This is a genomic window from Bacillus crepusculi (assembly GCF_014764715.1).
Lineage (GTDB): Bacteria > Bacillota > Bacilli > Bacillales > Bacillaceae > Bacillus.
Genome location: NZ_JACXXE010000002.1, coordinates 230686 through 288356, shown reverse-complemented (window position 1 = coordinate 288356; position 57671 = coordinate 230686). Strand labels below are relative to the sequence as shown.

The window sequence follows — 57671 nt, the reverse complement described above, 5'->3', positions numbered from 1 at the left end:
AAAGAACGCTCAGCAGCAAGAACAAACGGTTGAACGTACCATCGGGCTCATGCACATGGATTATTTGCTCAAAGAAGACGAAAGGCTCTTTCAGCAATTACAGCTGCTTAGTGCAAATATGCTGCCAAATGTGCTTAATTGGCTAAAGGATCTCACAAACCGCAAGGACTGGAAACGACTCAAGCTCTGGTATAACGAGATCACATATCTCATAGAGGAATATTGCCAGCTGGATCTTTCCTACAGAGAACTGCGAGGAGCCGTCAGTGATTTCTTCTTTTATTTAGATGCGTACTTTAAGCAGACGAAGGATCATCATTTATATGAACGGTACCTCCAAATCTGCATGCCCTATGCGTTTACGGAATATAGTCAGCTTTTATATGCACAGCAGCGATATACAGAATGGATTGAGATTCACAGCCTTGTTGGTTTCTCCATCAGTGAACTCGAGAAGGATTTGATCAAACAGATTGCAAAGGAGGAGCCTGAAGCGCTCATTCCATCGTACCACCGTGAAATCTCACTACTTCTCGACCAAAAGAATCGAAGTGCTTACCGGGAATCTGTGAAAATGCTAAAGAAACTGCGTACGCTTTATCATAAAACGAAAAAAACCGCGATTTGGGAAAGATATGTGAAGCAGCTACAAGATTCAACGAAACGGCTGCGTGCGTTCCAAGAGGAAATGAAGAAAGGAAAATTGATTGATGACACGCCATAAACAAATTGTCATTCATGCAGAGCAAACAGAAGATTTCTCTTTCACCGTTTCAGCGCAAACAGAGGACGGACACCCTGTTCCGCTTAATGAAATGAAAAGACAGCTTTTCCAATGGCACGAATCTTCTTTTTACGGAACGTTTTTAGAGGATGTGAGCTTTATTGGCACACCTGCCTTCCTATTAAGCCCTTGGATGACCGTTGAACTGCTAGGGAAAAACTCATTTAATACCTTTAGTCACGTGACTTTAACAGATGAAACCGAACCACTGATGAAAACAGCCTCTACTATTTATGAATTCATTGAGGATGAAGATTTCGTTCCCGATTACGAGGCATGGACAAAAGGTGTACTACGGTTTAAAGACAAAGAAGGCCTATTAGATGGCTATACGGCTGATTGGTTCTCCTTTGCGGTGCAGGATTACATTCAATATGATGATGCCTTGCAGCACAAGTGGAACCGCATGACTGCACAATCGCCTGCACTTTCATCCTTCCAAGGACATTTTTTAGATGAGCAGGATTTCTTGGAAACGATTGGCTGGATCGATGATGAGACGCCTTTCACTGTCGGCTTGCGCTTAAACGAACCGGATTTCGACGGAGATGATTGGAAAATCGAATTGTTTTTGCGCGATAAAAAAAACAGCGACCTTCACTTTTTTGAAGGCAACCGTTCATTAAAAAAATCTTGGCGTCCGTATCAAGAAAAAATTTCAAGAGAGCTGGAGCGTTTCAGCCAAATTGTTCCTTGGCTCTCTTTCTCATCTGGCACGACGCTCATGTCAGAAGAAGAAGCATGGCTTTTCCTATCTGAAGCAAGTGAAACGCTTGTCAATATGGGCATTGAGATTCTGCTTCCATCTTGGTGGCAAATCGTCAAAGAAAGCACAATGATGCTAAAAGCAAGGATTTCATCTACACCACGAGGCGAATCGCATGTCGGAATGGATGCCTTAATGGACTTTAATTGGCGCTTTGCCACAAATGGCATTGAGCTGACAGAAGATGAGTTCAACGAGCTCGTCCAAAGTAAACGACGCCTTGTCAATATTCGCGGACAATGGATCAAAATAGATCCAACCTTCATCCAGCAAATGAAAAAATGGATGGAGCGTGCCGAAAACGAAGGGCTTCACATGTCTGATATCCTGTCACGTGAATTGGCAGATCAAGAGGCATCCTCTGAAGCCATCCCAGAGCTTTTGGATAGTTCGGCATTTGCCCATATTCAATTTGAACTTTCGTCTCAATTAAGAGGACTAGTCCATCAATTAAATGATACACATGAGCTGCCTTCCTACGAAATGAGTGAGTCCTTTAAAGGCACACTGCGCCCGTATCAGCAGCACGGTGTGAACTGGCTTTTATTTTTAAGATCGCATGGATTTGGGGCTTGCTTAGCAGATGATATGGGACTTGGAAAAACGATTCAAATGATTGCGTATTTCACCTATTTGAAGGAGAAAGAGCAAAATGCCGCTCCATCTCTCATCATTGCGCCGACCTCAGTTTTAGGAAACTGGCAGCGAGAGCTTGAAACATTTGCACCACATTTAAATGTCGCCTTGCATTACGGGCCATCACGTCCACAAGGTGAGCATTTTACAAAAGCATACGAGTCAACAGATATTGTCCTAACGTCTTACGGACTCTCACATTCTGATCGTGATGAATTGACATCAGCAAATTGGAACACCATTTGTTTAGACGAGGCCCAGAACATCAAGAATGCCCATACGAAACAATCGAGAGCGATCAGACAATTAAAAGGGCAGCATCATATTGCCCTCAGCGGAACACCGATGGAGAACCGTTTGACAGAGCTTTGGTCCATTTTTGACTTCGTCAACAAAGGGTATCTCGGCAGCCTGACCAGCTTTCATAAGAAGTTCGTTCTTCCGATCGAAAAAGATCGTGAAGAAAAAAGAATTGAACAGCTGCAGCAGCTGATCAAGCCCTTCTTATTAAGACGAACAAAACAAGATGAAGAGGTCGCTCTGAATCTGCCTGAGAAACTAGAAGAAAAAGAATTCATCCCACTATCCGCTGAGCAGGCTTCTTTATATGAACAGCTCGTCAAGGATACATTCGAACATATGGCTTCATTAACAGGGATGCAGCGGAAAGCCATTATTTTAAGCATGCTCGGCAGACTCAAACAGATTTGCGATCACCCTGCTCTTTATTTAAAAGAAAGCGGGACAGATGTGAAGCTGCTGAAACGTTCATTAAAAATGGATAAATTAGCAGAACTGTTAAAAGCGATACATGAACAAGGAGAAAGCTGCCTCATCTTTACGCAATATATCGAAATGGGCAACATGATTAAAAAGCTAGCGGAGAAAATGTTTGGAGAACCTGTTCAATTTTTAAATGGCAGCTTATCAAAACAGGATCGGGACAAAATGGTGGAACGCTTCCAGAAGAAAGAGTTCAACATCTTAATTCTGTCTTTAAAAGCAGGAGGAACAGGACTCAACCTAACCGCAGCAAATCATGTCATTCACTATGATAGATGGTGGAATCCTGCTGTGGAAAACCAAGCGACAGACCGTGCGTATCGTATTGGACAAAAACGATTTGTTCACGTCCATAAGATGATCACAACCGGCACGATCGAAGAGAAAATCGATCAAATGCTCGAAACAAAACAAACATTAAATGATCAAATCATCCAAAGTGAAAGCTGGATTACAGAGCTATCGACGAACGAACTAGAAGACTTATTCACATTAAGTGCGGCAGCTCAATCATCATAATCGCAGCAAAAAGAGGACTTTTCTCAAGTTTGATGAAAAGTCCTCTTTTTTCATTTCATATGTATGAAAGCAGTTTGTTAAATTTGCAGCTTTTTCAATGCAGATTTCACATTCATATGTGTATTCAAATCACGGAAGTCTTCTCTCATTTCTCCCATCTTCATCGCAAGATTTGGTTTAATTCCTGTCACAATCAGTTCAGTGCCAGTCATTAAAATCAAATCATTCAGCTTAAAGATCGCATCTGCCACAAATGAATCCACCTCTAATAAACCAGATAGATCCACAATAAAATAATCATCCTTGGATTGAGAGATATAGGTGGAGACTGTTGAGATGATTTTATCAAATCTTGGCGCTGTTAACGTACCAATGATCGGCAACACTGAGATACCATCCTTCACCGGAACAATTGGGACAGAGATATTCAGCACTTCATCAATCGATTGCTCAAGAAGCTCCTGCTGTTCCTTCTCTTTCGTGACATCTTTTTGCAGACCAACGAAATAAAGACGTTTCCCTTCATTTTCGTCAATCCAAAGAGGAGCCACACTTAACTCGTTCCAAAACATTTGTCCAGATTTTTTGTGATTTTTCAACTGAACAGTAACAGCCTCTTTGTTCTCAATGGCTGCTTTAATTTGTTGTAAAGCGTTTTGCTCAGTTTCATCCCCTTGCAGGAAACGACAATTCTTCCCTAGTACTTCTGCTTCTTGATAGCCTGTCATATCTAAAAAGCCCTTGTTCACATATATTAAAGGATTATCAGGTAAAGACGGGTCCGTCACCGTCAGGCCAACCTGAGTATAGTCTAAGGCTTCCTTGATTAAATGAAGATTTTCGGACTTATAAGATTCCAGCGCCATTCGTTTACTCTCCTTCATTTCCTTACAAGCGAGTGATATTCATCATTAAATTATATGATGTTCCACATCCGGTGTAAATAGAAGTAGTTCTGAATTCCTCTTTTGTAGAATGTGCTTTCTCCCATAAGATTTATACAAATACCGATTCGTCTATTTCAAAAAGTGCCCAATCATATGCGCCACACCATGTTCATCATTTGTTAACGTCACATGATCAGCTATTTCTTTTATATCCTTTCTTGCATTACCCATCGCAACTCCGACACCAGCTACTTGAAGCATCGATTCGTCATTTAAACTGTCTCCTACAGCTGCTGTCTGGCTTAAAGGAATACCAAGCCTTTCTGCCAGCCTTGTTAATGCCTGCCCTTTAGAAGCATCCTTTGAACCAATCTCAAAGTTATGATCAGCCGAACTGACCAAAGTTAAATCTGAATCATGTCCAAATGTCTCCCATCCGGCTTTCAGTCTGTCTTGAAAGAAAGAGAAGCCTAAGATGTTGTAAAATGAAAGCTTTTGATCCTCACGAAATAATTCTTCATATGTATCAACATAGGCAAAACCCGACTGACTGTATTGAACTTCTGCCGCTTGCTTTAGAACACTGCTATCCGTTTCTGGATTTGCACTTTTTAAGCGGTCCATTTCAATCGCCAGAAGCTCTCTGCCGCGATTCGGTGTGAAAATGGCCTCATTCGTAAAAACTTCATAGTAATAATCACGTTCCTCAAGCCATGATAATATGTGTTTGGCTTTTTCTTCTTGTAAAGCAGCTGAATGGTACACGTGTCCGGTTGGATCATGAATCACAGCGCCATTCGCACTAATCACCCACGTATTCATCCCAAGCTCATCAAAAATAGACTTCACATCAAAATACGCTCTTCCTGTTGAGACGACAACCTCCATCCCATTTGCTGCTGCTTCCTTTAATGCCTGCTCGTTTTCCTTGCTCACTTTGTGTTCACTGTTCAATAAAGTGCCGTCTAAATCCGTTGCGATTAATTGAATGTTTGTCATCATTCTCTCCTTTATTGTCTTCATTTTCAATCGACATACCGTTGATATAATCCATCATCATTATGAAATGAGCAACCATTATTTGCAAGGGATGATCGGCTTATCAGTTAATAAAACGGTACCCGGTCATGAAACATGACCGGATACACATAAGGGGATGATAGAGGACACATGACCTACACAAAGAAGCATCGGTTCTATTAAGCAGTGTTCATTTGCACTAGGCAAAGTCTATCAGCTTTAGCTAGAGGGGGGCTATTACATGCTAGACGTTTACCTTTCGAATCAAAAGACTGACCTCCTTTCCTTTCAACTACCCCTAGTCTACTGAGAAAGCTTAGATGTGACAAAACATGAAAATAACAAAATCGCCCTTCAAATTCTCCATTTCCTCATTCATTTTTGTTTTTTACCGCTTGAGTATAAAACATCATCTTGTTTTGTTTGACGAAATACTTATTTTTCATAAATTGATAAAAAATATTTGAATGAATCCAATGACTAGAAGGCATGTGAATATAATCAGATCCGTCCCACGCAAACCAATAAAAACAAAGCTGCCCGTCATGAATTGACAATTGAAATTCAAAGCAGTCCATTTGATCTTCTGTGACGTATTGAAATGTGAGAGACTCGCCTTCTTCCATATACACATCACAAAATGAAAGAATGTCTCCCCATGTATATACTCGCATATTGCTTTTTGCCTTTTCCTCGCCAATATGTATGTTTCGCAGTTGGTAGGACTCCATAAAACATCTCCTTTCACTTCTATGCAGCTCGTTCTGATTAGGCAGCGGTTTCATTTATACAGATGTTGTATGCTATAATGATACTTACGAAATGAACGCTTGTGAGGTGATAAATATGAAAACCTTTAGGCTGATTGATCTCAAAATCGAACTTGATCCAAAGCAAGATAAAATGTCCAGCATTCCCCTTCGTGACGGTTTAATTATTAATAAAGAAGACGGTGAAAATCACTGGATGATCGAGGCACTCATTCCAAAGAAGCATAGACAGGTGTTTGAGGTGCTCTTTCAGCAGCACACAGAAGTGAAGATTCTCGTGACGATCACAAAAGAAAACAACCGCCCTGTTCATCTGTCTGTCCAAGTCAAAAACATCGTTGCCTTAGAAGAAAACATTTCTGTGTTACTCGATGGTAAAATGATTACAAATCGTTACAGAACAGAAACCGAAGAAGTATTAAAAGACCTCGTCAAAGAGGGGCTGTCAGGAGAAAAACTGCTGGATGCTTTTAAACAAAACACATAAAAAGAGCGGGATTAGCCGCTCTTTTTTCTATTGCGTATCTTTAGATTGGCTTTGATTTTTCAACAGATCTCTAATTTCAGTTAGTAAAACCTCTGTTTGATCTGGCGTTTCCACAATCTCTTCTTCCTCTATCTTTTTCCGTTTTAATTTACTCAAATAACGAATAAAGATAAAAATGGAAAACGAGATAATCAAGAAATCAACTACTGTTTGAATGAAATTCCCATATAAAATTTGAGCCTCTCCGATTTTAATGGATAAATCGCTAAAATCATGTCCCCCGATAATAATACCGACAAGCGGCATGATCAAATCATTCACAAGAGAAGTGACAATTTTGCCAAATGCTCCCCCAATGATGACACCTACAGCCAAGTCAATGACGTTGCCTTTGACTGCAAACTCTCTAAATTCTTTTAGCATCCTTTATCACCTTCATCTTTTTTTGTCTAATATGACGTTTTTTTGTCAAAAAAGCAAGTTCCGATCCTTTCAGCCTGAACTTCCCCATATAAAAAGCGGTTCATGCAAAATGAACCGCGAGCAAATCATGATACTTTAGGGCCGATAGAAAATGTCAGTTCTGCTTCACATGCAACTTCTCCATCTACTGTCGCTACCGCTTTTCCTTTTGCGACTGGACCACGGAGACGTGTCACTTCAACCTCTAAACGAAGCTGATCGCCAGGCTTGACCTGTCTTTTGAATCGGCAGCTGTCAATTCCAGCAAACAAACCAATTCTTCCTTTGTTCTCTTCTTTACCTAAAATGATGACCCCAAAAACCTGAGCAAGCGCTTCTACAATAAGCACACCCGGCATGACTGGGTATCCTGGGAAATGACCGTTAAAAAATTCTTCATTTACTGTTACATTTTTGATTCCAACCGCTCTTTTGTCACCATCAACCTCTAAAATACGGTCGACCAATAAGAATGGATAACGGTGTGGAATAATCTCTTGAATTTGCTGAGCATCAAGCATATCTTGATCTCTCCTTCTTTTCTATATCGCTGATCTTCATTTGATTCCTATAGAAGTATATTATGAATGCTGTCATTTTTCAATGTCCATCCCACTTTTTATAGTAAAAAATGGAATCTATCATTACCAATTGTCATCAAATATAATCCACTCTACACTCATCGTTTTTTCACAAATATGGTAATATATATTACATCATTGATTGAATAAGAGGGTAAACATGAATTTTATAAGCGACAAATCCATTAAAAAACTTCTCCATTCGTGGTATAAAATGCTGAAGCATCGACAATTTTCGAAGGCTGAAGATATCAAAACAACTTTAACAAAACATAAACGTAAATTATCAAAAAAACAGGATCTCTATTTACATTATCAGCTCATGCTGTTCCGCCACCAGCTCTGGATGAATCAGACAGAGGACTTAGAAAAAATCAAACATGAACTGATGTGCCATAAGGATCAAATGAACGATGAACTGCGATATTATTTTTACTTCTTTCTCGGACTATACGAATCTTTAAACAGTGATCAAAATGATGCCATTCATTATCTTGAAAAGGCAGAAGAGCGTCTTCCCTTACTAAACGATGAGCTGGAGGAAGCAGAATTCCATTTTCGTACAAGCGGTGTTTATTACAACAACCGCTACTCGTTGCTTTCGATTCGTCATATTCAAAAAGCCATGGATATCTTTGCAAAGTACGGAGATGTCCATAGCATGTATCGTTGTAAAATTGTGCTCGCACTTAACTTTAGCGACCAAAAAAAATATGAGGAAGCAGAAGCGATTTTCAATGAGATTATCGAATACGTGAAAATGATTGACGACCAAGAACTGCTTGGAATTGTTTATTATGATGCTGGTTTTATTCAATCGAGACAAAACCGTCATAAGGAAGCACTAGCATACTTTAAAAAGGCGCTTCGTCTCCCAGCATACCGGACATCCGCCCACTCCTACGTATCGTGTCTCTACGAAACTGTGCGTTCTTGTTTCAAAGAAAATTTAACCGATGAAGGAATGAAATATATACAAAAAGGGTTAAAAGAAGCGATTGCTTCTCAGTTTGATATATTAAGAATCAAGTTCCAAATCCTATTCCTTCTTTACAGCCAAACGCCCAAAGCAGATGAGCAGATTGCCACGCTCGTCACATGTCTTGAAAGAAAAGAAGCCTGGATTGATCTCGAGGACCTGCTTGCAGATGTCTCAGATTTTTATAAAAAAAAGGGCGACTTTGAGCGAGCCGCCTTTTTTATCATGAGAGGCTGATATCAGCCTGTTGATTATCTAATCGTATTCACTAATCCCAGCATCTGATCACCCATCGTAATGGTTCTTGAATTCATCTGATATGAGCGCTGTGTGGTCATTAAATCGGTTAATTCTTTAGACATGTCCACATTTGAGGTTTCAAGTGCACCTTGCTGAAGCTGGATCGCTTGGCGGTTTGCCCCATTTAGTGCCGTTAATGCGCCTTGATAGGTACCGTCTACCGAGAACAAATTATCTCCTTCAGAGATGAGTGCAGAAGAATTATTGACTTGTACAACGCCTAGATTCACTTGCTGATTCGGTTGATTATCTCTAGAAATAGCCGTGAGTCGTCCGTTTTTATCAATAGAAATATCACGGAAATTCGCATTTAAGACGATTTCATTGCCGTTTTCATCAAGAATCGGATGGCCTTCACTTGTAACAAGCTGAACTTGGTTACGGTTATTGCCTGGCTGTAAATAAAGTGAACCATCTCTTGTATAACGGATATTACCGCCGGCATTGACCTGCAAATACTGTGATGGCGCTCCAAACGCAACATCAAGGTCACGCCCTGTTTCTTTAATAGACCCTTGCAATGAGTTAATGGACGAATTGACCATTGTCCCCGTTCCCAGCCTTAGTCCAGCAGGTGTCAGACGACTGTTTGCCACCTGCTCATTTTTTTCATCTACTTGATTAAACTGCTGCCTGACAAGCTCTGAGAAGCGGGTGTTTTTCGCGCGATACCCTGTTGTTTCACTGTTCGCGATGTTATTACTGATGATATCAAGCTGCTTTTGCACCTCGTTCATCGACACCGCTGCATTTATCATCGTTCTGAGCATAAGAATCCTCCTTTCCCTTTCATTTCTTGATTAGTACACTCTTCCGATTTCATTCACTGCTTTTTCTAAGCTTTTGTCATAGGCCTGAACCACTTTTTGATTTGTTTCAAAAGCTCGATAGGCTGTGGTCATTTCTGTATATGATTTCGTCACATCCACGTTTGACAGCTCCGATACACCTTGGCTTAATGTATAGGACATTTGACCGTTATTAACTGCACTTGGCAGAGGCTGGTTATCAGCTGTACGGTATAAATCATTTCCTTCACGCGCTAAGTTTCTTGTATCCATTGCGACACGTACATCGATTTGCCCAAGATTTTGTCCATTTTCACTTACTGTTCCATCTGCATTCACTTTGAAATTCTCACTCTGAACCGTAATTGGCTGCCCCGTCACTGAAAGAAGGGCACGGCCACCAATGGTCAACTGATTTTGTGCATTCAATGTGATGGAGCTACTTTTTGTATAACGAACGCCTTCTGGTGTATTGACGGCATAAAATAGCGCTGACTTTTGATTCGTCTCCGGGTTGATTGGCACATTATTTTCTACTAGTGCAACATCGGTTGTTTGATCCGTTGTTTTTAATGTTCCTTGTGTAAATTGAGGGATCAGTTCCTGCATATATGTTCCAGTATTGATTCCACCAATCGGCGTTTGCTGCATGACATGAAAGCCATTGCCTGAGGAAGGTTGGAATTTTCCTGATTCCATCCGGCTCAGCAGCATTTCTGGAAATGCCCGCATGGCTCCTTCATCCGCTTTATATCCTGGTGTATTCGCATTTGCGATATTATTAGAAAGCATTTCTGTCCGCCGCTCTTGAGCGATCATGGCAGATGTTGCGGTATATAGTCCTTTTAACACGTGCTCACCTCATTAAGATTCTTTCACATGACCTAAACACAATCTTCTATGAAATATATCGGCATATTTGCAGGGTTCTTTAATAAAAATCCCTCATTCTTTCTAAAAAGAATGAGGGGAATCATTAGCTAAGTTTACGCTTTGGCAGCTTGTCCATATTATCAAGCATCACGCCAGTACCAACTGCTACACAGTCCATCGGATTTTCAGCAACGAAAACTGGTACTTTCAGCTCTTCTGCAAGCAATTGATCAAGCCCGTTTAGAAGGCCTCCGCCACCTGTAATAATGACGCCGCGATCAATAATATCAGCTGATAATTCAGGCGGTGTTCTCTCGAGAACTTGCTTCGCTGCCTGAACAATCGCAGATACAGATTCGCGTAATGCTTCTTCTACTTCTTTGCTTGTGACGGTAATCGTTCTTGGTAATCCTGTCACCATGTCTCGACCACGAATCGAAATCTCTTCGTGACGTGCGTCTGGGAATACCGTTGCAACTTGGATCTTAATATCCTCAGCCGTGCGCTCACCGATCAACAGCTTGTACTCTTTTTTAATGTAATTGAGAATTTCCAGATCAAATTTGTCTCCAGCCATTTTAATAGAAGAGGCGGTTACAATGTCACCCATAGAGATGACAGCAATATCTGTCGTTCCGCCTCCAATATCTACGACCATGTTTCCACTTGGCTGAAAAATATCCATACCAGCACCAATGGCTGCTACTTTTGGCTCTTCTTCAAGAAATACATGCTTACCGCCGCTTTTTTCAGCAGCTTCTTTGATCGCCTTTTGCTCAACAGATGTAATGTTTGTTGGGCAGCAGATGAGCATACGAGGCTTAGAGAACAGCCCTTTCACATTTAATTTGTTAATAAAATGCTTAAGCATTGCTTCAGTTACTTCAAAATCAGCAATTACGCCATCTTTTAATGGACGAATCGCAACAATATTCCCAGGCGTACGTCCAACCATACGTCTAGCTTCTTCTCCAACAGCCAATACTTTCCCGCTGTTTCTGTCAAGTGCTACAACAGATGGTTCATTTAACACAATTCCTTTTCCTTTGACATGAATCAGTACATTGGCAGTACCAAGATCAATTCCAATATCCCTAGCAAACATCTATATATATCCTCCTTGAAAATCTGTTTCCATAGCAAATACCACATTCTGCCCTAATTATATATTCTATCATAATTTGCAGAAAAAAAGATATTTCTTTACAAAAGTCTTTACAAAATTTGTGGTTAGAAACTACCGATATGAGGAAGATATATATATCATGTTTATGAACAAAGAACTAAGCTTACTGTTTCACAGGCTCGCCTTCTAAAATTTCTTCTTTTTTATACTTTAACTTGGTGGCTTCTCCCCCTCGCAAGTGGCGGATTGATTTATGATAATCCAGTATCTCCTTCACTTCATTAGCCAGATCTGGATTAATTTCTGGCAGTCTTTCTGTTAAATCCTTGTGTACAGTACTTTTAGAGACTCCAAATTCTTTCGCAATAACACGAACGGTTTTCTTTGTCTCCACGATATACTTTCCTATCTTGATTGTTCGCTCTTTGATGTAATCGTGCACACCACTCGACCTCCCTAAAATGGATGTGAGAAGTGTGAAATGAGATCCGTATGAAGATTATCCATTTTCAGAAGCGCTTGTTCGTTGTAATTTCTCATCCATTAGGTAGTAAATGCCAAACACGATCCCTCACCTCAAACACTCTCTTTGTCAGGTTTGTAACAGTGTATTAGCATTGCATAGGGAATATGCTAAAAATGAAGATGGGACAAGGGATTTATCAGAAAAGGCACAATATAAAATTCATTTCGGGTGACGAAAATTTTCACTTTACAAACAAGGGTGTAACACGTAAAATAGAAAAGGTGAATTTATTTACCTAGCTAAATAATGAATAAAGGTGAGCAAATGGAAACGTTAAACAGAGAGTGTTTACATCAAATACATCAAAGCGCCAGGCTGCTGTCTAAAAAGGCAAACGAAGCGCTTGCTGCTTATGACTTGTACATGTCCCAGTGGACTGTACTTTTTTGTTTGGATACCTTCGGCCCGAAAACCCAAAAAGACATTTGGACCTATTTGAACGTCGAAGCTCCGACCATTACTAGAACCGTTACCCGCCTTGAAGCCAATGGCTGGGTGAAGCGTGTACAAGGAAAAGACAAACGTGAAAATCTGATCGTGATGACAGATGATGCAAAAGCCCGATTTGAAGAAATCAAACGCACGATGGAACAATTTGAAGAAGAATGTCTTTCAGACTTTACCGACGAAGAAAAACAACTCCTCCATACACTTTTACACAAATTATCAACTGAATAGGAAGTGACATACATCATGAACGAACGCATTTGGACGAAAGACTTTATCATGATTGTCCTGGTGAATTTATTTACATTCACCTCTTTTTATGCCCTTTTGACATTACTGCCCATTTACACAATGGATGAACTAAATGGAACAGAATCACAGGGCGGACTCCTCGTGACGGTCTTCTTATTATCCGCCATTGTGACGAGACCGTTTTCCGGAGCCATTATTGAGAAATTCGGTAAAAAACGCATGGCAATTTTCTCTTCAACTGCTTTTGCCTTACTCACTTATTTATACATTCCGATTGATCAATTCCAAACGCTGCTCATACTGCGTTTCATACAGGGGATCTTTTTTAGCATTTTGACGACAGTAGCCAGTGCCATTGCTGCTGATATGATCCCGAAACATAAACGCGGGGAGGGCCTTGGATACTTTGTGATGTCCATGAACCTCGCAGTGGTCATCGGTCCGTTTATCGCACTGAATCAAGTAGGAAAAGTAGGATTTCATTCCTTATTCCTTCTCTTTTCCATCATCGTTACCATCGGAGCGGCTTTTACGATCATGATTCGACAGCCAGAGCCCGAAGACGGGGGAAGCGTCGTCTTCAGGTTCACTTTTTCTCACCTGTTTGAAAAAGGTGCTTTAAAAACAGCAGCAGTCGGCATCATTATTTCCTTCTGTTATTCGCCGATCATTTCATTTATTTCAGTCTATGCCAATTCACTTCATTTGATGGGTGCAAGCAGTTACTTCTTCATTGTGTTTGCGGCTGCAATGCTTGGATCACGTCCGTTTACAGGCAAACTTTTTGACCGAGTAGGACCTCACATTGTGATCTATCCATCCATTGTCCTTTTTGCGATTGGTTTATGGATGCTGACTGCTACACATTCAGCGACAATGCTTCTTTTATCAGGCGCTGTGATCGGCCTTGGTTATGGATCTTTGGTGCCATGTTTACAAACACTGGCGATTCAGCACTCTCCAGCTCACCGTACAGGCTATGCAACGGCCACTTTCTTTACCCTTTATGATACGGGTATTGCTGCTGGCTCATTTGTATTTGGTCTCCTTGTCAGCTTCACAGATTTTTCAAATGTGTATCTCATTGCAGGTATTGTTGTCTTGCTAAGTATGGGTGTTTTTTATTGGAGCGAACGAAAACCACAAGAAACAAAAACACAAAAGGTCTCTTTGTCAGAATAGGATACTATTTTAAACTTCAGCGGAAACATGCTAAAATATAGGATATTTCAAATAGACGTTTATTTGAAAAATAAATAGTTGGCGTTAAGCGAAGGTATAGGTGATGTTTTGAATTACGAATTATTTAAAGTCATACACGGGATGGCTCATCATTCTGAGTTTTTAGATCAGGCCATGATTTTCATTACGAAAAAGGCCATTCTTGTGTATGCCCTTGTCTTATTGATTTGCTGGTTTGTAGGGAATCACAAATTTAAGAAGCTCGTCTTCTTCTCCGGTGTAACTGGCATCGTTGCACTCATCGTCAATTTTGCCATTACACTGTTTTATTATGAAGAGCGGCCGTTTGTGGCGCATAAAGTCGACACACTCATCCCGCACTCAGCAGACGCTTCCTTCCCAAGTGACCATACAACAGGCGCTCTGGCTCTTTCATTAGCCATTAGATCCCGTAATAAAAAGCTCGGCAACATTTTGCTCGTCTTTGGATTACTTACAGGATTCTCCCGCATCTGGGTCGGTCACCATTATCCATTTGATGTCTTAGGCAGCTTGGTCGTATCGATTGTGGTTGTCTTTATCATGAATAAATTATGGAAGTTCTTTGACTCTCCGATTGATCGCATCGTGACGTTCTATGAGACAATAATGGGGAAAATATTCAGAAGGAAGCACAAGGATCAAGGCTCTGACTTGTCCAATTCTTAAGCGGCTTGCGATAAAGTGATGGAGATTCTTCTACCACTTTATCCGGCCGCTTTTTTTATTGGCTCTCTCCCTCTGACAACACTTGAAAAATAAAGACTGACGCCAATGCCAATAAGAGAAATGATGATCAACGTCCAGCCTAACTGCTCAAAATGGGAGCCAGCGATTTCCTCACCAAACAGCATACCAAGCACGGCAGATGACAGAATGGAACCAAGATACCGGCATGTTTGAAAAAGCCCAGAGGATGTGCCAATCATGTGCTGTGGGCTTGCTTTTAGCATCGCGGCTTGAAGTGCCACATTCCCAGTGCCGTAGCTGAGTCCTAGTAACGCTAGAACCACTCCTTTTCCCCATAATGGCGCAGGAATAAAAAAGAAGGTCATCGATGAAGCTCCAGCCAGCATCAATACTGTGCTTGCTAAAATCGGATGACGTTCATCCCCTCGGTCCACCCACTTTCCTGTCAGCGGCGACACAATGATGCTCATCCCAGACATACACAGCATAAAAAGACCCGTCACCTCCACACGCCAGCCTAATTCATCTTGGAAATAACTCGGCAAACCAAAAAAGAGACAATAAAAAAAGATATTTAAGATGATAAATTGCACATACACAAGCGACAGCCGCTTCTCCTTGCGAAACATCCGAATTTGAATAAACGGTTCATCCACCTGATATTCCCACCAGATAAAAGCGCCAGCACTCAGGAGACAAAGGATGCCCTGTACATATTGAATGCCGTGAGCAAGTGATAATAAAAATGAAAGCAGGAGGACAATACAAGCTGTAAAAAGAAGCATCCCAGGCAAATCGAGCTTTCGCACAGTTTCTCCTATGCGAAGCTTTCTCTTTTTCTGCTCCTTCGGAAACAAAGATAGCCCCAAAAAGAAACTAATCAGAATAAACGGCAGATTCACTAAAAAGATAGCCGGCCAGCCGCCGATTGTCATCAAAAATCCGCCAAGCGTCGGTCCAAGCGCTGTCATCGCTGAAGCAAAAATGGACAATACCGCTAATGCAGAAGCCTGTCGTTCCTTCATATGATCTCGAATGAGCCCAACACCGGAGGGATAAATGGCACTACTTCCAATTGCCTGCAGCAGCCGGATCACAATCAGCACCGCAAACGTCGGAGCAAAGGGGGCACAAATGGCCGAAATGGCGACAAGAACCAGACCAAATAAAAATAAAGTTCTCCGGCTCATCACATGATCCCCAATCCGGCCGCTCACCGGCTGCGTCACCGCACTGGCTAAATAAAAAGTCGAAATGAGCCAGGATACGGTCGTAAACGACAAACCGAACTCATGCTGAATTTGATGTAAGGCCAAAGAAATCATCGAGGAATTCAGTGGATTTAACATCGTACCAAAGGCAATAGCGGTTAAAAAAACTTTTCGGTTGTCCTTCCACTTGTTCATACACTGATCCCCCTCTTTGTTAGCTGGCATGCTCTTTCCCTATCCTTCCGTTATTATGAGATTCATTTCCCTTTTTTACCCTTATGAATTCAAGTTCTCTCGTGAAGCAGCAAGACATACATTCTAGAAAGGGCAGGTGTTGGAAAAACACATATAAAATTGAGAATATGAGGGAGTAATGGTAATATTCATTTCAATTGAAAAGCCTACTTTCTCCTTATAGGGAGAACGGCTGAAAAGGAGGAGAAGCATATTATTAAAAAAAGACGGTTTTGGGTCCCAGCCCTTTTCTCGGTTGCAGTATTACTTCTGTCTTCGTGTGGTTCAAATGAAACAAATCGGAACGGAGATAAACGTAATTCTACAGCGAAAGGGTCGCCAATTTTGGAGGATGGAAAGTTTATATTTGCAGCATCAGGTGAATTTCACCCGTTCAGTTACATGGATGGAAACCAGATGTCCGGCTTTGATATCGATGTAGGCAATGCGATTAGCGATAAGCTCGGTCTCGAGCCTGTACAGAAAAAGTATAAATTCGCAGGTATCGTCGAAGGTGTGAAAGCAGGGAAATTTGATGCGGCAGTTGCTAGCCATACCATCAATGAGGAACGAAAAAAACACGTCCTTTTTTCTAAACCCTATTACTACTCCGGTCCGCAAATCTTCACAAGACCTGGGGCAGACATTCAACGTGCTGATGATTTAAAAGACAAAGAAATTGCTGTATCAAAAGGTTCGTCCTATGCTGATATTGCGAAAAAACATAGCGGGCAGGAACCAAAATATTACGACAGTGATGTAGTCGCTTTAGAAGCACTAGCCAACGGAAAACACGATGCGGTCGTGACCGATTTTGCCACAGGTGCAGAAGCCATGAAGAAAAAATTAAAAATCGAAGCGCAGGAAAGACTCGGACAAAGTGAGCAAGCAATTGCTGTATCAAAAGAAAATGAACAGCTCATAAAAGAGATCAACGATGCGATTGACGCACTAAAAAAAGACGGAACATTACAACAAATTAGCGAAAAGTACTTTGACGAGGACATCACGGTCAAACAAGATTAAAACCACGATTGTGCGCCCTTTTCTAGGCGCACTTTCTTCAAATGGAGATGATTGTTTTGCCTACCCTATCACACTTTTTTCAGACGCTGATTGATTCGAGAGGCGTTTTCTTAGAAGGAATGCTGCTGACCTTACAACTAACTGTGATCAGTATCTTCATCGGTATGTTCATTGGACTCTTTTTTGCTCTACTGAAAATATCCCGCGTGGCAGTTTTCGGCTATATCGCCAATGCCTACATCTTTCTTGTACGCGGCACACCACTCATTGTACAAATTTTCATCCTATATTTTGGACTCACAGAATTCAATATACCCGACTTCTGGGCGGCTTCCATTGCGCTTGCCTTTCATAATGGAGCCTATATAGCAGAAATATTCAGAGGCGCCATCCAATCCATCGACCAAGGCCAAAAAGAGGCTGGACGCTCTCTTGGTATGGGCCGCTTTTTAACGATGAGACGTATCATTCTCCCGCAAGCGATGCGACGCGCCCTCCCCCCTCTTGGTAACCAGTTCATTATCGGCTTAAAAGACTCATCACTTGCTGCCTTTATCAGCGTCAACGAACTATTTAACGTCGCCACCACGCAAGGCTCCAACAGCTTTGACAATATGACGTATTTACTTGTTGTGGCTGTCTATTACTTAGTTCTTGTTCTTGTGTTAACATTCGCTGTCCAAACCTTCGAGAAGAAACTTTCAGTCAGTGACCATTAGGAGGAGAAGCATGACAGAATCAAAGGAAATCATTCGTGTTGAAAAACTCAATAAATACTTCGGGGATCTGCATGTCTTAAAGGATATCGATCTCACCGTGTATGAAAATGATGTAGTCGTCTTAATTGGGGCAAGCGGCTCTGGAAAAAGCACCTTGCTCCGCTGTATGAACTTTTTAGAAATAAAAAACGATGGGGAAATCATCATCGACGGCAGCCCTGTTCAACCAAAGCGTGACCAATTAAACGACATGAGACAAAAAATAGGAATGGTCTTTCAGCATTTTAATCTTTTCCCGCATAAAACTGTACTTGAAAACATCATCGAGGCGCCTGTGATGGTGAAAAAAACAAAAAAAGCACAGGCCATCGCTGAAGCCAAAATCCTGCTAGAAAAAGTCGGACTGGCGGATAAAGCCAAAGTATATCCTTCTAAACTATCAGGCGGCCAAAAGCAGCGTGTGGCCATTGCACGATCTCTCGCCATGAAACCTGATGTCATGTTATTTGACGAGCCTACGTCTGCTCTTGATCCAGAGCTTGTAGGCGAGGTGCTGCAAACGATGAAAAGCCTCGCAAAAGAAGGGATGACAATGGTCATTGTGACACATGAAATGGGCTTTGCAAAAGAAGTCGCCGATCGTGTCGTCTATATGCACGAAGGGCGTATCGTCGAAGAAGGAATACCATCAAAATTGTTCGATTCCCCTCAAGAGGAGCGAACCAAACTATTTCTCAGCTCCATTTTATAGGTCAAACGCCCTTTATTTTCCATGCTCAATGCACGTTTTTTCTCATTTTTCACGAACATTTCATCCATTTATATTGAACATAACCAAAAACCATGTTAGATAAACTTACATGTATATGTTATATATGACTTTTCTCTCTATAATGAAGAATTAAGAAATCAATTAATTCTGAATGATTCGGGGGAATGCAGCATGCAAATGGGTGATACAGTCTTTATGTTCTTCTGCGCACTACTCGTGTGGCTAATGACACCGGGTTTAGCCTTATTCTACGGAGGACTTGTGAGAAGTAAAAACGTTTTAAGTACAACTATGCACAGCTTAACATCACTAGCCATCGTCTCGATTGTCTGGATCTTGTTTGGCTATTCCTTGGCTTTTGCACCAGGCAATGCATGGATCGGGGGCTTCGAATGGGTTGGGCTTAAAGACGTTGGTTTTGAGCCTGGTTCATATAGCGATACCATTCCACATTCATTATTCATGATGTTTCAAATGACCTTTGCTGTCTTAACAACAGCCATCATCTCAGGCGCCTTTGCCGAACGTATTCGTTACTCGGCAGTGGTCGTATTTACACTCCTTTGGGTCACATTTGTATACGCACCAGTCGCACACTGGGTATGGGGCGGCGGCTGGATTGGAGAAATGGGAGCACTTGACTTCGCCGGCGGAAACGTCGTTCACATTTCATCCGGTGTTGCCGGTCTAGTCGTGGCGATTGTTCTTGGGAAGCGAAAAGAAGCAGCTAGTTCTTCCCCGCATAACTTGATCTACACACTTCTTGGCGGAGCTGTCATCTGGTTTGGTTGGTTTGGCTTTAACGTTGGAAGCGCCCTTACGTTAGACAGCGTCGCCATGTTTGCCTTTATTAACACCAATACAGCGGCTGCCGCAGGAATCATCGGCTGGCTGTTAGTAGAGTGGATGATCAATAAAAAACCAACGATGCTTGGCGCCATCTCTGGAGCGATTGCAGGTCTTGTAGCTATTACACCTGCCGCAGGCTTTGTCACACCTTTTGCTTCTATTATAATAGGAATCATTGGCGGGATCGTCTGTTTCTGGGGAGTCTACTCACTCAAAGCCAAATTCGGCTATGATGATGCCCTTGATGCATTCGGCCTTCATGGAATTGGCGGAACTTGGGGCGGAATTGCAACAGGACTATTTGCAACAACCTCTGTCAACGACGGCGGAGCCAATGGCTTATTTTACGGAGATCCAAGCTTACTTTGGAAGCAAATCGTCGCTATTGTCGCCACTTACGCCTTTGTTGCCGTTGTCACATACGTGATCATCAAAGTGGTCAATATCTTCTTCAAGATTCGCGCAACTGAAGAAGAAGAATCAGTAGGTCTTGATTTAACCATGCACGGCGAAAAAGCATATCAAGATTAAAGAAAAAGGGGTGTCTCTATGAGCAAGATGTATAAAGTGGAGATTGTCACACGTCCAGCTAATTTTGAAACATTAAAGGTGGAGCTTGGAAAGATCGGTGTCACCTCTATTACCTTTTCTAATGTGCACGGCTGCGGCTTACAAAAGGGACATACAGAGCTATACCGTGGCGTCAAAAAGGAAAGCAATGTGTACGAACGATTAAAGATCGAAATCGTCCTAAGCAAGGTACCTGTCGAACAAGTCGTTGAAACAGCACAAAAGGTCCTTCGTACAGGCGAACCAGGGGATGGGAAAATATTTATATATGAAATAGAGAATACAATTAATATCCGGACAGGTGAAGAAGGACCTGCCGCCCTATAATACATCCTCCGCCACGTGGCGGAGGATCTTTTTCAGACAGAAAAAAACCTCTGTGTACTCATCTACACAGAGGATCTTGCAAAGCATTAAGATTGTTTTGTCTCTTCTGACTGACTGCTGTCTTTAGAGGAATCTGAAGACTTTTCTTGATCAGAGGATTTCCCCTTCTCATCAGACTTTTCTTCAGATTTTTCTCCAGCAGGCTCTTTGGCCTTATCTTCGGTAGCAGGTTCCTTCGTTTTTTCATCAGCCTTTGGCTGAGCAGGTTCTTTTGCTTCTTCCATCACTTCTTGCGCTGCTTTTTCAATAGTAGAAACAGGCTTGTCAATGAAGCTAAGTGGATTGAGCGCTAAACCCTCCATACGAATTTCAAAATGGACATGGTTACCGCTTTCAGCACCATAAAGATTTTTACCAGAAGCACCGATGACATCATTCTGCTTGACTTCATCGCCTTCTTTTACACTCACTTGAGACAACGATTGATAAACAGTCGACAATCCATCTTCATGTTCAATTTCAACGACGTGACCAAGAACTGGATCCTTTTTCGCTTGAACCACTGTTCCACTAAGAGCAGCTGTGACATCAAACACTTTGCCATCTTTGTCTGCAAGATCAATACCTTTGCTTAAGGTATAGGTGTTATTATAGTTTACAAGTGCTGCTTCTTTTTCTTTTTGGTCAGCATCTGCTTCATAGAACTTTTTCACGACAGAAACATTATCAGAATTCTGGACCGGCATGGCAACATTTTCAATTGGCTTTCCAACTTCAACGGCATCATCACGCTGTTCTTGTCCTGTTTGATTTCCATCAGATAGTTGGTCCTTCACATCTTTTGATACAGCTTGATACCAAAGAACGGCTGTTAACACGACCGCTGCGCTGACCAAGTAAATAGCAGGGAATACCCAGCGCTTACGGAAAAATTGCTGAACTTTTGTGATTTTGGAAGTACGTTTCTTTTCTTCCTCTCTCATTTTTCATCACCTCAGCAACATTCTGAACACTTTTCAAAAAATATATACACACGAAATCATTTTTCTTTTATTTTGCGCAATCGCATCAATAATATGTATGATGAATGAAAAAAAGATGGGGGGCATTATTGTGAAAACATTTAACCGCATAGCAACAAAAGATGACCTCAAAGCAATCGTCGATATCTATAATTCAACCATTGCCTCAAGAGAAGTGACCGCCGATACAGAACCTGTTACAGTTGAAGACCGCAGGCAGTGGTTTTTGAATCATTCAGAGAAAAGACCTCTCTATGTGAAAACAGATGAGGCAGGGAATATATACGGCTGGCTCAGCTTTGAAACATTTTACGGAAGACCTGCATACAACGGAACCGTTGAAATGAGTATTTATTTGAATCAAGACTTTCGAGGAAAAGGCCTAGGCTCGCTATTCTTACAAGAGGCCATTGAATTAGCGCCCTCATTAGGCATCCGAACGTTGCTCGCCTTTATTTTCGGACACAACGAAGCCAGCATTCGACTATTTAAAAAACACGGCTTTGAGACCTGGGGACACCTGCCACGCATCGCAGAAATGGACGGCAATAGATACGATTTAGATATCCTAGGAAAAGAATTATAAAACCAGCGCCTCTAAACTTCATATTGTTAAAAAAGGGATAAAATGATCGTTATTTTATCCCTTTGTCTTCTTTTCAGCTTAGCTTGAAAACATTTATAGTCATAGAAACATGTTAATTGTTCAACATTCACCCTTCCTAAAGTACTACTTGCTCAAGTATGATAAAGAGTGAATACATAAAGGAGTGAACACAATTGCAACAAACAGAAAAAATCATTCAAGCTCTTCATTCAATCGCAAAGTGGGGAAAGGTTGGTAGTATCTTTCTCTATATTTCAGGCGGTCTTTCGATCCTTATTGGATTTTGGCTTGTTCTTCCTGCTGCCCTTGGCGTCTTCCTCATTATGATGGGAGTTCATGTACAAAAATCTGTGAAAGCAGCTGAACAATTGATTCAAGCTCCTGATACTTCATACGAAGACCTGTTAGAACAATATGCTAAGATGATGAAAATGCAGACACTCTTCGCCATTTCAAGTATTGCCGCAGTCATTCTCTCATTCATCGCCATCATTTTGATGCTTGTACTAGGAGGACTAGCCTTTCTCCAAGAGATCCCGGGTGACATTCAGCAATACGATGGTGAATACGAAGAAGAACTTGGTGACTTTTATTAATAAAGGGGGGTATCAATTAAATTCGATACCCCTTTGTATTGTCATGTGGGATTGATCATGATACGAAGCTTGACAATCGGCCTTTATCATTTTAAAATACAAATCGTAACTATTACGAATTAAAGGAGGAACATATCAATTATGCGCGTAAAAATCACCTTAGCCTGTACTGAAACAGGTGACAGAAACTATATCACTACAAAAAATAAACGAACAAATCCAGACCGATTGGAATTAAAAAAATATTCTCCTCGATTAAAGAAATATACCCTTCATAGAGAAACAAAATAATTTTTTAAATTTTAAATCGTAATGATTACTTTTTAAGTGAGGCGGAAAATAAAATGATTGTTTTCAAAAGGACAGAAACAAATGAATAAACGAATACCTGTTACAGTATTAAGCGGCTTTTTAGGAGCGGGAAAAACAACGATATTAAATCATGTTCTACAGAATCGTAAAGGGTTAAAAGTAGCCGTTATTGTCAATGACATGAGCGAAATTAATATTGATGCAGAATTAGTCAAACAAGGTGGTGAGCTCTCTCGATCAGATGAGAAACTTGTTGAACTATCTAATGGTTGTATTTGCTGTACATTGAGAGAGGATTTGTTAATCGAAGTAGAACGCCTTTGTAAGGCTGGTAATATCGATTACATCGTCATTGAATCAACAGGTATTAGTGAGCCAATTCCTGTCGCTCAAACCTTTTCTTACATTGATGAAGAAATGGGCATAGATTTGACACGCTTTTGCCGGCTTGACACGATGGTAACAGTGGTAGATGCAAACCGTTTCTGGACTGATTTCCAATCTGGAGAAAGTCTATTAGATCGTAAAGAAGCCGTTTCCGACGATGATGAACGCGAAATTTCCGATTTACTCATTGATCAAATTGAATTTTGTGACGTGCTGATTATGAATAAATGTGATCTTGTATCACCATCGGAACTAAATCGACTTGAGCACGTGCTGACCACACTTCAACCAGAAGCAACTATCATAAGAACCACAAAAGGTAACGTACAGCCAAGCGACATTTTAAATACTGGCTTATTCGACTTTGAAAAATCCAGTGCATCTGCTGGCTGGATAAAGGAAATCAATGCTGGACATTCTCAGCATACACCGGAAACCGAAGAATACCGAATCTCCTCATTTGTGTATGAAAGAAGACTCCCTTTTCATACCGGCAGGCTGAATAATTGGTTAGATCAGATGCCAGAACAGATTGTTCGTGCTAAAGGATTTGCATGGCTTGCCACACATCATGATTTAACCATTTTAATTTCACAAGCCGGAAAATCCGTTGCGATTGAACCTATTGCATACTGGATAGCTGCCTTGCCTGAGCAAGAAAAAGCACGGATATTAAATCAGGAACCAGAGCTTCTTGCTGAGTGGGACGCAGAGTTTGGTGACCGCCATACAAAACTTGTATTTATTGGCGTAGACTTGCCTAAAGCAGATATTATTCGCACACTTGATCAATGCTTGCTCACGCCTGAAGAATTTGATCAAGATTGGACAACGTTTGAAGACCCCTTTCAATGGAAAATACACAATTAAACCAGGAGGGTTTTAAGTGGCAAAAAAATCAAAGATTGCTAAAGAAAAAAAGCGGCAGCAGCTTGTTTTGAAATATGCGGAATTAAGGAAAGAGTTAAAAGAAAAAGGTGACTATGAAGCTTTGAAGACATTACCTAGAGATTCCTCCCCCACTCGCTTAAAAAACCGCTGTGAATTAACGGGCCGTCCTAGAGGTTACTTACACAAATTCAAAATGTCTAGGATTGCTTTTCGTGAACTTGCCTATAAAGGCCAAATCCCAGGAATGAAAAAATCAAGCTGGTAAAGATTGATTTGATCTTATCACAGCTCCTATAAAAGTAAAGCAGCACCCAATGATGAAAAACCTATTTTCTAGACTTCTCTTGCGCTTTTTGAGGCACAAAATAGCATTTTAAAAAACAGCAGAATCTCTGCTGTTTTTTTATGGTGATTGAATTTATATGATGAATTGGCGTCTTTTCAAAAAGAGATTTTCAATAGTGATAATGCCATTTCCTCTTCTTTTCAAAAATACATGATCGTGATACGTTGTTGTCACTACCCACCGATGTATGACATCTCGACTTTTTTCTGATCTTTCTTTTGCTCTCTCTCGGCTGAATATTGATCCTGTCTATTTGACCATAGTTCCTTCAATACTTTCGTTATATCTTTATCATCTTCGGTCGTACGAAGAATCCGTTTCAGATCAAAACCCGATGATGCAAATAAACACGTAAACAATTCACCGCGTGCAGATAGCCTTGCTCTATTACATGATCCACAAAAAGCATCTGAAACGGAAGAAATAATGCCAATCTCTCCTGATCCATCTTCGTAAAAAAATCGGTTGGCTACTTCACCCGCATATCGAGGCGGTTCAGGTTTGATACGATATGTTGAATGAATCAGATCAATGATCTCTTTTTTCGTCATTACATGCTCTAAATTCCATTTATTTGTATTGCCTACATCCATAAATTCAATAAATCTCAGAATGTGTCCTTCTTTTTTAAAATAGGCGGCCATTGGCAAGATATCCTGATCATTCACACCTTTTTGGACAACCATATTGATCTTAATAGCAAGTCCAGCCTTTTTTGCAGCCTCAATTCCGTCAAACACTTTTTGGATGGAAATTTGTCTTCCATTCATCTGCTCAAAACGGGTAGGATTTAATGAATCCAAACTAATGGTGACTCTTTGAAGACCTGCCCTCTTTAATTTATCAGCATATAAAGGTAAAAGCGTTCCATTGGTTGTCATAGCGATGTCTTCAACACCTGGAATTTTTGCTAGTTTTTCTATTAGGAGGGGTAGATCCTTACGCATTAAAGGTTCACCACCCGTGATTCGTAATTTCACCACCCCTAACTCCTTTGCAAAAAGTGTAGCAAGTCGTTCGATCTCTTCGAAACTAAGCAGCTCTTCTTTATTCAAAAAAGAATAATCTGGTCCAAAGATTTCAGCAGGCATACAGTACGTACATCTAAAGTTACAGCGATCGGTTACCGATATTCTTAAATCGCGCAATGGTCGATGTCTTTTATCCAAAATACTGACCATACTTTGCCTCCTATTCTGTAATACGCTGGTGATGAGTATAGATATTAAAAGATCCTCCTCTGACGAATCCAATTGTCGTGATATTTAATTCCTCTGCCATTTTAAGTGCCAGCTCAGTAGGTGCTGATTTTGATAACACAATAGATACACCTAGTTTCGCTGCCTTCAAAAGAACTTCCGACGATATCCGGCCGCTAAACACAAGGATTTTATCCCTAAGTGGGATTCGGTGAAGTAAACAATATCCATAGATTTTATCTAAAGCATTATGCCTTCCTATATCAGTTCTAGTGATGAATAGCTTTTCTGTGTCACACAGTCCAGCATTATGCACACCACCCGTATGTCGAAATAATTGGCTTTCGTCTTGTAAGCACTTCATTAAGTGCATACAGGTTTCAGCAGAAATGTTAATTTGATCAATGGCTGTTTTTGCTGTTTTTACATCTTGGAGAAAATAAAAGTGTCTCCCTTTCCCACAGCAAGAACCAATCACTCGCTTTGTAAAGTCTGATACATGAAAACGACTTGAGTGGATTAATTCAACATATGCAAAGCCCATACTTTCATCTATTGTAAACCTTTTAATCTCATTTTCAAATCGAATGACTCCTTCTGAAGCTAAAAAGCCGATTACCAATTCTTTCAAATGCTCTGGTGAACAAACGAGTGTTACAAACTCTTCTCCATTCACCATCACAGTTAAAGGAAACTCTTCTACCACTTCATCCGTTATACAGGTAAATTGCCCTTCACGATATTGGTGGATGACCCGTTTCTTTTTAACAGAAGGATTCATTTAATGATCTTCCTTTCAACAAAAATTTAGTTATATGAACCAATCAAATTGTGATATTATTTTAAAAAGTCATAAAAATGTAACATATTTCTATCTTATCAAACTTTTCGATCGCTTTATATGGGGGGAACACAATGAACAAATCAAAAAATCGTTGGCTCATTGCGACAAGTGCTGTAGGAATTCATTTATCTATTGGGTCTGTTTATGCATGGAGTGTTTTTACGAATCCTTTACATCAAACCTTTCAGTGGTCATTAACCGAAATAAGCCTCACCTTCAGCATTGCCATTTTATTTTTAGGTCTATCTGCTGCTTTCATGGGACATTTCGTTGAAAAGTACGGCCCAAGGGCATCGGGGCTCTTCTCAGCCATTTTCTTCGGCGTCGGAATGACTGGGTCAGGGTTCGCTGTCCACATGTCTTCACTGCCTCTCCTCTATTTATTTTATGGTGTACTTGCTGGGATAGGATTAGGGGTAGGCTATATTGCTCCTGTATCAACATTAGTCAAATGGTTTCCGGATCGGAGAGGACTTGCAACCGGTTTAGCCATTATGGGTTTTGGATTTGCTTCACTTATCTGCAGCCCCATTATTCAATTTCTCATTGAAAAAGTTGATATTGCGAATACCTTTTATATTCTTGGACCCTCATATTTTATCATTATGGTAATCTCATCACTTTATTTATCACCACCAACGCCAGATGACGTCAAACAATTTGACGGATTGAAAACAAATCAAAAAAAAATTCCTCAAGACTTATCACAGCTTACAGCAAATGAAGCGATTAAAACACGGCGTTTTTATTATTTGTGGCTCATGCTCTTTATTAACATCACATGCGGTATTGCCATTATTTCAGTTGCCTCGCCTCTTGCTCAAGAAAATGTTGGATTCACTGCAGGTGCTGCAGCTACTCTTGTTGGTGTTTTAGGTGCTTTTAATGGTTTAGGACGGATCGGCTGGGCATCCTTCTCAGATTATATCGGAAGACCAAATACGTATACGATTTTCTTTAGTATCCAGCTCATTGCTTTTCCTTTACTACCTTACTTAAAAGAACCACTCATCTTTTCAATCGTAATGGCGATCATTTATACGTGCTACGGAGGAGGATTTGCCTCAATTCCAGCCTATATTGGAGATTTATTTGGCACGAAACAACTTGGTGCAATACACGGTTATATTCTAACCGCATGGGCCGCTGCTGGTTTAGCAGGACCTTTATTTTCATCCTTCATACGAGATATAACAGGTAATTACACACAAAGTCTCATGGTGTTCTCGGGCTTATTTTTCATCGCTTTTATCATATCTCTTCTTATTCGGAAGGATATTCAACAGCTTAGAGAATCAAACCTTACTGCTACTTCCTCTGTCTCAGCCCGACCTTAGTTTGAATTTGACAGAATCAAAATCTAAAGGTAATTTTTAGATATGAAAACGTTTTACAAAGTAATAGGAGGGTGATGATATCATGGGGAAAACAAAACACAAGGGGCCTATTAAACTCAACAAAAAACCCTCACCAAAGCTATGGGCCTCTTTTGCTCCAATGGGGCTTGGAAAAGTGAAACCTAAGCACATTCGAGATACGATGAAGGTGGCTTGGGAAAACAAGGATAACCTCCCTTATGCGTACCGTATTTTAACGCAGGGCGTTTGTGATGGCTGTGCCCTTGGTGTTTCAGGCTTATACGATCAGACACTCGCAGGACCTCATATATGCACTACAAGGCTAAATGTACTTCGTCTTAACACAATGTCAGCTATTGACCCAAAGTGGTTCGAAGATATTCATCAGCTAAAAAAAATGGATAGCACCGCTCTGCGTAAACTTGGCCGTATTCCTTATCCACTGATTCGAAAAAAAGGGCAGAATGCCTTCACACGTATTTCTTGGAATGATGCGTTAGATCAAATCGCAGCTAAAATCAAATCAATTGATAAACGACAGCTCGCTTTCTACTTAACGGCCAGAGGGATTACAAATGAAGTTTATTATACTGCTGCGAAGGCTGCACGATTTATGGGAACAAATCATATCGATAATGCTTCTCGCATTTGCCATTCACCAAGCAAAACCGCTCTTAAACGTTCGCTTGGCATAGGTGCTTCTAGCTGTAATTACAGTGATTGGATTGGAACGGATGTATTGATTTTTTGGGGATCAGTCGCGGCAAACAATCAGCCTGTTTCCACTAAATATATGTATGCTGCTAAAAAGAAAGGAACCAAAATTATTGTCATCAATCCGTACAAAGAGCCTGCAATGGAAAAGTACTGGGTTCCCTCTATTCCGGAAAGTGCTTTATTCGGAACAAAAATAGCTGATGATTTTTATCAAGTCAATATAGGCGGCGATATCGCATTTATGAACGGCGTCATCAAACATTGGTTTGATATGGAGCAGCAGACTCCTCATTCCGCTCTTGACCATGAATTTATTCAAGCCCATACAACCGGCATAAAGGATTTAAAGCAACATGTCGAACAGTTGAAGTGGGAGGATCTAGAAGTATCATCAGGATTGTCAAAAGAAAGAATGAAAGAATTTGCAGTCCTCCTTGCCAATGCCAATTCAGGCGTTTTTATTTGGAGTATGGGCCTTACCCAGCACCGATTTGCAACAGATAATATATCGCAAGTCGCCAACCTTGCCATGTTACGTGGATTTATTGGTAGAAAACATTGTGGTGTCATGCCGATTCGTGGACATAGTGGCGTCCAGGGTTCAGGCGAAATGGGCGCAGATCCATTTGTTTTGCCAGGAAGTGATTTTGATGAAGAGAATATTGAAAGAATCGAGAAGATATGGGGATTTGATATTCCAAAATGGCATGGTGATACCATCGGTCAATCGTTTGAAAAGATGGCTCTCCCTAAAGATCACCCACAAAAACTCAAAATGCTGTTTACTAGCGGTGGAAATTTTTTAGAAACGATGCCAAATCCAGAAGCTATTGAAAAAGCATTATCTGAGCTCGAGCTCCGTGTCCATCAAGATATCATTTTGAATACCTCTACACTAGTAGAGGCAGAAGAGACGGTAATTGTTCTGCCTGCTATGACAAGGTATGAACAGCCAGGTGGTGGTACATCAACCAGTACGGAACGCATGGTATATTTCAGTCCAGAAATTGAAGGACCTCGTATTGAAGAAGCCAGAGCAGAATGGGACATTTATATTGATCTTGCGAAAAGAGTCCGACCAGAAGATGCCGAGCTGATTCATTTTGAACATGCTGAAGACATTCGCCGTGAGATTGCCATCGCGAATCGAAATTATGATGGCATACAGCATTTGCGTCATAAAGGGGACGTTTTTCAATGGGGAGGCGCATGGCTTTGCGAAGATGGTGTATGTCCAACACCGGATGGCAAGGGACACCTTCTACCTGCCCAGCTGCCTCAATACCGGAAAACTGAGGGGCATTTTCATATCACAACAAGACGAGGTAAACAATTCAACTCTATGATCTACAGTGAAAAGGATGCCTTTAATGGTGGAAAGCGCCATTCTATCTTGATGAATGAAGAAGATGCAAAAGAACTTTACGTCCAAGAAGGTGACCCTGTCGTTCTTTTTAATCAATATGGATCCTATCAAGGAGTTGCTCAATTCGGGGAATTAAAACGTGGAAATATCGCTGTTTATTGGCCAGAAGGGAACGTTTTAATTCCTAAAGGTGTTTATGAGAGCTATTCACAGATTCCAGAATATAATACGACTGCGATATTAGAAAAAGCCGAAACCTTTCATGCAAGAAAAGATCAGCACTACGTGGAGAAACGAATTGATGAATTAGAAACGACTTTAAATTGATCAAAAACTAAAAAAGCAGCTGGGGTTGTTTTCCCCAGCTGCCATTTACATCCTACTGACCAAGAGTGTTCGCTTCTTGTTGAAGAATCTGTTTCAATTCTTCTGCATTTGCTGCCGGCTGATATTGTCCACCACCCGCTTTTGCAACAGATTTTAAACTTTTTGCTTCTTTTTCATTCACATCGAAGCCAATGATATTGACGATTGTATCAATACCATCTTCATGTAATTCCTTTGCTGCTTGTGATGGGCTCCCGCCACATGTTTCTTCACCATCGCTGACCACATATACGATGTTTTTCCCTTCAGCTTGGTGATCTTCAAAATCTTGTTTCGTATCAGTTAATGCTTTTGCCAGCGGTGTCCACCCTGTTGGACCATACACATTTAGCGCTTGCTGAAATGTGGTTTGCTCATATGTTCCAAACCCATAAACGGCTTCAGAACTTGCACATGAAACGGCTTTTCCTGCATTTTTATTGGTTCCTTCATGACCAAATACACGAAGTAGGACTTGCGTATCTTCTGATAAAATACTTGCAAAGCTTTGAATAGAACGTTTGGCGATGTCGATTTTCTTTTCTCCCTCAACCGATTGTGCCATGCTGCCGCTTAAATCGAGTAATATGACCACATGAGCAGGCTCCTGTTTTGTCACAGCATGAGCTGGTGAAGAAAGAAGCAAGACAAGACTAGCTAAAATGGTTAAGACAATATTTCTTTTCATTAATAAAACCTCCCTTTTTACATTTGTACAGAAAAAGAGAAACGAAAGCATAAATCAATCGTTTCCCTTTTGTTCAACAAGTTATTCGTGTAGTTTTAATGATTCTGCCGTAAAGATAGAACCCATCTCTTTCCCAGTGCTTGCTTGGTAGTAATGACCTTTACCAGCTTTGGCTACTTGCTTTAATTGACCTTCATAACCATCGTTAAAGTCTAATCCGATGACATTGACAACAGTCGATCCTTTTGAGTTATGCAATTCTTTTGCTACTTTTACTGGATCTCCGCCACAAGTTTCTTCGCCATCAGTGATTAGGTACACAATATGTTTTGTTCCTTCATTAAGCTGCTCATCCGTTTGCTTTGCATGTTCAAGAGCACGTGCAATTGGTGTCCAGCCATTTGGTCCAAGTCCGTTTAAAGAGTTTTCAAAGCTATCTTTTTCGTAAGGCTGTACGCCGTAAACGCCTCTAATGACTTCACATGATTGAGCTTTACCTGAATTTTTGTTGTTTCCTTCAGAACCAAACAAGCTCATACGAATCTTAGCGTCTTTTGGAAGTGACTGTGCAAATTTAAATACCTCTTGTTTTGCGAGGTCAAATTTGCGCTCTCCCTCTACTTTTCTTGCCATGCTTCCACTTGCATCAAGTAAGATAGTGACTCTTACATCTTTGTTATGTTTTTTGACTGTAGATGCTTCTGCAAATACTGGTGAAGAGATTGACATAGATAATGTCAATGCAGCTAAGGTTACGAGTGTAAATACTTTTTTCAACATACTTTTCCTTCCTCCTTATGTATTTGATTGAAACATCTTAATCGTAAATTATTCTGTCATGGAATGGTATAGGACTCGATCCCTTTTTCTCTTTCATCAAAATCACTAAAATTCTGTCAGATGTCTAGATATTTTCACCTAACGTCACATTTATCCCCTTGTTTTCTCTGTCTTTCGAGGGACTTTGTATCGGCCATCGGTTCTTGTCGGGACGTAAATGTTTAAGATTTCCTGGCCTGTGTCTTAAGTCGCAATTTGACACATTCTGTTCAAACCTTTTTGAACATATAAAAAGATGCCCCGTTTCTGAGGCACCTTTGCTTTTATTTTTTAGCCATATACGTGTTGAGAAAACGATCAGCTGATTCAATTTGAATCCCTTTATAATAATGTTTCACAATGGCTTCTACTTTTTTACCTGACTGCGCCATATAATGCGCACCATATTGGCTCATCCCTACTCCATGTCCGTATCCTTTTGTCGTAATCACAATTTGCTGGCCCTTTCTTTCCCATGTAAAATCAGCTGAGTGAAGTCCCAGTGATTCTCGAATGTCTCGGCCTGTCAATGTTTTACCGTTTATCACGGCTTTGGCTACTTGGTTTCCTGGTGTCCGTTCTACAATCTGTCCGACCTGATCCTGCTGACTGAGCGTCACACCTAGTTTTTGCTGAAATTCACTCACCGTGATGGTTTTTGTGTTTTGAAACTTAGGTGATTTTTCGTCCCATTTACTTGAGACACTTTTCAAATAAGGGATTTCGTTTTTCCAATAGGCTTCTGCATTTTCAGTTTTCCCATTACTTGTAGAAAAGAAAGAAGCATCAATTGGTTTTTCGTCATAGGTCAGCACTTTCCCTTGTGTGCTGGCGACAGCTTCTGTGACCTTTTTTAGTTTCCAGTTGTACGCTTTCCCCCAAATTTTCTTGAGTTCCTGTTTGTTTTTGTAGACTTGGAACATTTGCGTGTCATCTACAAGAGAGCCTTTTGGTGATTTTACGGTCTTGTCGATGATCATTTGTCTGACGATATACGTTCTAGCAGCGAGTGCCTGTGCCTTGAGCGCCTCCATTTCAAAATCAGCTGGCATCTCAGAAGCTACGACACCGATCACATACTCTTCTAAAGGTATGTTTTCTACCTGCTGATGAGTCGAACGATAGACGGGAATGGAGACGGGGGATTGCTTCAGTTTGACAGAACCTTTCACTTCTTTTTTAACTGATGGTTCCGCTGCTACGTGTTGGCTGGCCGCGGGTTTCCCTTGAAACGTCGGCAACACGAGTAAAGTTGGAATCATTAAAATAATGATGCACATTCCTGCGATTGTCCAAATCATTGGTTTCATATTTGGCTGCCCCCATTTGTCATTGAATCTCTTTTATCCTATGGGGGGGGACAAGCTAATATGACAGCTTCTTTCATTCATTGGACAAGACTTTCGATCATGCCCACATGCTCTTCGCCAATTGATTTTACTGTCCGTCTTTATGAATAAAAATTAAAACGATTGGATACACTAATGGTAAGCTTTTAAAAAGCATTCTATGAGTCTAAAAAAAAAATCAGCATGCCCCAATGGACACACTGATTTCTTTATGATTACGCGTTCAGATCTGATACAACTTGTTCTTGTGTCACATCTGCTGATTCATCGTTTACTCTTTCAATATCTGCACCGATTGCTGCAAGCTTTTGATGGAAGTTCACATACCCACGGTCAATATGCTTCAATTCAGTGACACGTGTATGACCTTCTGCCACTAATCCAGCAAGTACAAGTGCTGCTCCTGCTCTTAAATCAGTCGCTGCCACTTCAGCACCTTGAAGTTGAACCGGCCCATTGATAATCACAGAGCGACCCTCAATTTTAATATCGCCATTCATACGGCGGAATTCCTCAGCATGCATAAAGCGGTTTTCAAAGACCGTTTCTGTGATCATGCTTGTTCCGTTTGCACGAAGCAATAGCGCCATCATCTGAGATTGCATATCTGTTGGGAACCCAGGATGCGGCATTGTTTTTAGATCGATTGGCTTGAGCTCAGGTGGTCCAATGACTCTTAAACCTTCTTCTTCTTCAATGATCTGAATACCCATTTCTTCCATTTTCGCAACAAGTGAAGTCATGTGCTCTGGCACTGCGCCTTTTACAAGGACATTTCCTTCTGTAATGGCTGCTGCCACCATGAAAGTACCCGCTTCGATTCTGTCAGGGATGATGTTGTGTTTTGCACCGTGAAGTGTTTCTACACCTTCGATTTTGATTGTACCAGTACCAGCTCCGCGAACCTTACCGCCCATGGCATTGATGTAGTTTGCCAAATCAACAATTTCAGGTTCTTTTGCTACGTTTTCTAAAATGGTTGTTCCTTCAGCTAACGCTGCTGCCATGATGATGTTTTCAGTTGCACCCACACTTGGGAAATCCAAATAGATTTTTGCACCTTTTAAACGGCCTTCAACTTCAGCCTCGATGAAACCATTTCCTACTTGAATTTTAGCTCCCATTGCTTCAAAGCCTTTTAAATGCTGATCAATTGGTCTTGAACCAATCGCACAGCCTCCAGGTAATGCGACTCTTGCATGACCTGTTCTTGCTAAAAGTGGTCCCATGACGAGCACAGATGCCCGCATTTTACGCACATACTCAAACGGAGCCTCAGTTTCTAGTGCATGAGATGCATCTACTGATACTTCGTTATTTTCAAAATGTACTTCTGCTCCTAAATGACGTAACACTTCATTGATTGTATATACATCGGAGAGCGTAGGTACATCACAAATTACGCTTTTTTCTGTACTTGCTAACAAAGATGCAGCGATAACTGGTAAAACGGCATTTTTTGCGCCTTCTACTTTAACTGTGCCGTTTAACTTTTGACCGCCGCGGACGATGATTTTTTCCAAGGTCTTCCCCTCCGCGTCCCAAATTCTCTATATTAATATTCAGTCGTTACGATTGGTGTGCCAACCGTAATCGTATGATTTTCGTTCATTTCCGAACTTCTGATGGCAATTTGAACATTCATTTTATCATTTGAAGTCATAATGAACTGTTCCCACTTCTCTGTGTAAGCGGAAAGCGACACAAAATTAGACTCAACGAGATACTCAACAGGTTTTGCTTGAAATTCATTTGCTATCATTTCAGCTTTTTTTTGCAAAACAACATCCATCATACCATTTACATGACCATCGAGACAAGTAAAAATTACAAATTTCTCTTGTAATATGCTTTTTGCATGACGTACGAACTGATCATATGTATGCTTCCAGGTATTCAGTGGGCGAGCACCTTTTTGCTCATATAATAAATACGACTTTTGATTGGATTTTGTGTCGGTCTTCACGAGTAAAATTTTCGAAACTGTATCATTTTTTTCATCTTTGTAAATTCCTGTGACTTTGGTGACATGTTTCTCTTTTTTTTCGGTCCACTCATACTGTCGTAGTTCGTCTTTCAAACGTTTCACTTTTTTTGAAAATTGTTCGGTTGAAATATCTACATTTGTTTTGGCATGCAGGGTCCATCCATCCACTTCGATTTGCTGGTTTTTCAGACCTTCTGCTATTTGGGCGAGCGGGGAAGATTCTTCCGCACGAACCCCTTGAATCATCAGAACAAAAAAAAGAATAAACACACATAATGGCCAACCTTTCAAATACTTTCTCACTTGTCATTCCCCCTTGCTACAAGTGTTGCCGCAAGGAGGCCAATGCATACGTGGAAAAGTCATCAAAAGGCCATACTTTTGAACCCTCTTTTTACGTTCCCGCAGAAGGCAGTAACCAAACCTTTTATGTTAAAACATATAAGGAATTTGTCTGGAGAAATTTAAGTAGTCAAGGAAGAAATTGCTGACCGCAGAAGCGATGGCGATGGTAATGAGCATCATCAGCAACCTTGCCTGAACGATTTTCCCTTTTTTAATCAGTGGGTCAATATTTACGGCAAGCAATGCCCACCATGTAATTGCAATAAAAAATAGGTGGATCACAATACTCACGATTGCTTGTTGTCCTACGTCTTCCATACAGTTGAATCCTCCTTTTATTTATTTCTGTAAAGGAAAACTCCCTTTCATTATATCCCCCGAAAATCGGAAAGATGAATCATTTGGAAAAAAGAGCTACATTTAGTGTGAATCCCCTCTTATCCTCGTGCCAAGGAGATGATATACTGCGTGTGGAAGGAGCTGAACACATTGAAAGATTCTTTTCCTGACTTTGTTGATTTGTACGGAGAATTGGTTCCCTCATTTGATCATGAATGGGAGGCCATTGCTTTCTACTTTGATTATAGACAGACACAGCTAGAAGAATTAGCACAATTGTGTCATTTTCATAACATTTCTTTGGATTACTCTGAGGAAAGCCTGTATCAGTTAGAATCATTATACTTTGATGCGTTTTCCCAGCAGCTTTTTGCTGAGTGGAAAATGCCTATTGAAGCTTTAGAAGCGATGATGAGTGTGTATATGGGAGAGGTTATCATCCGGCATCATACAGATGCTGACTGGGTCGTGCGGCCTTATATGGACTCCCCGCATCAATATACGCTAGGTTTGCGCCGAAACAATAAAACGTGGCACAATACGCAGTTTTGTGAGCACTTATATCTTGAAAAACAAGCATCTCATCCTTATGTGTCGATGTATCAGTCTCTCATGTAATTCTTTAAAAAAATCCTTCTTATCATTGTGATAAGAAGGATTTTCTGTTTTATTTCCCTGCTACATTTAAACGGTTTAACGCCCGTTTTAATGCGAGTTCCGCCCGGCGTACATCACTTTCATTCGGGTGGTTCAAATGCTCTTCAGCACGCTGTTTCGCTGATTTAGCACGATCGACATCAACTTTGTCTGATGTTTCAGCGGCCTGAGCAAGAATGGTTACTTTATCAGGGCGGACTTCAACAAATCCACCACTTACTGCAACCAATTCAGTTGATCCACTATGTTTTAAGCGAACTGCACCGATTTTTAGCGGAGCAACCATTGGAACGTGGCCAGCTAAAATACCAAGCTCACCGCTTTCTGCTCTTACACTGACCATTTCCACATCCGCTTCATACACTGGGCCGTCGGGAGTAACGATATTGACTTGAACGGTCTTCATGCTTTTACCCTCCTAAGGACCAGATTAGGCCTCTACACCCATCTCTTTGGCTTTTTCAATCACTTCTTCAATGCGTCCAACTAAGCGGAATGCATCTTCCGGAAGATGATCATATTTACCAGATAAGATTTCCTTGAAGCCTTTAACAGTTTCTTTCAATGGCACATAAGAACCCTTTTGGCCAGTGAACTGCTCTGCTACGTGGAAGTTTTGAGATAGGAAGAATTGAATGCGGCGCGCTCTGTGTACCACAAGCTTATCGTCCTCAGATAATTCATCCATACCTAAAATGGCAATGATATCTTGCAGCTCTTTATAACGCTGTAATGTTTGTTGCACTTCACGTGCAATGGCATAATGCTCTTCGCCAACGATCTCAGGTGCAAGTGCACGAGATGTTGAAGCAAGAGGATCAACCGCTGGGTAAATACCCATTTCTGTCAGCTTACGCTCAAGGTTTGTCGTTGCATCAAGGTGAGCGAACGTTGTGGCTGGTGCTGGATCCGTATAGTCATCCGCAGGTACATAGATCGCTTGAATCGATGTAACCGATCCTACGTTTGTAGACGTGATACGCTCTTGCAGCTGACCCATTTCTGTTGCAAGTGTCGGCTGATAACCTACCGCTGAAGGCATACGTCCAAGAAGGGCTGATACTTCAGAACCTGCTTGTGTAAAACGATAGATGTTATCGATGAAGAACAATACGTCTTGACCTTGTTCATCACGGAAATGCTCTGCCATTGTTAAACCAGTTAAAGCAACACGCATACGTGCACCTGGTGGCTCGTTCATTTGGCCGAAGACCATCGCTGTTTTTTCGATAACGCCAGAGTCTTTCATTTCGTAGTAAAGGTCGTTTCCTTCACGTGTACGCTCTCCAACACCAGCGAATACAGAAATACCACCGTGTTCTTGTGCGATGTTGTTGATCAATTCTTGAATCAGAACGGTTTTTCCTACACCGGCTCCACCGAATAGACCGATCTTTCCACCCTTAATATAAGGAGCAAGAAGGTCAACAACCTTGATACCTGTTTCAAGAATTTCAACCTCTGTAGAAAGTTGATCAAAAGAAGGCGCTTGTCTGTGGATTGGATCTCTTTGAGCTTCCACACCAAGTGGCTCATCTAAGTCAATGTTATCTCCCAGTACGTTGAATACACGTCCAAGTGTTACGTTACCAACTGGTACTGAAATTGGTTTTCCAAGGTCTACAGCTTCCATACCACGCTTCACACCGTCTGTTGATGCCATTGCGATAGTTCTGACTGTATTATCACCTAAATGTAGTGCTACTTCTAAAGTTAAGTCGATATCAACTTCACTTTCGCTTTCCGCTTTATGCGAAACTTTGATCGCATTATAAATCTCAGGCAAGTGACCGTCTTCAAAATGAACGTCTACGACTGGTCCCATGATCTGACTGATGCGTCCTGTTTTCATTGCATTCCCTCCTGACAATTATTTCTATTCTAAGGCAGCTGCTCCGCCGACAATTTCTGTAATCTCTTGTGTAATCGCTGCTTGACGAGCACGGTTGTAAGAGAGTGTCAGGCTGTCGATCAATTCTTTTGCGTTGTCTGTTGCACTCTTCATTGCTGTCATCCTTGCAGCATGCTCACTTGCTTTGCTGTCAAGAAGCGCACCGAAAATCAAACTCTCTGCATATTGAGGAAGGAGAACCTCAAGAATTTCTTCTTCAGAAGGCTCAAACTCATATGATGCGGAACGTTTATTTGGTGTCGCTGCGGCCGAAAGGTCCGTTAGCGGCAATAATTTCTTCTCTGTTACTTCTTGTGAAATGGCACTGACGTAATGGTTATAGAACATGTAAAGTTCATCAAACGCTTCATCAGAGAACATTTGCACTGTACTGCTTGCTAATTCTTTAATATCAGCAAACGCTACTTCGTCTCCAAGCCCTGTTACTTCAGAAATAACTGGAATACCGCGCTTTTTGAAGAAGTCGCGTCCGATTTTACCAATGACAATCACCGCATATTCATCAGCAGATTGATGACGAGATTGAATGGCTTGGTAAGCGGCACGCAAAATCGAGCTGTTAAAAGGTCCTGCAAGTCCTCGATCAGATGTAATGACGAGATACCCTGTTTTCTTAACAGGTCTTGAAAGAAGCATTGGGTGCTTAGCACTTGTTCCAGTTGCGATTGCCGCAACAACTTCTTGGATTTTTTCCATGTAAGGAACAAAGGACTTCGCATTGTTTTCAGCACGATTCAGTTTCGCAGCTGATACCATTTGCATCGCTTTTGTGATCTGACTCGATTTTTTTGTTGACGTGATCCTTGACTTAATATCGCGTAATGAGGCCAAAGATTTCACCACCTTTTTTCAGGAATCCGTGTTCATTTACGTGAAAAGAGAGAAAAAGAGAATCTTTTTCTCTCGGAAAGATTACTAATTAGTTGCTTGGTGCAAACGTACGTTTAAAGCCTTCGATTGCTGTTTTCCACTCTTCATCAGCAGGCATGTTTCCTGTTTGAGAGATTGTGTCAAACAAGTCTTTATGGTTTTCTTCAATGTACATAAATAACTCAGCTTCAAAGCGTTTCACATCAGCAATCGCGACATCGTCTAGGTATCCTCTTGTAAGTGCATAAAGAATCGCTACTTGTTTTTCAACTTTAAGCGGTTTGTTCAAGTCTTGTTTTAACACTTCAACTGTTCTTGCACCACGGTTTAATTTCGCTTGAGTGGCTTGGTCTAGATCAGATCCAAACTGAGCAAATGCTTCAAGCTCACGATAAGAAGCAAGGTCCAAACGAAGTGTACCCGCTACCTTTTTCATCGCTTTGATTTGTGCAGAACCACCTACACGGGATACAGACAATCCTGCGTTTACCGCTGGACGTACGCCTGAGAAGAAGAGGTCAGATTGTAAGAAAATCTGTCCATCTGTAATTGAAATAACGTTTGTTGGGATATATGCAGAGATATCACCAGCCTGCGTTTCTACGAAAGGCAATGCTGTGATAGAACCGCCACCCTTTTCGTCACTAAGCTTCGCTGCACGTTCTAATAAACGAGAGTGAAGGTAGAAAACATCACCAGGGAATGCCTCACGACCTGGAGGACGACGAAGTAATAATGAAAGCTCACGGTAAGCTGCCGCTTGTTTAGAAAGGTCATCATATACAACAAGTACGTGCTTGCCGTTATACATGAATTCCTCACCCATCGTTACACCTGCATAAGGAGCAAGGTAAAGAAGCGGGGCTGGCTGTGATGCAGAAGCTGTGACAACGATTGTATAATCAAGCGCACCATGCTTACGAAGTGTTTCAACAACACCACGAACGGTTGATTCTTTTTGTCCAATCGCTACATAAATACAGATCATGTTTTGATCTTTTTGGTTTAGAATCGTATCAATTGCAACAGATGTTTTACCTGTTTGACGGTCACCAATGATCAGTTCACGTTGTCCGCGTCCGATTGGAATCAAGGCATCAATTGCTTTGATCCCTGTTTGAAGCGGCTCATGTACCGATTTACGATCCATAACGCCTGGTGCTTCACTTTCGATTGGACGTGTTTTGCTTGTTAAAATTGGACCTAGTCCATCAACAGGCTGACCAAGCGGGTTCACAATACGTCCGATTAATTCTTCACCTACTGGAACCTCCATGATACGACCTGTACGTTTTACGTCATCACCTTCGCGGATATCTTTGTAAGGTCCTAAAATAACGATACCTACGTTAGATTCCTCAAGGTTTTGAGCCATACCCATTACACCGTTAGAGAACTCAACCAGTTCTCCTGCCATAATGTTGTCAAGGCCATGTACACGCGCGATACCGTCCCCTACTTGAATGACTGTACCGACATCTTTTACTTCGATTTCAGATTGATAGTTTTGGATTTGCTGCTTTATCAGCGCGCTAATCTCTTCAGCTTTGATACTCACTAAGGTTTCACCCCTTCTAACGATTTTCGCCTGCAAGCTGACGTTCAATGCGGGAAAGCTTTCCGCTGACACTGCCGTCATAAATGCGGTTTCCGATACGGATTTTCACTCCGCCTATTAGATCCTTGTCAATCACGTTTTCAACACGCAGTGATGTGACTCCGGCTTTTTTGGCAAATACTTCAGATAAAGATTGAATTTCAGCTCCGCTCAGCGGTTTCACTGAATACACGATCGCATCGTCTATTTGTTTCGTACGGTTTGCAAGTTTCACAAACTCAGACGTCATTTCAGGAAAAATATTCGTACGTCCGCGATCAATCAGTAAATACATTGTGTGCAAAACGTATGTCGAAACACCTTTGAAAGCTTCTGCAATCAGATGTTTCTTTTTGTCTGCCGTAATCTTCGGATGAACAAGAAAGTCATTTAATTCTTGATCAGCCTTAAGCACTTTTTTGATCTCATTCAGCTCTTTTTCAGTTTCGTCTACTGCCGAAGAAGCAAGAACGATGTCAAAAAGAGCAGAAGCGTAACGCTTAGAGACAATAGTTACGCTCATCGGCTTTCGCCTGCCTCTTTAAGATACTCTTGGATCAATTTCTCTTGTGCTTGCTCATCAAGTTCTTTTTCAATCACTTTAGAAGCAATCAGCACAGATAGTGATGCAACCTGCTCGCGCAGTGCAGCCACAGCTTGTTCTTTTTCTTTTACGATTTCAGTTCTAGCGGATTCTTTCAAGCGCTCTGACTCTTGACGTGCTGCTAGAATGATCTCTTCTTTTTGTTTCTCACCAAGCTTTTTCGCATTTTCGATGAGTGTATGTGATTCTTCGCGTGCTTCTTTCAATAAGACACGTTGTTCTTCAAGAAGCTTTTCAGCTTGAACGTGCTTTTCTTCAGCACTTGAAATTTCATTTCCTATATAATCTTCACGCTGTTTCATAATCCCTAATAAAGGTTTAAGCGCATATTTCTTTAAAAGTGCAAGCAGGATGAGCATAGCGATAAGCTGAAATAACATATCCCCGGCGTTGAAACTTAAGCCTCCTGCTCCTAAAACCACTGGTAACTGAGACATTTCGTACGGCAACTCCCTTCTTTAAATAATATGTTAAGAAACAAAACATAAAGGAATGACGAAGTTTCGAACTAATCTGATCTTCGCCATTAAAATTCATATTAGAACGCTTCTCACATATTAACCAAAGAATGCCAAGAATGCGATAACGACAGCGATAATTGGAAGTGCCTCAACTAAAGCGACCCCGATGAACATAAGTGTTCTTAGTTCTCTTCCAGCTTCTGGCTGACGAGCGATTCCTTCAACTGTTTTAGATACGATTAGACCGTTACCAATACCTGCTCCTAGTGCTCCTAAACCGATTGCAATTGCTGCTGCTATTAAATTCATTAAAAAGCTCCTCCTTTAAAATAACGTCCATTTTGGACTCTCAATTTTTTAGTGTTCGTCGCTGACTTTATGGGAAATGTACACCATTGTCAGCATGGTGAAGATAAATGCCTGGATTGTTCCGACAAACAAACTGAATGCTTGCCATACAATCATCGGTACGATGGCACCTAATGTACCAACGATACCAAGCGCAATGTTTTGCGTGTAGAAATTGGTCGCAAGTCCTGCAAGTAACCCAAGAAGAATCTCTCCAGCGAAAATATTTCCATAAAGACGCAAACCAAGTGTTAACGTGTTTGCAAATTCTTCAATAAGTTTCAATGGTACTAAAAGCGGAATTGGTCTAAAGTAGTCTTTCGTATATTCCTTGACTCCTTTTGCCTTGACACCGTAGTAGTGTGTGAGTCCCATGACCATAATCGCTAGTGTCATTGTGATTGCAGGATCAGCAGTTGGTGATTTCCACCACAAGTTGTGATCAACCGTAATCGAAAATGGCAGTCCAAGCATGTTTGAAACAAATATGTACATGAGTAATGTAACGCCAAGCGCTAGAAATGGGGCTCCTGTTTTCATGTCCATCGAACTACCTATGATATTTCGAACAAAATCAACAATCCATTCCATGAAGTTCTGCGCCTTAGTCGGACGAATAGACAGAACACGAGTAGTCAGCACCGCTATGAGAAGAACGATGATACTAGCAATCGTAATCATGAGAACATTGGATAAGTTGAACGTTAACCCTAAAAATTCTGTAGTTTTTGAACTGTGACCCAAAGAGTATTCACCTCTCTTCCATAGTAGAACGTTTAAGTTGAATGAAGGAATCTATCATAATGACAGGATATATTGTCATTAATCCTATAACAACACCTGCCAGATGAACTTCGTTAGGGTAACGCCAAGCAATCGCTACTGCGAGAATCGCGTTGGCCCACCTGGCTGTACTTCCCATTGAACGAATGGATTTTCCTTTTTGAACTGCTCGATCAAAAGCATGCATTCTCCGTATAAGTAGGAATAAATTAAAGAAAGCAAAAATTGTGCCGATAATGAAACCAAGGAACAGTGGTTTAAAACCAGGCATGGCATAGCCAAACACAAAAATTGCCAATAGATAGAACATGTATTTACTCTGTCTGCGGAAAATCGCGTTTGGATCGTTCATTCATCTGACTCCCGATGAAAAATATTGTAAAAAAGGTGATAAATGGTGATGAAAACTGCGTAGAAGACGCTGATGATAAGCCGCCCTGTTCGAAAAAAATCAATCACCCATCGGTCTAATTACACCATCAGACTTGAAATCTTTAGATCTATGGGATGCTGCTTCATTCGCTGATACAAACCCTGATAATTAAAGGGTTCACAATGAGGATTAGTAGAGTGCTATAGGCTATGAAAACCTTACCATAATACCCTCGTTTAGCATACAATAGCGTCTATGATGTGTCAATCCGTTGAAAGTTAAAAAACTTTTCTATAATGATAGAGCACACAAAATGTTCACAATTTCATCAAACTTTAGGAGAGTTGTGACATTCATTGAAAAAAACAGCTAATGTTCAGTATACATTGATTTTTCTAAGAACGACATCAACCGTTTGTCATATATTTCAAAAAGCCCACATGCTCGTCTGCATGTGGGCTTTTATTGAGATCTTCTTATTTTGTTCCATACATACGGTCACCAGCATCACCAAGGCCTGGGATGATGTAACCTTTTTCGTTTAATTTCTCATCTAATGCTGCAATGTAGATATCCACATCTGGATGATGCTTTTGCATTTCTTCTACACCTTCAGGGGCAGCAATCAGACACATGAAGCGGATGTTTTTCGCACCGCGTTTTTTCAAGCTGTTTAATGCTTCGACTGCTGAGCCGCCGGTTGCAAGCATTGGGTCTACGACGATAAACTCACGCTCTTCCACATCAGATGGAAGCTTCACATAATATTCAACAGGCTTTAATGTTTTCGGATCACGGTATAAACCGACATGTCCTACTTTAGCAGCTGGAATGAGTTTCAAAATCCCGTCTACCATTCCAAGACCTGCTCTTAAAATTGGCACAACACCGAGTTTTTTCCCAGAGATCACGTTTGATTTAGCGACTTGTACAGGTGTTTCTACATCTACCTCTTCAAGCGGTAAGTCTCGTGTGATTTCAAATGCCATTAATGTGGCGACTTCATCCACTAGCTCTCTAAATTCTTTTGTTCCTGTATGAACGTCACGAATATATGTAAGTTTGTGCTGAATTAGCGGGTGATCAAATACATAAACCTTTGCCATTGCTTGCTACAACTCCTTTTCTGTCATCTTCCGGTGAACTTTGCACACTTCCTACAATTCTACATAAAAAGACATCATCTTTCAATATGATTCGCAAATCCTACAAAAAAAACCCACATGCCAAAAATAGGCAAATGGGTCAGCTTTTTAATAATCTAATTCGTTATATAGAGGGAAGCGGGCAGTAAGATCAGATACTCGCTTTTTCGCCTCTTCTAATTTCGCTTCATCTTCATGATGTTTGAGAGCAAGCGCAATAATAGAACCGACTTCTTTCATCGCTTCTTGATCGAACCCGCGGCTTGTCACTGCTGCTGTACCAACACGTACACCACTTGTGACAAATGGTTTCTCTGGATCATAAGGAATCGCATTTTTGTTCACTGTGATGCCGATTTCATCCAGAACGTTTTCTGCGATTTTTCCTGTGATGCCAAGAGAGCGCAAGTCGATGAGAACAAGATGGTTATCTGTTCCACCAGATACAAGCTGAATATCTTCAGATAAAAGGGTTTCAGCTAGTTGTTTGGCATTATCAATGACGTTTTGTGCATATGTTTTGAAATCTCCGTTCAATACTTCACCGAAAGAAACAGCTTTTGCAGAGATGACATGCATCAGTGGTCCACCTTGAATACCAGGGAAGATCGATTTGTCGATCTTTTTACCAAATTCTTCACGGCATAGAATCATTCCGCCGCGAGGTCCGCGTAATGTTTTGTGTGTCGTCGTTGTCACAAAATCTGCGTAAGGAACTGGATTCGGATGAAGACCTGCTGCAACAAGACCCGCAATGTGAGCCATGTCGACCATAAAGTAAGCACCGACTTCATCAGCAATTTCACGGAACTTTTTGAAATCAATTTGACGTGGGTATGCACTTGCACCTGCAACGATTAACTTCGGCTTATGCTCACGTGCTTTTTCAAGTACATCTTGGTAGTCAATATGCTGCGTTTCTTTATCTACACCATATTCTACAAAATTGTATTGTACCCCGCTAAAGTTGACAGGGCTTCCGTGTGTTAAATGCCCGCCATGTGATAAGTTCATGCCCAGCACCGTATCGCCATGCTCAAGAATTGTAAAGTATACGGCCATATTCGCTTGGGCACCTGAATGAGGCTGTACGTTCACATACTCAGCGCCAAAAATTTCTTTTGCGCGGTCACGTGCGATATCTTCTACAACGTCTACATGTTCACAGCCGCCATAGTAGCGTTTACCAGGGTAGCCCTCAGCATATTTGTTAGTTAAAACTGAGCCCTGTGCTTCCATGACTGCTTCGCTTACGAAGTTTTCTGATGCAATTAATTCGATTTTGTCCTGCTGGCGTTTCCGCTCTAGTTGAATTGCTTTGAATACTTGTGCGTCTTGCTCAGGTAAATGTTTCATCAGCGAAATCCTCTCCAATCTATTCCCATTCGATGTTTTCACCATCTCATTGTACACGGTTTTTGAGTGAAATGTAAAAGTTTTTTTTGGAAAATCGACTTATTTTTTGCGAAAAACCGAATATTCAAGGGGTGAAGCGTCTTCATCATTCAACATTATATTAGTAATATATTTAAGCTATGATCTTGTATAAACCGCTCGTTCTCCGCCAATCAGCTTCGGACGTGTTTTCGCAAACGTCACATGCGCTTGTCCTAATTGGTGACGACTGAGACGGACAGGTACAGCTACTCGCTTTAAGTGCATCCCAATCAACGTATCGCCGATATCAATTCCAGCATGCGCCTCAATCGATTCAACTAACACAGGATGTTCCATTTGCTGAAACGCATGAGCCGCCATCGAACCACCCGCCTTTCGGACAGGTACTGCAGCCACAATTTCTAGGTTCAGACGGTAAGCCACTTCTTCTTCAACAACAAGAGCACGATTTAGGTGCTCGCAGCATTGGAAGGCGAGCTCGATGCCAATCTCTCGTCTTAGCTGATCCAATTCTTGATAGATGGCCTCTGCAATTTGCTCACTTCCCGCTGTACCAATATGCTCGCCAGCCACTTCCGACGTACTGCAGCCAATCACTAAGATTTGGCCAGCACGCAGTTCAACTGCTTGATGAAACTCCTTTAACATTTCAAGCCAATCTTGACCAATGTTCATGTTAAGCGCTCCTTATAGGTGCTTTTCTTCATAATCAGCGATTTTGCCAATCCGCACAGCATGGCGTCCAGCCGTAAATTCTGTCGTCAGCCAAATGTGTGCGATCTCACGTGCTAGCCCCGGTCCAATCACGCGCTCTCCCATCGCCAGAACATTTGTATCATTATGTTCTCTCGTTGCTTTCGCACTAAAGGTATCATGTGCCAGCGCACAGCGAATGCCTTTCACTTTGTTTGCTGAGATGCTCATGCCAATGCCTGTCCCGCAAATTAAAATGCCGCGATCAACCTCTCCGTTTGCCACCATATTGGCTACAGGAAAAGCATAATCCGGATAGTCTACAGACCCTGATCCACATTCGCAACCCATATCAATGTATTCAATCTTCAATTCATCCATCAGTTGCTTGATTTCTTCACGTATATTCGTTCCGCCGTGATCGGATGCAATGGCTACTTTCATCGGGCTATTCCTCCTAAGGGTGAGTTGATTTGTCAGGCTTACTTTCATTCTTTATTCACAGTTATATTTTAACCTCTGCTTAGTCATTTGCAAACAAAAGCAGAAAAACCGTTGACGCAACGGTTTTACAGATTGTCTATTTATGAGGATGTCAGGTCCTGTTTCAGTTTTTCAGCCAGCTGATACAGCAATTCTTCTAGTTCATCACGTGTTTCCTGGTAAACCGCAAGACTTCCGCCAAATGGATCGGATACATCGCCTTCTGTCCCTGTCGCAAATTCCTTTAATGTGAAAACTTTCTCTTTTGCATGATTATATTGCTCTACAATCAACTGTTTATGCTGAATTGTCATGGTGAAGACATAATCAGCTTCGTGAAGAAGCTCCTCTGTCAGCTTTGACGACGAGTGATTGAGTGGAATGCTTTTCTCAAATAATGCTTCGACCGCTTGCGGAGAAGCCTTCCCCTCATTAGAGGCAAAGAGGCCCGCTGATTTTACAGTGACCTGCAAACCTTTTTCATGTGCAATTGAAGCAAAAAGGGCTTGAGCCATCGGACTTCTGCATGTATTTCCCGTACAAACAAATAAGATATTCATCATTCGCCCTCCTTTTCTTCTATTATATAGGATTTCATTCTACATGTTATGTAAGGAGACTGGCTATAGCGGAAATACTAATTTGATGCCAAAGGCTAGTAAAATAATGCCGCCAAGCGCCCCGCTATATGAACCAACCCATGAACGGACTTGTTTACCGAGTAATAATCCGAGCCATGTGAGCATCATACTAAAAAAACCAAACAATAAAATGGTCATCCACACCCGAGAACCGTAAATTCCTAGGCTTAAGCCCACGGAGAAACTGTCTAAGCTCACGCTTGTCGCAAAAAGAACGAGACCCGCCCCAACTGGCGCGATAAATGGTTTATCCTCTTTTCGAATAGAAGCAATAATCATTTGTAGCCCCAGCACCAAAAGCAGTGCACCGCCGATATAGGTGGCAAGGAGGCCGAGCCAGCCAGATAAGAGCTGACCTGTCAGCATGCCAAAAAGCGGCATAAACATATGAAACATCCCAATGACAAGTCCAATATAAATGATCTGGCGGAACCTCAGCTGGATCATCCCCATGCCAAGGCCAACCGAAAAGGCATCCATCCCAAGCGCAAAAGCCATGATACTGAGTGTCAGCAATTCGCCAGCTAGTTCATTCATGTAAATCCCCCTTGGACACGCATTCTTCTTTAACCTATGTTTGTCCAAGAAGGGTTAGAACTATTTGACCGAAGAGAGTCTGCGCCCTCCTGCCGCCTTTTGCAGACGGTTCATAATTGCAGAACCAACCCCCTGCTCTGAAAAGGCTTCTGAAATAATCATATCTACATCTGTTTCATCAAATTGTCTTAGCACACGATATAGGTTTGCAGCCACAGTTTCAGGCTTTTCTCTCCATCCACAGCTGTAAACAACATCTGCTGTAAACAACGACTTCTTTTCTTCCGTTGTCAGTACGCCGACTTTCCGGCCCTCCGCCTGGTACTTCTGAATGTGACGCTGCATCTCTTCATCACTTCCATGAAAAATGTACATTTGTGCCTCAGGTGCATAATGCGTGTATTTCATACCAGGTGATACGGGCGCCTCGTCCTTTTTTGTCAGCCCTGGGTCGACGCTGACCGTCCCTACTACTTCTTCTAATGCTTCTTTTGTAATACCGCCCGGCCTTAAAATCACTGGAAGCTCGTCTACGCAGGATACGACCGTTGACTCAACGCCAATTCCAGTTGAACCGCCATCCACAATTCCAGCGATTCTACCATCGAGATCACTCGCCACATGGTCAGCTTGTGTCGGTGACGGTTTCCCAGAGCGATTGGCACTTGGTGCAGCAATTGGCAGACCAGCTGCTCGGATAAGCTCAAGCGCAATGGGATGATCAGGCATTCTCACGCCTACTGTGGATAAACCCGCTGTGACCTGCTTTGATAAAGTACCCGGCTTACACGGAAGAACAATAGTTAAGGCACCCGGCCAAAAGGCATCCATCAGTGCCTTCGCTTTTTCATTTTCTATTTGTGCAAATTCATGAAGCTGCTGAACCTCCGCAATGTGGACAATCAACGGATTATCACTTGGACGTCCTTTCGCTTCATAAATTTTCATGACGGCCTCTGTCTCTTTTGCATTTGCCCCTAGTCCGTAAACGGTTTCTGTTGGGAAAGCGACCACTTCGTTTTGTTGCAACAGCAGGGCTGCCTGTTGAATTTGTGGATAGTATGTGGATAAATCCTTTTCTAAATCCACAGACCATCTTTTTGTATTTAGCATCTTACAAACTCCTTTTAAAAAAGATAAAACTGTTGATATATCTCAATTATCCTTTTGAAAGTATAAAAGATGACGCTAAATAAAACAAGCGTTGTCCACAATTTGTGGATAACGCTTGTTTAACAGTGGATAAGTATGTGTATAAGTCCAGTGTTTTGTGATTAACTGCTCTTTTTTTGCAGCACCACTGCCTGTTCTTTGTCCAATGACTCTTTTGCATGTGCAGATTCCCACACGCTATCCGGAATATCCTTTAAAGGCGTGAATCCCATGAATGTTAAAAAATCATGTGAGGCTGAATGGTTTGCTACGACATAGAAGGTATCCACACCTATTTTCGCCCCCAGCGTTTGAACACTTTGGAACAAAGAAACAATGTGTCCCTGACCGAGTTTATCTGATATGACAAGTGACCGCAGCAATCCCTCTTGTTCATTCAACTGTTCAAGACCTAAGCAGCCTGCCAGGTGCCCGTCTGCATCTTCCATGACAACAAATGTCGTACGTTCCGCAATTGTTACTCCGCCTTTTGCTTGTCCTTTTTCAAGAAACGCATTAATGGCTGGAGCATCTTCTTCTGTGGCTATCCTTAATTGATAATACATGTTTTCACCTCTTTTTGATCTCTTACTTCAACTCTATGAGGCAAATACAGATTTATACCTTTTTTAAGAGAAAAGACTAGAGACCCATTCAAGCAGGAAGAATTTCACTTCCCCCTTCTCTTCGTCCTCTTCTTTCACCACTTCATTAACGGACTCACCTGTTTGCTGCGCTGACACCTGATCTTTATCCTCTCCTTCTGGCGAGGCAATGGCTTCCCCATTTGAAAAGTCGATAAAGCAGAGAGGCGGGAATAACACACACCACCAATTGGCTCCATCCCCTTCTCCAAGCGTAATTAAAATGGCTTCATATTTCCCAGCAGGATAAACGAAATTTCCATAAAGCTTTGTTGGAAAAGAAGCTTTTTCAAAGCTGACTGATACGGATTGATCAATATGTTGTTCGTTCAATTTTGCTTTCGCAATACGATTGATTTCTGGCAGCTTTGACCGAATGACTCGTCTTGCTTCTTCAATGGATGTCAGGTCTTTGACCCACTCCGTCATATTGGCATTGACCTCGTCTCGAATGCTCCTTTTCACATCCTGATCCGCTGAACGATCACTATTCGCTAAAATACGTAATCGAATCGCTTCATCTGGTATGACAACAGGCTGGTTGACAGAAGCAGCCGCTGTCTCCTCCCGGCCAAGGTTTGCAAAAGCACCGCATAATAATAGAAACATATAAAGACAAATCATCATTTTACTTTTGAACATGATGTGTCCCCCCCCCACTTTTTCTCTTCGCTACAACCATTGTGTCCAGGAAACTCATCTCTTAAACAGCAAACATGATTTTTTTAATAGATTATGAGTCAAATCAAAAAAGCCGTTCAGATGATGAACGGCTTTGGAGTGAGGATTGATAGTCAGAAGGATACAGTCTCCCGTCCCAATCTCGGCTGATTTTCAAACCTGATTCTGTTTTGATGACAGTCATCGCCCCCTTTTTCTCGATTTCTTTTTTGACCTTTCCTTTTTGATCAATAAATTGAATGATCATTTCATAGTCAAATTCAATTCTGTCATCGCTTTCATCTGAGAGCGTAAACGTGATTTTTTTTAGCTTAATTTGACAATTTTGATCCTTAGCTGCTTCTAATACACTTGGAAACATGCTGTCTTGTGTATATTCTTGATATTCATGGTCGGTTAAATAAAACTTCAACTTCTCCTTCATGTCAGATAGGTCATCCGTTCGATTCACTGTGTATTGTGCTTTTTTATAGCTTTCTCCAAATGCTGCTGCTTCTTTTTTAAAGCTCGGTTTCCCGCAAGCACTCACAATCAGTAGTACACAGACGATGACCAACATCATCGCATACCTTCTGTTCACACCATTCGCTCCTTCAAAACAAATTTATGTAAAAACATCATGATCAGAATGTTCATTCTTTTATATATACGTTTCTCTTTTACCATAAGTTTCATCTTTACATAATAAAATAGTCCGACTTTATTCAGCCGGACTTTTCGTTTTGAATATGTGCGCAAACAGCTCGGTCCTTTCCGTTAATGTCCTTTACGATGCGAACATCAGCTTTAGGAAATGCTTGCATAAGAAGCGCTTTTACATCTTGGGCTTGCGTGTGTCCAATTTCAAAGACGACGACGGCTTGCTCATTCAGCACGTGGTGGAGATCACGAACGAGACGTTTATAAAACCACAGACCGTCACGTCCATCCGTCAGTGCATGGACTGGTTCATGCTTTGTCACAACCTCTGATAGACTGTCCATTTCTTCTGCCGCAATATAAGGCGGGTTCGAAATAAACACATCCACTGTCATGCCTTGAGCCATGACAGGTTCAAGTAAATCCCCATGTAAAAAGTGAACGTCTGCACCAAGCGCTTGTTGATTCCGCTTCGCTACCGCAAGGGCATCACGTGAGATATCAGTCGCTGTGACAGATAGAAATTTCTTTTCAAGAGCTAACGTAATGGCAATTGCTCCACTTCCTGTACCAACATCAACTGCTTTGAGCGGCTGATCGTGTGGAAAGACGTCACCTGCCATATTCAGCGCCGCCAGTACAACTTCCTCCGTTTCAGGTCGAGGAATGAGAACATGTTTGTTCACCTCGAAGGGACGACCATAAAAGAATTCAATACCCGTTAAATGCTGAACAGGCACTCCCGTCTTATGCTGTGTGACAAACTCGCTGAACAATCGATCTTTCTCCACTTTCAATGGCTCATGAAAACGCGCAAGAAGCTCACTTCTGCTCCATCCAAGTACATGCATCAGAAGAAGCTCCGCTGCATTTTGGTCTCTACCGGCTTCTGTTAACAAAGAAGAAGCCCATTTAAGGGCTTCAAAGATCGTCCGTGGATTATTTTGCATTTTGAAGCTTTCTTGCTTGGTCTTCCATAATTAAAGCATCAATGACCTCGTCAAGTTTTCCTTCTAAAATTTGATCAAGCTTTTGAATCGTCAATCCGATGCGGTGGTCCGTTACACGGTTTTGCGGGAAATTATACGTACGGATACGCTCTGAACGATCCCCTGTTCCAACAGCAGATTTACGTGTTTGATCATATTCAGCTTGTGCTTCGCGCTGGAATTTATCATAAATTCTCGCACGCAGTACTTTCATGGCTTTTTCTTTGTTTTTGATTTGCGACTTCTCATCCTGACAGGATACAACGACACCTGTTGGAAGGTGAGTTAATCGAACAGCAGACATGGTCGTGTTTACACTCTGTCCGCCAGGTCCGCTTGATGTGAAAGTATCTACACGGATGTCTTTTTCATGGATATCAATTTCAACTTCTTCCGCCTCAGGTAATACAGCGACGGTCGCAGTTGATGTATGGATCCGTCCGCCTGATTCCGTTTCAGGAACACGCTGCACGCGGTGTGCGCCATTTTCAAATTTTAATTTAGAATATGCGCCTTTCCCGCTGATCATAAAGATAATCTCTTTATAACCACCTGTGCCAGTGACACTTGCTTCCATGACTTCCGTTTTCCAGCCTTGCATTTCAGCATAACGGCTATACATACGGTAAAGGTTTCCTGCAAAAAGAGCGGCCTCTTCTCCGCCCGCTGCACCGCGAACCTCCACAATAACGTTCTTGTTGTCATTTGGATCTTTCGGAATCAGCAGGATTTTCAGCTCGTCTTCTAAACGTTCCGTTTCCTCTGTGAGCTCTGAAATTTCTTCTTTGACCATGTCGCGCATCTCTGCATCCAGCTTCTCTTCGAGCATTGCTTTCGCATCACTCAGCTGGTCGTACGCTGCACGATATTGTCTATATACCTCAACAGTTTCTTGAATATCGGATTGTTCCTTCGAATATTCACGAAGCTTCTTTGGGTCGTTCACCACTTCAGGATCACTTAAATATTCATTTAGCTTTTCATAGCGTTCTTCAATTGATTTTAAACGGTCTAACATGGTCTTCACCTCTGTTTTGTGCGTAACAGTCTAATTATAGTATAGCGGGGTATGACAGTCAAAAAAATTTCCAAAACAATTGATTTTCTGCAATTTTCCGCTAGAAAACACGATCTTTGGCGATTGGTTACTTGTTTTGTCTAACGTGAAGGAACAGGTCCTCCATGAAGAGAATGGTACTTGTAATTGAAAAAAGGGAGGGTATTTGCTTTGAATACAAATGAGGTTGCAAAGGAAATTGGCGTTTCTTCAAAAACGATTCAGCGTTGGGTCAAACAGCTCAACATTCCTGTCGCCCGGAATGAACTTGGACATTATGATTTTCATGAGGATGTTGTACAGCTGCTCAAAGAGGTCAAACACCAGATGAGCGAGGGTGTGATCCTCCAAGACATTCGACTGCCAATCCATGAGGGGACAGTTCGGCAGTTATCATCTGCTGTAGAAACCGATGCCTCTGCGCAAAGGATTGAAGCACTAGAAGAGCAAGTGAAGCAGCTCATTCAGCAGCAATCACACATCCATATTGTAGAAGAGCGTTTACAAGACCTTGAACGGAAACTAACTAAAAAAGCAGACGAAGGTGTATCCTATCAGCTGCTCCAGCATCGCAAGGAAATTGAAGATTTAACAATGAAATTCGATTCCCTCTCCGCGTCTTTTAAACAATCGTCACAAGTAGTAGAAGAGAAGGAAATCACACAACCTGTCACCAAAAAGAAACGTGTGCTCTTCCCTCTGTTTCATTCATTTCGCTAAAAAGGCTGCCTCTTTTGGCAGCCTTTTTACTATATTATACGGTGAGTGCAATAATGATTGGTAATGTAATGAGTGACATGATGGCACTGATGACAAATGCGGATGCAGTTTCTGCTTCTTGTTTTTCAAATCGCGTCGCAATCATTGCTGCAACAGCTGAACCTGGGAAGGCAACAAGTAATACAGCTTTTGTAATTTCATCCGCCGAAAGACCCATAACAACGGCAATGAAATACATAAGCAATGGTTGTACAGCTACTTTTAGCAAGGCGATACTGAATGCTGGCAGGCTTAATTTAATCTTACGAATACCAACTGTGACACCGACTGCAAATAGCGCAACCCCTGATGTAACACTTCCAATTTCCTCTAACATTTCATGTCCGATTTCAGGAAGTTTAAACCCTAAAAGAACAAGAATGATACTTGCTAGCGGTGCAAGTGCAAGCGGCTCTGATAAACCGTGCAAAATCGCTTTTGTCGTCATTTTTAGGAAATTTTCGCCGTCTTTGACTTTTCCTTTTGTTTTTTCACCGACAGTTGACACAATAATGGCAATTGGATCAAGCAATGCATTTACAACTATTCCGGTAATCGCAATCGGAATTGCAACTTCTTGGGCTCCAAATAAACTACCTAAGACCGGAATCCCCATAAATGCAAAGGTCGGTTGAGCTGAGTTTAACGAGAAGACAGATGAATCTGTTAAATCGTATTTAAAAGCAAATTTCGTAACTAAAAGGATAATGATATAAAAACCTACGATTCCGATAATCAATGCAACGAAAAATGGAATTTGGCTATAGAATTTATCTTTTGGTGTTGACAGAATGCTGGCGATAAAGTGCGCTGGCAAAGCATACTTTGTAACAAGTGTACTTACACCTTTTGCAGATTTAGCGTCATAGCTGCCGAAGTTCCCTGCGAACCAACCCAGCGCGATAACGAAAAAAATCGGTGCTAGGAGGATCAAAATATTTAAAAAGTCCACCTTACTATTCCTCCTTCAATCCTTTACATGTCTCTTTTTTTATTGCGGCATTGCCTAGATTTCCCGAAACAATGCCGCATTACACATTTTATTATGCTCTTACAATTTTTTTATATTCAGGAATCCACATTGCGTCTTTCACAGCTTGTTCGATATTATCAGGCGTTTTTCTTGCGACTCCATCTTCAATCGCTGCTTTCGCTACTTCAATAGCCACATGGATGGACACTTCTTGCAATTTATCAATGCTTGGAAGTAATCCAGCACCTGGTTTTTCGTGATCAACCATTTCAGCAATTGCATTTGCAGAAGCGACGAACATGCCTTTTGTGATGATTTTTGATTCTGTTACGATTGAACCAAGACCAAGTCCAGGGAAAACGAATGCATTGTTTGATTGTCCAATTTCATGTTCGATTCCGTTATACTCAACGTTTTCGAACGGGCTTCCTGTTGCAACAAGTGCACGGCCGTCTGTCCATTTGAATAGATCTTCAGGCACTGCCTCAGCAAGAGGTGTTGGGTTAGACATCGGCATGATCACTGGACGCTCTGTATGAGCTGCCATTTCTTTAATGATTTCTTCAGTGAATGCTCCGCCTTGACCTGATGTACCAATTAGGATCGTCGGCTTCACCCTGCGAACAGTTTCAGCAAATGAGATTTGTCCTTTTTCATCACGTGCCCAGCCCTCAACTTCATCAGAAGAACGAAGATATGGTTTTTGGAAATCAAGTACCTCGTCTTCAAATTGATCTGTTAGCAATCCTCTGTAGTCTAATGTCCAGAATGCATTGTTTGCTTCTTCTTCAGACAGACCTTCAAGTACCATCGTGTCACGCATTTGATCTGCGATTCCGATACCAGCTGATCCAGCTCCGAAAATCACAACACGGTGATCTTTCAATTGAGTACCAGTTTTCTTGACAGCGGCAAGAACTCCCGCTAAAGTAATGGCACCAGTACCTTGAATATCATCATTGAATGTTAAGATGTTATCATTGTATTTTTTCATGATGTTACGCGCATTTTTGTTTCCAAGGTCTTCCCAGTGAAGCAATGCTTTCGGGAAGAATTTAAGTGCTGCTTTCACATAAGCATCGATGAATTCTTCGTATTTTTCACCTTGTACACGTTTATGGTGGTTACCGATGTATAATGGATCATTCAATAGTTTCTCATTGTTTGTTCCAACATCTAATACGACTGGAATCACGCGGCTTGGATCAATACCTGCTGCAGCCGTATAAACAGCTAATTTACCGATCGCGATGTTGATACCACCAACACCCCAGTCACCAATTCCAAGAATACTCTCAGAGTCAGTTGCAACAATGAGGTCAATATCTCCTGCTGTTGCATGCAGGTTTTCAAATGCTTTCTCAATACCGTCAATGTTGTCGATTGAAAGATAGACACCATGAGGTCTTCTATATTCATGGCTGTATTCTTGAATCGCTTCACCAACAGTTGGTGTGTAAACAACAGGAAGCATTTCACGAAGCTTGTCTGTTAAAAGCTTGTAAAACAATACTTCGTTACGGTTTTGCAAATCACTTAAGTATACGTTTTGACGAAGACGATCTGGCTGAGCTAGAAATTGCTTGTACGCTCTCTCAGCTTGCTGTTCTAAAGTGAGAACAGTTGGAGGAAGTAATCCTTCTAGTCCAAGCTCTTGTCTTTCTTCTTCAGAGAAAGCAACGCCTTTGTTCAACGTTGGAATTGATAATACATCTTTACCTGTTAAAGTGGTTTCGAGGTACCCTTCTTTTGTTTTCTTCACGTTGTTCATCAAAAACTACCCTCTTTCTAAATTATAAATAAAGTTAACTATTAATCAAAAGAACGATTAAGGAGAAAAATCCTTAATCAAAAAAATTATGACAAGAAATCGAACTTTTCGTTGAAATGCTTTACACTACAGTTAGTCATTTTATGCCTGCTTATGCCAAAACGCAAGCGTTGAAAATTAGATAATTTTTTCATAGTGTTATTTAATTTATTTAAGTACAAATGATGGGTGTTGAGCCAAAATCTTAAAAAACAAAACACAGCGGCATTTGCTATTTTTTTAATTGTCAAGTGTTGTACCAACGTCAAGTCTTGGTACTTCATGGTGATGTCTGCATCGTGCTTCATATGATTCCTGCGCA

At 41.4% G+C, this 57671-nt stretch carries 64 protein-coding genes (2 of these 64 only partly in view); 21 read left to right on the top strand and 43 right to left on the bottom strand.

Features of this window, described 5'->3' with window-relative positions; translation table 11 throughout:
• A protein-coding gene (locus IEE86_RS05445) for an SWIM zinc finger family protein (protein WP_191096298.1) crosses the window boundary here: on the top strand, positions 1–724 show its 3' portion. The gene continues 884 nt to the left of window position 1, outside the view; only the last 724 of its 1608 coding nucleotides appear in the window; the start codon falls outside the window, past its left edge; it ends in the stop codon at positions 722–724.
• Entirely contained in the window at positions 711–3488 is a 2778-nt protein-coding gene (locus IEE86_RS05440) for a DEAD/DEAH box helicase (protein WP_191096297.1), read from the top strand. Before IEE86_RS05445 ends, IEE86_RS05440 begins: the two co-directional genes overlap by 14 nt.
• A 77-nt stretch (positions 3489–3565) precedes the next feature.
• Here IEE86_RS05440 and ytvA read toward each other — a convergent pair whose 3' ends face one another.
• From ytvA to IEE86_RS05425, 3 genes are all read right to left on the bottom strand, one after another.
• The gene (gene ytvA, locus IEE86_RS05435) at positions 3566–4354 is read right to left on the bottom strand and encodes a YtvA family blue-light photoreceptor (RefSeq protein WP_191096296.1); all 789 of its coding nucleotides are present in this window, start codon (positions 4352–4354) and stop codon (positions 3566–3568) included.
• A 150-nt stretch (positions 4355–4504) separates the two neighbouring features.
• Complete coding sequence (locus IEE86_RS05430) at positions 4505–5365, bottom strand: Cof-type HAD-IIB family hydrolase (protein WP_318010262.1); 861 nt, start codon at positions 5363–5365, stop codon at positions 4505–4507.
• A 401-nt stretch (positions 5366–5766) separates the two neighbouring features.
• Positions 5767–6126: a hypothetical protein gene (locus IEE86_RS05425; protein ID WP_191096294.1), complete on the bottom strand. Its 360-nt coding sequence runs from the start codon at positions 6124–6126 to the stop codon at positions 5767–5769.
• A gap of 115 nt (positions 6127–6241) precedes the next feature.
• On the opposite strand from IEE86_RS05425, the gene IEE86_RS05420 reads away from it, so the two are divergent.
• Positions 6242–6652 (top strand): YwpF-like family protein, encoded by a 411-nt coding sequence (locus IEE86_RS05420; RefSeq protein WP_003215215.1) that lies wholly within the window; start codon positions 6242–6244, stop codon positions 6650–6652.
• A 27-nt stretch (positions 6653–6679) separates the two neighbouring features.
• Here the strand turns inward: IEE86_RS05420 and mscL are convergent, their stop codons facing one another.
• Both mscL and fabZ read right to left on the bottom strand, forming a co-directional pair.
• The gene (gene mscL / locus IEE86_RS05415; RefSeq protein WP_191096293.1) at positions 6680–7075 is read right to left on the bottom strand and encodes a large conductance mechanosensitive channel protein MscL; all 396 of its coding nucleotides are present in this window, start codon (positions 7073–7075) and stop codon (positions 6680–6682) included.
• Between the two features lie 125 nt (positions 7076–7200).
• Positions 7201–7635, bottom strand: a complete 435-nt coding sequence (gene fabZ / locus IEE86_RS05410; RefSeq protein ID WP_191096292.1) for a 3-hydroxyacyl-ACP dehydratase FabZ — start codon at positions 7633–7635, stop codon at positions 7201–7203.
• 220 nt (positions 7636–7855) lie between these two features.
• Between fabZ and IEE86_RS05405 the strand changes: the two genes are divergently transcribed.
• Positions 7856–8911: a tetratricopeptide repeat protein gene (locus tag IEE86_RS05405; protein ID WP_191096291.1), complete on the top strand. Its 1056-nt coding sequence runs from the start codon at positions 7856–7858 to the stop codon at positions 8909–8911.
• A 14-nt stretch (positions 8912–8925) separates the two neighbouring features.
• On the opposite strand, the gene IEE86_RS05400 is transcribed toward IEE86_RS05405, so the two are convergent.
• The 4 genes from IEE86_RS05400 to spoIIID form a co-directional block, all read right to left on the bottom strand.
• Positions 8926–9744, bottom strand: a complete 819-nt coding sequence (locus IEE86_RS05400; RefSeq protein ID WP_191096290.1) for a flagellar hook-basal body protein — start codon at positions 9742–9744, stop codon at positions 8926–8928.
• Positions 9745–9774: 30 nt separating this feature from the next.
• A complete protein-coding gene (locus IEE86_RS05395) occupies positions 9775–10614 on the bottom strand; it encodes a flagellar hook-basal body protein (protein ID WP_191096289.1) in 840 nt (279 codons plus the stop codon).
• A gap of 124 nt (positions 10615–10738) precedes the next feature.
• Positions 10739–11740: a cell shape-determining protein Mbl gene (mbl, locus tag IEE86_RS05390; RefSeq protein WP_191096288.1), complete on the bottom strand. Its 1002-nt coding sequence runs from the start codon at positions 11738–11740 to the stop codon at positions 10739–10741.
• Between the two features lie 184 nt (positions 11741–11924).
• The gene (gene spoIIID, locus IEE86_RS05385) at positions 11925–12203 is read right to left on the bottom strand and encodes a sporulation transcriptional regulator SpoIIID (protein ID WP_008343327.1); all 279 of its coding nucleotides are present in this window, start codon (positions 12201–12203) and stop codon (positions 11925–11927) included.
• A 348-nt stretch (positions 12204–12551) separates the two neighbouring features.
• Here spoIIID and IEE86_RS05380 point away from each other — a divergent pair, with 348 nt between their 5' ends.
• From IEE86_RS05380 to IEE86_RS05370, 3 genes are all read left to right on the top strand, one after another.
• Complete coding sequence (locus IEE86_RS05380) at positions 12552–12965, top strand: MarR family winged helix-turn-helix transcriptional regulator (protein ID WP_191096287.1); 414 nt, start codon at positions 12552–12554, stop codon at positions 12963–12965.
• Between the two features lie 15 nt (positions 12966–12980).
• A complete protein-coding gene (locus tag IEE86_RS05375; RefSeq protein ID WP_191096286.1) occupies positions 12981–14168 on the top strand; it encodes an MFS transporter in 1188 nt (395 codons plus the stop codon).
• 108 nt (positions 14169–14276) lie between these two features.
• Positions 14277–14876, top strand: coding sequence for an undecaprenyl-diphosphatase (locus IEE86_RS05370; RefSeq protein ID WP_191096285.1), 600 nt, complete (start codon positions 14277–14279; stop codon positions 14874–14876).
• A gap of 38 nt (positions 14877–14914) precedes the next feature.
• Here IEE86_RS05370 and IEE86_RS05365 read toward each other — a convergent pair whose 3' ends face one another.
• Positions 14915–16303, bottom strand: a complete 1389-nt coding sequence (locus IEE86_RS05365; protein WP_191096284.1) for an MFS transporter — start codon at positions 16301–16303, stop codon at positions 14915–14917.
• 255 nt (positions 16304–16558) lie between these two features.
• Between IEE86_RS05365 and IEE86_RS05360 the strand changes: the two genes are divergently transcribed.
• The 5 genes from IEE86_RS05360 to IEE86_RS05340 all read left to right on the top strand — a co-directional run bounded on the left by IEE86_RS05360 (position 16559) and on the right by IEE86_RS05340 (position 20605).
• Complete coding sequence (locus IEE86_RS05360) at positions 16559–17368, top strand: transporter substrate-binding domain-containing protein (protein ID WP_318010261.1); 810 nt, start codon at positions 16559–16561, stop codon at positions 17366–17368.
• 41 nt (positions 17369–17409) lie between these two features.
• The gene (locus tag IEE86_RS05355) at positions 17410–18087 is read left to right on the top strand and encodes an amino acid ABC transporter permease (protein WP_191096283.1); all 678 of its coding nucleotides are present in this window, start codon (positions 17410–17412) and stop codon (positions 18085–18087) included.
• Positions 18088–18097: 10 nt separating this feature from the next.
• Entirely contained in the window at positions 18098–18838 is a 741-nt protein-coding gene (locus IEE86_RS05350; RefSeq protein WP_191096282.1) for an amino acid ABC transporter ATP-binding protein, read from the top strand.
• A gap of 192 nt (positions 18839–19030) precedes the next feature.
• Positions 19031–20239 (top strand): ammonium transporter, encoded by a 1209-nt coding sequence (locus IEE86_RS05345; protein ID WP_191096281.1) that lies wholly within the window; start codon positions 19031–19033, stop codon positions 20237–20239.
• 18 nt (positions 20240–20257) lie between these two features.
• Positions 20258–20605, top strand: a complete 348-nt coding sequence (locus IEE86_RS05340) for a P-II family nitrogen regulator (RefSeq protein ID WP_007497589.1) — start codon at positions 20258–20260, stop codon at positions 20603–20605.
• A gap of 86 nt (positions 20606–20691) precedes the next feature.
• Here the strand turns inward: IEE86_RS05340 and IEE86_RS05335 are convergent, their stop codons facing one another.
• Positions 20692–21588 carry a stage II sporulation protein SpoIIQ gene (locus IEE86_RS05335; protein WP_191096280.1) on the bottom strand — a complete coding sequence of 299 codons (897 nt, stop codon included), beginning with the start codon at positions 21586–21588 and terminating at the stop codon, positions 20692–20694.
• 115 nt (positions 21589–21703) lie between these two features.
• Between IEE86_RS05335 and IEE86_RS05330 the strand changes: the two genes are divergently transcribed.
• From IEE86_RS05330 to rpsN, 5 genes are all read left to right on the top strand, one after another.
• The gene (locus tag IEE86_RS05330) at positions 21704–22213 is read left to right on the top strand and encodes a GNAT family N-acetyltransferase (protein ID WP_191096279.1); all 510 of its coding nucleotides are present in this window, start codon (positions 21704–21706) and stop codon (positions 22211–22213) included.
• 194 nt (positions 22214–22407) lie between these two features.
• Positions 22408–22830, top strand: coding sequence for a DUF5362 family protein (locus tag IEE86_RS05325; RefSeq protein WP_191096278.1), 423 nt, complete (start codon positions 22408–22410; stop codon positions 22828–22830).
• Positions 22831–22971: 141 nt separating this feature from the next.
• Positions 22972–23121 (top strand): 50S ribosomal protein L33, encoded by a 150-nt coding sequence (rpmG, locus tag IEE86_RS05320; RefSeq protein WP_003214771.1) that lies wholly within the window; start codon positions 22972–22974, stop codon positions 23119–23121.
• A gap of 81 nt (positions 23122–23202) precedes the next feature.
• Positions 23203–24399, top strand: a complete 1197-nt coding sequence (locus IEE86_RS05315) for a GTP-binding protein (RefSeq protein WP_191096277.1) — start codon at positions 23203–23205, stop codon at positions 24397–24399.
• Positions 24400–24415: 16 nt separating this feature from the next.
• Positions 24416–24685: a 30S ribosomal protein S14 gene (gene rpsN / locus IEE86_RS05310; protein WP_191096276.1), complete on the top strand. Its 270-nt coding sequence runs from the start codon at positions 24416–24418 to the stop codon at positions 24683–24685.
• 254 nt (positions 24686–24939) lie between these two features.
• On the opposite strand, the gene moaA is transcribed toward rpsN, so the two are convergent.
• Both moaA and fdhD read right to left on the bottom strand, forming a co-directional pair.
• Entirely contained in the window at positions 24940–25947 is a 1008-nt protein-coding gene (gene moaA / locus IEE86_RS05305; protein WP_191096275.1) for a GTP 3',8-cyclase MoaA, read from the bottom strand.
• A 10-nt stretch (positions 25948–25957) separates the two neighbouring features.
• Positions 25958–26746: a formate dehydrogenase accessory sulfurtransferase FdhD gene (fdhD, locus tag IEE86_RS05300; protein WP_191096274.1), complete on the bottom strand. Its 789-nt coding sequence runs from the start codon at positions 26744–26746 to the stop codon at positions 25958–25960.
• Positions 26747–26880: 134 nt separating this feature from the next.
• On the opposite strand from fdhD, the gene IEE86_RS05295 reads away from it, so the two are divergent.
• Both IEE86_RS05295 and IEE86_RS05290 read left to right on the top strand, forming a co-directional pair.
• Positions 26881–28146 carry an L-lactate MFS transporter gene (locus IEE86_RS05295; protein ID WP_191096273.1) on the top strand — a complete coding sequence of 422 codons (1266 nt, stop codon included), beginning with the start codon at positions 26881–26883 and terminating at the stop codon, positions 28144–28146.
• An 82-nt stretch (positions 28147–28228) separates the two neighbouring features.
• Positions 28229–30577, top strand: a complete 2349-nt coding sequence (locus IEE86_RS05290; protein ID WP_191096272.1) for an FdhF/YdeP family oxidoreductase — start codon at positions 28229–28231, stop codon at positions 30575–30577.
• 52 nt (positions 30578–30629) lie between these two features.
• On the opposite strand, the gene IEE86_RS05285 is transcribed toward IEE86_RS05290, so the two are convergent.
• From IEE86_RS05285 to IEE86_RS05260, 6 genes are all read right to left on the bottom strand, one after another.
• Positions 30630–31304, bottom strand: a complete 675-nt coding sequence (locus tag IEE86_RS05285) for a VWA domain-containing protein (RefSeq protein WP_191096271.1) — start codon at positions 31302–31304, stop codon at positions 30630–30632.
• Positions 31305–31385: 81 nt separating this feature from the next.
• Positions 31386–32084, bottom strand: coding sequence for a VWA domain-containing protein (locus tag IEE86_RS05280; RefSeq protein WP_191096270.1), 699 nt, complete (start codon positions 32082–32084; stop codon positions 31386–31388).
• A gap of 323 nt (positions 32085–32407) precedes the next feature.
• Complete coding sequence (gene spoIID / locus IEE86_RS05275; protein ID WP_191096269.1) at positions 32408–33433, bottom strand: stage II sporulation protein D; 1026 nt, start codon at positions 33431–33433, stop codon at positions 32408–32410.
• 254 nt (positions 33434–33687) lie between these two features.
• On the bottom strand, positions 33688–34995 hold the full coding sequence (gene murA, locus IEE86_RS05270) for a UDP-N-acetylglucosamine 1-carboxyvinyltransferase (protein ID WP_191096268.1): 1308 nt from the start codon (positions 34993–34995) through the stop codon (positions 33688–33690).
• A gap of 32 nt (positions 34996–35027) precedes the next feature.
• Complete coding sequence (locus tag IEE86_RS05265) at positions 35028–35762, bottom strand: YwmB family TATA-box binding protein (protein WP_191096267.1); 735 nt, start codon at positions 35760–35762, stop codon at positions 35028–35030.
• A 129-nt stretch (positions 35763–35891) separates the two neighbouring features.
• The gene (locus tag IEE86_RS05260; protein WP_008354922.1) at positions 35892–36122 is read right to left on the bottom strand and encodes a DUF1146 family protein; all 231 of its coding nucleotides are present in this window, start codon (positions 36120–36122) and stop codon (positions 35892–35894) included.
• Positions 36123–36293: 171 nt separating this feature from the next.
• Here IEE86_RS05260 and IEE86_RS05255 point away from each other — a divergent pair, with 171 nt between their 5' ends.
• A complete protein-coding gene (locus IEE86_RS05255; protein ID WP_191096266.1) occupies positions 36294–36761 on the top strand; it encodes a hypothetical protein in 468 nt (155 codons plus the stop codon).
• 49 nt (positions 36762–36810) lie between these two features.
• Here the strand turns inward: IEE86_RS05255 and IEE86_RS05250 are convergent, their stop codons facing one another.
• The 21 genes from IEE86_RS05250 to prfA form a co-directional block, all read right to left on the bottom strand.
• Positions 36811–37206 carry a F0F1 ATP synthase subunit epsilon gene (locus IEE86_RS05250; protein WP_191096265.1) on the bottom strand — a complete coding sequence of 132 codons (396 nt, stop codon included), beginning with the start codon at positions 37204–37206 and terminating at the stop codon, positions 36811–36813.
• Between the two features lie 24 nt (positions 37207–37230).
• Positions 37231–38652, bottom strand: a complete 1422-nt coding sequence (gene atpD / locus IEE86_RS05245) for a F0F1 ATP synthase subunit beta (RefSeq protein WP_191096264.1) — start codon at positions 38650–38652, stop codon at positions 37231–37233.
• 24 nt (positions 38653–38676) lie between these two features.
• Positions 38677–39543, bottom strand: coding sequence for a F0F1 ATP synthase subunit gamma (locus IEE86_RS05240; protein ID WP_191096263.1), 867 nt, complete (start codon positions 39541–39543; stop codon positions 38677–38679).
• An 88-nt stretch (positions 39544–39631) separates the two neighbouring features.
• The gene (atpA, locus tag IEE86_RS05235; RefSeq protein ID WP_034318323.1) at positions 39632–41140 is read right to left on the bottom strand and encodes a F0F1 ATP synthase subunit alpha; all 1509 of its coding nucleotides are present in this window, start codon (positions 41138–41140) and stop codon (positions 39632–39634) included.
• Between the two features lie 16 nt (positions 41141–41156).
• Positions 41157–41702: a F0F1 ATP synthase subunit delta gene (locus IEE86_RS05230; protein WP_099726501.1), complete on the bottom strand. Its 546-nt coding sequence runs from the start codon at positions 41700–41702 to the stop codon at positions 41157–41159.
• The gene (atpF, locus tag IEE86_RS05225; RefSeq protein WP_191096262.1) at positions 41699–42220 is read right to left on the bottom strand and encodes a F0F1 ATP synthase subunit B; all 522 of its coding nucleotides are present in this window, start codon (positions 42218–42220) and stop codon (positions 41699–41701) included. The genes IEE86_RS05230 and atpF overlap by 4 nt, the downstream gene beginning before the upstream one ends.
• A gap of 120 nt (positions 42221–42340) precedes the next feature.
• The gene (gene atpE, locus IEE86_RS05220) at positions 42341–42553 is read right to left on the bottom strand and encodes a F0F1 ATP synthase subunit C (protein WP_003214968.1); all 213 of its coding nucleotides are present in this window, start codon (positions 42551–42553) and stop codon (positions 42341–42343) included.
• Positions 42554–42601: 48 nt separating this feature from the next.
• Positions 42602–43336 carry a F0F1 ATP synthase subunit A gene (gene atpB / locus IEE86_RS05215; RefSeq protein ID WP_003215198.1) on the bottom strand — a complete coding sequence of 245 codons (735 nt, stop codon included), beginning with the start codon at positions 43334–43336 and terminating at the stop codon, positions 42602–42604.
• 7 nt (positions 43337–43343) lie between these two features.
• Complete coding sequence (locus IEE86_RS05210) at positions 43344–43727, bottom strand: ATP synthase subunit I (protein WP_191096261.1); 384 nt, start codon at positions 43725–43727, stop codon at positions 43344–43346.
• Positions 43728–44224: 497 nt separating this feature from the next.
• Positions 44225–44854 (bottom strand): uracil phosphoribosyltransferase, encoded by a 630-nt coding sequence (gene upp, locus IEE86_RS05205; protein WP_003214553.1) that lies wholly within the window; start codon positions 44852–44854, stop codon positions 44225–44227.
• A gap of 147 nt (positions 44855–45001) precedes the next feature.
• Positions 45002–46249, bottom strand: a complete 1248-nt coding sequence (gene glyA / locus IEE86_RS05200) for a serine hydroxymethyltransferase (protein ID WP_034281450.1) — start codon at positions 46247–46249, stop codon at positions 45002–45004.
• 177 nt (positions 46250–46426) lie between these two features.
• Positions 46427–46966, bottom strand: a complete 540-nt coding sequence (locus IEE86_RS05195) for a TIGR01440 family protein (protein WP_191096260.1) — start codon at positions 46964–46966, stop codon at positions 46427–46429.
• Between the two features lie 12 nt (positions 46967–46978).
• Positions 46979–47428, bottom strand: coding sequence for a ribose 5-phosphate isomerase B (gene rpiB / locus IEE86_RS05190; protein ID WP_003214714.1), 450 nt, complete (start codon positions 47426–47428; stop codon positions 46979–46981).
• 140 nt (positions 47429–47568) lie between these two features.
• Positions 47569–48027: a low molecular weight protein arginine phosphatase gene (locus IEE86_RS05185; RefSeq protein ID WP_191096259.1), complete on the bottom strand. Its 459-nt coding sequence runs from the start codon at positions 48025–48027 to the stop codon at positions 47569–47571.
• A gap of 63 nt (positions 48028–48090) precedes the next feature.
• Positions 48091–48645, bottom strand: a complete 555-nt coding sequence (locus IEE86_RS05180) for a manganese efflux pump MntP (RefSeq protein ID WP_191096258.1) — start codon at positions 48643–48645, stop codon at positions 48091–48093.
• Positions 48646–48705: 60 nt separating this feature from the next.
• On the bottom strand, positions 48706–49758 hold the full coding sequence (locus tag IEE86_RS05175; RefSeq protein WP_191096257.1) for an L-threonylcarbamoyladenylate synthase: 1053 nt from the start codon (positions 49756–49758) through the stop codon (positions 48706–48708).
• 161 nt (positions 49759–49919) lie between these two features.
• Positions 49920–50363 carry a GNAT family N-acetyltransferase gene (locus tag IEE86_RS05170; protein WP_191096256.1) on the bottom strand — a complete coding sequence of 148 codons (444 nt, stop codon included), beginning with the start codon at positions 50361–50363 and terminating at the stop codon, positions 49920–49922.
• Between the two features lie 63 nt (positions 50364–50426).
• Positions 50427–51083: a stage II sporulation protein R gene (gene spoIIR, locus IEE86_RS05165; RefSeq protein ID WP_191096255.1), complete on the bottom strand. Its 657-nt coding sequence runs from the start codon at positions 51081–51083 to the stop codon at positions 50427–50429.
• Between the two features lie 103 nt (positions 51084–51186).
• Positions 51187–51684 (bottom strand): hypothetical protein, encoded by a 498-nt coding sequence (locus IEE86_RS05160; RefSeq protein ID WP_191096530.1) that lies wholly within the window; start codon positions 51682–51684, stop codon positions 51187–51189.
• Between the two features lie 142 nt (positions 51685–51826).
• The gene (gene prmC, locus IEE86_RS05155; RefSeq protein ID WP_191096254.1) at positions 51827–52711 is read right to left on the bottom strand and encodes a peptide chain release factor N(5)-glutamine methyltransferase; all 885 of its coding nucleotides are present in this window, start codon (positions 52709–52711) and stop codon (positions 51827–51829) included.
• Positions 52701–53768 carry a peptide chain release factor 1 gene (gene prfA / locus IEE86_RS05150; protein ID WP_034318282.1) on the bottom strand — a complete coding sequence of 356 codons (1068 nt, stop codon included), beginning with the start codon at positions 53766–53768 and terminating at the stop codon, positions 52701–52703. Before prfA ends, prmC begins: the two co-directional genes overlap by 11 nt.
• 210 nt (positions 53769–53978) lie before the next feature.
• Between prfA and racA the strand changes: the two genes are divergently transcribed.
• Positions 53979–54527, top strand: coding sequence for a chromosome-anchoring protein RacA (gene racA, locus IEE86_RS05145; RefSeq protein WP_191096253.1), 549 nt, complete (start codon positions 53979–53981; stop codon positions 54525–54527).
• Between the two features lie 34 nt (positions 54528–54561).
• On the opposite strand, the gene IEE86_RS05140 is transcribed toward racA, so the two are convergent.
• The 3 genes from IEE86_RS05140 to IEE86_RS05130 all read right to left on the bottom strand — a co-directional run.
• The gene (locus IEE86_RS05140) at positions 54562–55518 is read right to left on the bottom strand and encodes an AEC family transporter (protein ID WP_191096252.1); all 957 of its coding nucleotides are present in this window, start codon (positions 55516–55518) and stop codon (positions 54562–54564) included.
• 91 nt (positions 55519–55609) lie between these two features.
• A complete protein-coding gene (gene malS, locus IEE86_RS05135; RefSeq protein ID WP_191096251.1) occupies positions 55610–57310 on the bottom strand; it encodes an oxaloacetate-decarboxylating malate dehydrogenase in 1701 nt (566 codons plus the stop codon).
• A 279-nt stretch (positions 57311–57589) separates the two neighbouring features.
• Positions 57590–57671: the 3' end of a thymidine kinase gene (locus IEE86_RS05130; protein WP_117732336.1), read on the bottom strand. 521 nt of this gene lie beyond the right edge of the window; only the last 82 of its 603 coding nucleotides appear in the window; its start codon lies beyond the right edge, outside the window; it ends in the stop codon at positions 57590–57592.

What these genes read in the sequence shown, in the direction of transcription:
- IEE86_RS05440 (WP_191096297.1), top strand. Translation starts at nt 711, where the DNA reads ATGACACGCCATAAACAAATTGTCATTCATGCAGAGCAAACAGAAGAT.
- ytvA (WP_191096296.1), bottom strand. Translation starts at nt 4,354, where the DNA reads ATGGCGCTGGAATCTTATAAGTCCGAAAATCTTCATTTAATCAAGGAA.
- IEE86_RS05425 (WP_191096294.1), bottom strand. Translation starts at nt 6,126, where the DNA reads ATGGAGTCCTACCAACTGCGAAACATACATATTGGCGAGGAAAAGGCA.
- IEE86_RS05420 (WP_003215215.1), top strand. Translation starts at nt 6,242, where the DNA reads ATGAAAACCTTTAGGCTGATTGATCTCAAAATCGAACTTGATCCAAAG.
- mscL (WP_191096293.1), bottom strand. Translation starts at nt 7,075, where the DNA reads ATGCTAAAAGAATTTAGAGAGTTTGCAGTCAAAGGCAACGTCATTGAC.
- fabZ (WP_191096292.1), bottom strand. Translation starts at nt 7,635, where the DNA reads ATGCTTGATGCTCAGCAAATTCAAGAGATTATTCCACACCGTTATCCA.
- IEE86_RS05405 (WP_191096291.1), top strand. Translation starts at nt 7,856, where the DNA reads ATGAATTTTATAAGCGACAAATCCATTAAAAAACTTCTCCATTCGTGG.
- IEE86_RS05400 (WP_191096290.1), bottom strand. Translation starts at nt 9,744, where the DNA reads ATGCTCAGAACGATGATAAATGCAGCGGTGTCGATGAACGAGGTGCAA.
- mbl (WP_191096288.1), bottom strand. Translation starts at nt 11,740, where the DNA reads ATGTTTGCTAGGGATATTGGAATTGATCTTGGTACTGCCAATGTACTG.
- IEE86_RS05380 (WP_191096287.1), top strand. Translation starts at nt 12,552, where the DNA reads ATGGAAACGTTAAACAGAGAGTGTTTACATCAAATACATCAAAGCGCC.
- IEE86_RS05375 (WP_191096286.1), top strand. Translation starts at nt 12,981, where the DNA reads ATGAACGAACGCATTTGGACGAAAGACTTTATCATGATTGTCCTGGTG.
- IEE86_RS05365 (WP_191096284.1), bottom strand. Translation starts at nt 16,303, where the DNA reads ATGAACAAGTGGAAGGACAACCGAAAAGTTTTTTTAACCGCTATTGCC.
- IEE86_RS05355 (WP_191096283.1), top strand. Translation starts at nt 17,410, where the DNA reads ATGGAGATGATTGTTTTGCCTACCCTATCACACTTTTTTCAGACGCTG.
- IEE86_RS05350 (WP_191096282.1), top strand. Translation starts at nt 18,098, where the DNA reads ATGACAGAATCAAAGGAAATCATTCGTGTTGAAAAACTCAATAAATAC.
- IEE86_RS05345 (WP_191096281.1), top strand. Translation starts at nt 19,031, where the DNA reads ATGCAAATGGGTGATACAGTCTTTATGTTCTTCTGCGCACTACTCGTG.
- IEE86_RS05340 (WP_007497589.1), top strand. Translation starts at nt 20,258, where the DNA reads ATGAGCAAGATGTATAAAGTGGAGATTGTCACACGTCCAGCTAATTTT.
- IEE86_RS05335 (WP_191096280.1), bottom strand. Translation starts at nt 21,588, where the DNA reads ATGAGAGAGGAAGAAAAGAAACGTACTTCCAAAATCACAAAAGTTCAG.
- IEE86_RS05330 (WP_191096279.1), top strand. Translation starts at nt 21,704, where the DNA reads ATGGGGGGCATTATTGTGAAAACATTTAACCGCATAGCAACAAAAGAT.
- rpmG (WP_003214771.1), top strand. Translation starts at nt 22,972, where the DNA reads ATGCGCGTAAAAATCACCTTAGCCTGTACTGAAACAGGTGACAGAAAC.
- IEE86_RS05315 (WP_191096277.1), top strand. Translation starts at nt 23,203, where the DNA reads ATGAATAAACGAATACCTGTTACAGTATTAAGCGGCTTTTTAGGAGCG.
- moaA (WP_191096275.1), bottom strand. Translation starts at nt 25,947, where the DNA reads ATGGTCAGTATTTTGGATAAAAGACATCGACCATTGCGCGATTTAAGA.
- fdhD (WP_191096274.1), bottom strand. Translation starts at nt 26,746, where the DNA reads ATGAATCCTTCTGTTAAAAAGAAACGGGTCATCCACCAATATCGTGAA.
- IEE86_RS05295 (WP_191096273.1), top strand. Translation starts at nt 26,881, where the DNA reads ATGAACAAATCAAAAAATCGTTGGCTCATTGCGACAAGTGCTGTAGGA.
- IEE86_RS05290 (WP_191096272.1), top strand. Translation starts at nt 28,229, where the DNA reads ATGGGGAAAACAAAACACAAGGGGCCTATTAAACTCAACAAAAAACCC.
- IEE86_RS05285 (WP_191096271.1), bottom strand. Translation starts at nt 31,304, where the DNA reads ATGAAAAGAAATATTGTCTTAACCATTTTAGCTAGTCTTGTCTTGCTT.
- IEE86_RS05280 (WP_191096270.1), bottom strand. Translation starts at nt 32,084, where the DNA reads ATGTTGAAAAAAGTATTTACACTCGTAACCTTAGCTGCATTGACATTA.
- spoIID (WP_191096269.1), bottom strand. Translation starts at nt 33,433, where the DNA reads ATGAAACCAATGATTTGGACAATCGCAGGAATGTGCATCATTATTTTA.
- IEE86_RS05260 (WP_008354922.1), bottom strand. Translation starts at nt 36,122, where the DNA reads ATGGAAGACGTAGGACAACAAGCAATCGTGAGTATTGTGATCCACCTA.
- IEE86_RS05250 (WP_191096265.1), bottom strand. Translation starts at nt 37,206, where the DNA reads ATGAAGACCGTTCAAGTCAATATCGTTACTCCCGACGGCCCAGTGTAT.
- atpD (WP_191096264.1), bottom strand. Translation starts at nt 38,652, where the DNA reads ATGAAAACAGGACGCATCAGTCAGATCATGGGACCAGTCGTAGACGTT.
- IEE86_RS05230 (WP_099726501.1), bottom strand. Translation starts at nt 41,702, where the DNA reads ATGAGCGTAACTATTGTCTCTAAGCGTTACGCTTCTGCTCTTTTTGAC.
- atpF (WP_191096262.1), bottom strand. Translation starts at nt 42,220, where the DNA reads ATGTCTCAGTTACCAGTGGTTTTAGGAGCAGGAGGCTTAAGTTTCAAC.
- atpE (WP_003214968.1), bottom strand. Translation starts at nt 42,553, where the DNA reads ATGAATTTAATAGCAGCAGCAATTGCAATCGGTTTAGGAGCACTAGGA.
- IEE86_RS05210 (WP_191096261.1), bottom strand. Translation starts at nt 43,727, where the DNA reads ATGAACGATCCAAACGCGATTTTCCGCAGACAGAGTAAATACATGTTC.
- upp (WP_003214553.1), bottom strand. Translation starts at nt 44,854, where the DNA reads ATGGCAAAGGTTTATGTATTTGATCACCCGCTAATTCAGCACAAACTT.
- glyA (WP_034281450.1), bottom strand. Translation starts at nt 46,249, where the DNA reads ATGAAACATTTACCTGAGCAAGACGCACAAGTATTCAAAGCAATTCAA.
- IEE86_RS05195 (WP_191096260.1), bottom strand. Translation starts at nt 46,966, where the DNA reads ATGAACATTGGTCAAGATTGGCTTGAAATGTTAAAGGAGTTTCATCAA.
- rpiB (WP_003214714.1), bottom strand. Translation starts at nt 47,428, where the DNA reads ATGAAAGTAGCCATTGCATCCGATCACGGCGGAACGAATATACGTGAA.
- IEE86_RS05185 (WP_191096259.1), bottom strand. Translation starts at nt 48,027, where the DNA reads ATGAATATCTTATTTGTTTGTACGGGAAATACATGCAGAAGTCCGATG.
- IEE86_RS05180 (WP_191096258.1), bottom strand. Translation starts at nt 48,645, where the DNA reads ATGAATGAACTAGCTGGCGAATTGCTGACACTCAGTATCATGGCTTTT.
- IEE86_RS05175 (WP_191096257.1), bottom strand. Translation starts at nt 49,758, where the DNA reads ATGCTAAATACAAAAAGATGGTCTGTGGATTTAGAAAAGGATTTATCC.
- IEE86_RS05170 (WP_191096256.1), bottom strand. Translation starts at nt 50,363, where the DNA reads ATGTATTATCAATTAAGGATAGCCACAGAAGAAGATGCTCCAGCCATT.
- spoIIR (WP_191096255.1), bottom strand. Translation starts at nt 51,083, where the DNA reads ATGTTCAAAAGTAAAATGATGATTTGTCTTTATATGTTTCTATTATTA.
- IEE86_RS05160 (WP_191096530.1), bottom strand. Translation starts at nt 51,684, where the DNA reads ATGATGTTGGTCATCGTCTGTGTACTACTGATTGTGAGTGCTTGCGGG.
- prmC (WP_191096254.1), bottom strand. Translation starts at nt 52,711, where the DNA reads ATGCAAAATAATCCACGGACGATCTTTGAAGCCCTTAAATGGGCTTCT.
- prfA (WP_034318282.1), bottom strand. Translation starts at nt 53,768, where the DNA reads ATGTTAGACCGTTTAAAATCAATTGAAGAACGCTATGAAAAGCTAAAT.
- malS (WP_191096251.1), bottom strand. Translation starts at nt 57,310, where the DNA reads ATGAACAACGTGAAGAAAACAAAAGAAGGGTACCTCGAAACCACTTTA.